General features: G+C 40.4%; 49 protein-coding genes and 1 tRNA gene (1 of these 50 running past the window's edge). 28 read left to right on the forward strand and 22 right to left on the reverse strand.

What is annotated here, in order from left to right; all coding sequences use genetic code 11:
- Positions 1–176: 176 nt before the first annotated feature.
- A complete protein-coding gene (locus DW173_RS07690; protein WP_120144210.1) occupies positions 177–1,457 on the reverse strand; it encodes a DUF4595 domain-containing protein in 1,281 nt (426 codons plus the stop codon).
- Between the two features lie 715 nt (positions 1,458–2,172).
- Here DW173_RS07690 and DW173_RS07695 point away from each other — a divergent pair.
- The gene (locus tag DW173_RS07695) at positions 2,173–2,817 is read left to right on the forward strand and encodes an HU family DNA-binding protein (protein WP_049703183.1); all 645 of its coding nucleotides are present in this window, start codon (positions 2,173–2,175) and stop codon (positions 2,815–2,817) included.
- Positions 2,818–3,138: 321 nt separating this feature from the next.
- The gene (locus tag DW173_RS07700) at positions 3,139–4,860 is read left to right on the forward strand and encodes an ATP-binding protein (protein ID WP_195651079.1); all 1,722 of its coding nucleotides are present in this window, start codon (positions 3,139–3,141) and stop codon (positions 4,858–4,860) included.
- On the opposite strand, the gene DW173_RS07705 is transcribed toward DW173_RS07700, so the two are convergent.
- Entirely contained in the window at positions 4,861–5,757 is an 897-nt protein-coding gene (locus DW173_RS07705) for a LysR substrate-binding domain-containing protein (protein WP_118194702.1), read from the reverse strand.
- A gap of 60 nt (positions 5,758–5,817) precedes the next feature.
- Positions 5,818–6,402, reverse strand: a complete 585-nt coding sequence (locus DW173_RS07710; RefSeq protein ID WP_120144258.1) for a DUF6621 family protein — start codon at positions 6,400–6,402, stop codon at positions 5,818–5,820.
- Between the two features lie 170 nt (positions 6,403–6,572).
- Here DW173_RS07710 and DW173_RS07715 point away from each other — a divergent pair, with 170 nt between their 5' ends.
- Entirely contained in the window at positions 6,573–8,201 is a 1,629-nt protein-coding gene (locus DW173_RS07715) for a plasmid pRiA4b ORF-3 family protein (RefSeq protein ID WP_120144212.1), read from the forward strand.
- A gap of 233 nt (positions 8,202–8,434) precedes the next feature.
- On the forward strand, positions 8,435–11,023 hold the full coding sequence (clpB, locus tag DW173_RS07720; protein ID WP_004313964.1) for an ATP-dependent chaperone ClpB: 2,589 nt from the start codon (positions 8,435–8,437) through the stop codon (positions 11,021–11,023).
- A 128-nt stretch (positions 11,024–11,151) separates the two neighbouring features.
- Here clpB and DW173_RS07725 read toward each other — a convergent pair whose 3' ends face one another.
- From DW173_RS07725 to nusB, 6 genes are all read right to left on the reverse strand, one after another.
- Complete coding sequence (locus DW173_RS07725) at positions 11,152–11,409, reverse strand: hypothetical protein (protein WP_004313966.1); 258 nt, start codon at positions 11,407–11,409, stop codon at positions 11,152–11,154.
- A gap of 234 nt (positions 11,410–11,643) precedes the next feature.
- Entirely contained in the window at positions 11,644–12,072 is a 429-nt protein-coding gene (locus tag DW173_RS07730) for a DUF5606 domain-containing protein (RefSeq protein ID WP_120144214.1), read from the reverse strand.
- Between the two features lie 24 nt (positions 12,073–12,096).
- Entirely contained in the window at positions 12,097–12,714 is a 618-nt protein-coding gene (coaE, locus tag DW173_RS07735; protein WP_120144215.1) for a dephospho-CoA kinase, read from the reverse strand.
- Positions 12,704–13,717 (reverse strand): CdaR family protein, encoded by a 1,014-nt coding sequence (locus DW173_RS07740; RefSeq protein ID WP_004313972.1) that lies wholly within the window; start codon positions 13,715–13,717, stop codon positions 12,704–12,706. The genes coaE and DW173_RS07740 overlap by 11 nt, the downstream gene beginning before the upstream one ends.
- Positions 13,718–13,738: 21 nt before the next feature.
- Entirely contained in the window at positions 13,739–14,062 is a 324-nt protein-coding gene (gene yajC, locus DW173_RS07745) for a preprotein translocase subunit YajC (RefSeq protein ID WP_004302063.1), read from the reverse strand.
- Between the two features lie 39 nt (positions 14,063–14,101).
- A complete protein-coding gene (gene nusB / locus DW173_RS07750; RefSeq protein WP_120144217.1) occupies positions 14,102–15,028 on the reverse strand; it encodes a transcription antitermination factor NusB in 927 nt (308 codons plus the stop codon).
- A 168-nt stretch (positions 15,029–15,196) separates the two neighbouring features.
- On the opposite strand from nusB, the gene DW173_RS07755 reads away from it, so the two are divergent.
- The 4 genes from DW173_RS07755 to DW173_RS07770 all read left to right on the forward strand — a co-directional run bounded on the left by DW173_RS07755 (position 15,197) and on the right by DW173_RS07770 (position 17,566).
- Complete coding sequence (locus DW173_RS07755; RefSeq protein WP_004309787.1) at positions 15,197–15,598, forward strand: PUR family DNA/RNA-binding protein; 402 nt, start codon at positions 15,197–15,199, stop codon at positions 15,596–15,598.
- 137 nt (positions 15,599–15,735) lie between these two features.
- Positions 15,736–16,326, forward strand: coding sequence for a 50S ribosomal protein L25/general stress protein Ctc (locus DW173_RS07760; RefSeq protein ID WP_004309786.1), 591 nt, complete (start codon positions 15,736–15,738; stop codon positions 16,324–16,326).
- 136 nt (positions 16,327–16,462) lie between these two features.
- Positions 16,463–17,029, forward strand: a complete 567-nt coding sequence (pth, locus tag DW173_RS07765) for an aminoacyl-tRNA hydrolase (RefSeq protein ID WP_032811507.1) — start codon at positions 16,463–16,465, stop codon at positions 17,027–17,029.
- Between the two features lie 114 nt (positions 17,030–17,143).
- Complete coding sequence (locus DW173_RS07770; protein ID WP_120144218.1) at positions 17,144–17,566, forward strand: RNA-binding S4 domain-containing protein; 423 nt, start codon at positions 17,144–17,146, stop codon at positions 17,564–17,566.
- Between the two features lie 184 nt (positions 17,567–17,750).
- Here DW173_RS07770 and DW173_RS07775 read toward each other — a convergent pair whose 3' ends face one another.
- The 6 genes from DW173_RS07775 to DW173_RS07800 all read right to left on the reverse strand — a co-directional run bounded on the left by DW173_RS07775 (position 17,751) and on the right by DW173_RS07800 (position 26,909).
- Positions 17,751–18,176, reverse strand: coding sequence for an HIT family protein (locus tag DW173_RS07775; RefSeq protein ID WP_004309783.1), 426 nt, complete (start codon positions 18,174–18,176; stop codon positions 17,751–17,753).
- Between the two features lie 49 nt (positions 18,177–18,225).
- Entirely contained in the window at positions 18,226–20,499 is a 2,274-nt protein-coding gene (locus DW173_RS07780; protein ID WP_049703186.1) for a cation:proton antiporter, read from the reverse strand.
- A 150-nt stretch (positions 20,500–20,649) separates the two neighbouring features.
- On the reverse strand, positions 20,650–21,735 hold the full coding sequence (gene gcvT / locus DW173_RS07785) for a glycine cleavage system aminomethyltransferase GcvT (protein ID WP_120144220.1): 1,086 nt from the start codon (positions 21,733–21,735) through the stop codon (positions 20,650–20,652).
- A gap of 66 nt (positions 21,736–21,801) precedes the next feature.
- Entirely contained in the window at positions 21,802–23,025 is a 1,224-nt protein-coding gene (pepT, locus tag DW173_RS07790; protein ID WP_120144222.1) for a peptidase T, read from the reverse strand.
- A gap of 150 nt (positions 23,026–23,175) precedes the next feature.
- On the reverse strand, positions 23,176–24,585 hold the full coding sequence (locus DW173_RS07795; RefSeq protein ID WP_074707257.1) for an amidophosphoribosyltransferase: 1,410 nt from the start codon (positions 24,583–24,585) through the stop codon (positions 23,176–23,178).
- 164 nt (positions 24,586–24,749) lie between these two features.
- Positions 24,750–26,909, reverse strand: coding sequence for a glycoside hydrolase family 97 protein (locus tag DW173_RS07800; RefSeq protein ID WP_120144224.1), 2,160 nt, complete (start codon positions 26,907–26,909; stop codon positions 24,750–24,752).
- Between the two features lie 351 nt (positions 26,910–27,260).
- On the opposite strand from DW173_RS07800, the gene crcB reads away from it, so the two are divergent.
- The 3 genes from crcB to eno all read left to right on the forward strand — a co-directional run bounded on the left by crcB (position 27,261) and on the right by eno (position 29,754).
- A complete protein-coding gene (gene crcB / locus DW173_RS07805; protein WP_008021271.1) occupies positions 27,261–27,635 on the forward strand; it encodes a fluoride efflux transporter CrcB in 375 nt (124 codons plus the stop codon).
- On the forward strand, positions 27,632–28,294 hold the full coding sequence (locus DW173_RS07810) for a pentapeptide repeat-containing protein (protein ID WP_120144226.1): 663 nt from the start codon (positions 27,632–27,634) through the stop codon (positions 28,292–28,294). The genes crcB and DW173_RS07810 overlap by 4 nt, the downstream gene beginning before the upstream one ends.
- Positions 28,295–28,473: 179 nt before the next feature.
- The gene (gene eno / locus DW173_RS07815) at positions 28,474–29,754 is read left to right on the forward strand and encodes a phosphopyruvate hydratase (RefSeq protein WP_008021267.1); all 1,281 of its coding nucleotides are present in this window, start codon (positions 28,474–28,476) and stop codon (positions 29,752–29,754) included.
- 63 nt (positions 29,755–29,817) lie between these two features.
- Here the strand turns inward: eno and DW173_RS07820 are convergent.
- A tRNA-Thr gene (locus DW173_RS07820) sits at positions 29,818–29,891 on the reverse strand.
- 308 nt (positions 29,892–30,199) lie between these two features.
- Between DW173_RS07820 and DW173_RS07830 the strand changes: the two genes are divergently transcribed.
- From DW173_RS07830 to DW173_RS07855, 6 genes are read left to right on the forward strand one after another with little or no spacing between them, the layout of a single operon-like run.
- Positions 30,200–30,757 (forward strand): DUF4199 domain-containing protein, encoded by a 558-nt coding sequence (locus DW173_RS07830; protein ID WP_032811718.1) that lies wholly within the window; start codon positions 30,200–30,202, stop codon positions 30,755–30,757.
- Positions 30,758–30,786: 29 nt separating this feature from the next.
- Positions 30,787–31,737 carry a glycosyltransferase family 2 protein gene (locus DW173_RS07835; protein ID WP_055236505.1) on the forward strand — a complete coding sequence of 317 codons (951 nt, stop codon included), beginning with the start codon at positions 30,787–30,789 and terminating at the stop codon, positions 31,735–31,737.
- 21 nt (positions 31,738–31,758) lie between these two features.
- The gene (locus tag DW173_RS07840; RefSeq protein ID WP_049703194.1) at positions 31,759–32,343 is read left to right on the forward strand and encodes a DUF6452 family protein; all 585 of its coding nucleotides are present in this window, start codon (positions 31,759–31,761) and stop codon (positions 32,341–32,343) included.
- Positions 32,327–33,076, forward strand: coding sequence for a DUF6048 family protein (locus DW173_RS07845; RefSeq protein WP_049703195.1), 750 nt, complete (start codon positions 32,327–32,329; stop codon positions 33,074–33,076). The genes DW173_RS07840 and DW173_RS07845 overlap by 17 nt, the downstream gene beginning before the upstream one ends.
- 6 nt (positions 33,077–33,082) lie before the next feature.
- Complete coding sequence (locus DW173_RS07850) at positions 33,083–33,664, forward strand: manganese efflux pump MntP family protein (RefSeq protein WP_120144228.1); 582 nt, start codon at positions 33,083–33,085, stop codon at positions 33,662–33,664.
- Between the two features lie 30 nt (positions 33,665–33,694).
- A complete protein-coding gene (locus DW173_RS07855; protein ID WP_055236507.1) occupies positions 33,695–34,705 on the forward strand; it encodes an FAD:protein FMN transferase in 1,011 nt (336 codons plus the stop codon).
- Between the two features lie 108 nt (positions 34,706–34,813).
- Here DW173_RS07855 and DW173_RS07860 read toward each other — a convergent pair whose 3' ends face one another.
- Entirely contained in the window at positions 34,814–35,452 is a 639-nt protein-coding gene (locus DW173_RS07860; protein WP_008021253.1) for an HU family DNA-binding protein, read from the reverse strand.
- Positions 35,453–35,761: 309 nt separating this feature from the next.
- Here DW173_RS07860 and DW173_RS07865 point away from each other — a divergent pair, with 309 nt between their 5' ends.
- The 6 genes from DW173_RS07865 to DW173_RS23945 all read left to right on the forward strand — a co-directional run bounded on the left by DW173_RS07865 (position 35,762) and on the right by DW173_RS23945 (position 45,248).
- Complete coding sequence (locus tag DW173_RS07865) at positions 35,762–37,087, forward strand: VapE domain-containing protein (protein WP_049703197.1); 1,326 nt, start codon at positions 35,762–35,764, stop codon at positions 37,085–37,087.
- A 190-nt stretch (positions 37,088–37,277) separates the two neighbouring features.
- Positions 37,278–40,247 (forward strand): type I restriction endonuclease subunit R, encoded by a 2,970-nt coding sequence (locus DW173_RS07870; protein WP_049703198.1) that lies wholly within the window; start codon positions 37,278–37,280, stop codon positions 40,245–40,247.
- A gap of 15 nt (positions 40,248–40,262) precedes the next feature.
- Positions 40,263–41,426, forward strand: a complete 1,164-nt coding sequence (locus DW173_RS07875) for an AAA family ATPase (protein ID WP_120144230.1) — start codon at positions 40,263–40,265, stop codon at positions 41,424–41,426.
- Between the two features lie 2 nt (positions 41,427–41,428).
- Positions 41,429–43,054, forward strand: a complete 1,626-nt coding sequence (locus tag DW173_RS07880; RefSeq protein ID WP_049703200.1) for a type I restriction-modification system subunit M — start codon at positions 41,429–41,431, stop codon at positions 43,052–43,054.
- 5 nt (positions 43,055–43,059) lie between these two features.
- Positions 43,060–44,094, forward strand: a complete 1,035-nt coding sequence (locus DW173_RS07885; protein ID WP_120144231.1) for a virulence RhuM family protein — start codon at positions 43,060–43,062, stop codon at positions 44,092–44,094.
- A 5-nt stretch (positions 44,095–44,099) separates the two neighbouring features.
- Complete coding sequence (locus tag DW173_RS23945) at positions 44,100–45,248, forward strand: restriction endonuclease subunit S (protein ID WP_199722828.1); 1,149 nt, start codon at positions 44,100–44,102, stop codon at positions 45,246–45,248.
- Here the strand turns inward: DW173_RS23945 and DW173_RS07900 are convergent.
- A complete protein-coding gene (locus tag DW173_RS07900) occupies positions 45,241–46,431 on the reverse strand; it encodes a restriction endonuclease subunit S (protein WP_120144233.1) in 1,191 nt (396 codons plus the stop codon). The genes DW173_RS23945 and DW173_RS07900 overlap by 8 nt on opposite strands.
- 102 nt (positions 46,432–46,533) lie before the next feature.
- Here DW173_RS07900 and DW173_RS07905 point away from each other — a divergent pair, with 102 nt between their 5' ends.
- The 5 genes from DW173_RS07905 to DW173_RS07925 all read left to right on the forward strand — a co-directional run bounded on the left by DW173_RS07905 (position 46,534) and on the right by DW173_RS07925 (position 51,390).
- Positions 46,534–47,355 carry a site-specific integrase gene (locus tag DW173_RS07905; protein WP_233562121.1) on the forward strand — a complete coding sequence of 274 codons (822 nt, stop codon included), beginning with the start codon at positions 46,534–46,536 and terminating at the stop codon, positions 47,353–47,355.
- 216 nt (positions 47,356–47,571) lie between these two features.
- Complete coding sequence (locus DW173_RS07910; RefSeq protein ID WP_004312638.1) at positions 47,572–48,957, forward strand: hypothetical protein; 1,386 nt, start codon at positions 47,572–47,574, stop codon at positions 48,955–48,957.
- Positions 48,958–48,961: 4 nt separating this feature from the next.
- Positions 48,962–49,828: a DNA adenine methylase gene (locus DW173_RS07915; RefSeq protein ID WP_004312637.1), complete on the forward strand. Its 867-nt coding sequence runs from the start codon at positions 48,962–48,964 to the stop codon at positions 49,826–49,828.
- Positions 49,825–50,715 carry an AAA family ATPase gene (locus tag DW173_RS07920; protein ID WP_004312636.1) on the forward strand — a complete coding sequence of 297 codons (891 nt, stop codon included), beginning with the start codon at positions 49,825–49,827 and terminating at the stop codon, positions 50,713–50,715. The genes DW173_RS07915 and DW173_RS07920 overlap by 4 nt, the downstream gene beginning before the upstream one ends.
- 75 nt (positions 50,716–50,790) lie before the next feature.
- A complete protein-coding gene (locus tag DW173_RS07925) occupies positions 50,791–51,390 on the forward strand; it encodes a hypothetical protein (RefSeq protein WP_008640975.1) in 600 nt (199 codons plus the stop codon).
- 166 nt (positions 51,391–51,556) lie between these two features.
- Here DW173_RS07925 and DW173_RS07930 read toward each other — a convergent pair whose 3' ends face one another.
- The 4 genes in view from DW173_RS07930 to DW173_RS07945 are tightly spaced (at most 15 nt apart) and all read right to left on the reverse strand, a layout consistent with a single transcriptional unit that may run on beyond the window.
- Entirely contained in the window at positions 51,557–52,879 is a 1,323-nt protein-coding gene (locus DW173_RS07930; protein WP_004312633.1) for a sigma-54-dependent transcriptional regulator, read from the reverse strand.
- Positions 52,872–55,127 (reverse strand): ATP-binding protein, encoded by a 2,256-nt coding sequence (locus tag DW173_RS07935; RefSeq protein WP_120144235.1) that lies wholly within the window; start codon positions 55,125–55,127, stop codon positions 52,872–52,874. Before DW173_RS07935 ends, DW173_RS07930 begins: the two co-directional genes overlap by 8 nt.
- A 15-nt stretch (positions 55,128–55,142) precedes the next feature.
- Entirely contained in the window at positions 55,143–56,504 is a 1,362-nt protein-coding gene (locus DW173_RS07940; RefSeq protein WP_004312631.1) for an efflux transporter outer membrane subunit, read from the reverse strand.
- Positions 56,505–57,671, reverse strand: the end of a protein-coding gene (locus DW173_RS07945; RefSeq protein ID WP_005822092.1) for an efflux RND transporter permease subunit. The gene runs 1,947 nt beyond the window's last position; only the last 1,167 of its 3,114 coding nucleotides appear in the window; its start codon lies off the right edge, out of view; it ends in the stop codon at positions 56,505–56,507. It abuts the gene before it with no gap.

Genomic DNA, 57,671 nt, shown 5'->3' on the forward strand with positions numbered 1-57,671 from the left:
GCTGTGAATTTGATACCGTTGTTTAGGGTCGTTTCGTCGGCAAAGACTGTTTGCGTGGTTTGTGTACCTCCAGTCAGTTCAATAGTTTTTAAAGATTCGTCGTCTCCATCACCGCAACTTGCCATTGCTACAACAGTAAGGAGCGTAAAAAATAATTTCTTCATAATATTCCCGGTTTATTTATTGTATGTGATTCTATATATATTGTCTTTTACCCAATCAGTTTGTTCATTTGGCATAGCCACATTATAATACTCTGTAATAGAAACGGGGAAAGCATCATTACTCGTGGTATATTCATACTTATAATCTTCTTTCGTCTTACCATTACCAGTCCATGCAATAATCTTTTCCACCATATTCGTAGAACGTTTCCCAGTATATCCCAGCATCGGGAACATGCTATTCGTATCGCCTGTTGCAAAATCAAATCCTTCTGAGTTCAACGCAATTATCCAGTTCAAATCCAGATTGGTTTTATTCAATACACTTCCATATTGTGCTCTGTCAATCGCATCAGGATTAGAAGTACCATATCCATCTCCCCACCAAACCGATACAAGATTACCATTCGACCATGTCAAGCGTTCTTCTTCAGAGTCAGAATCTTCCACACGAACGGAACGTTCAAGATAACCATCGGCATTATACTCTAAAGAATAAGTGAAAGTATATTCTTCCACTTTATCTTTGTACTCATAATCTCTGCCCGTACCTGAAACAGCACGACCGTTTTCATCGAGCGTAATAGAACCGGTAGGTTTGTAAGGAGATGTAACGCCATCCTCTACATCCGTCTGCTCATAAGAGACCTTATCATTGTCATAAGTGAAGACTATTGTCGAAACAGTTGTTATTGTTTCTCCTTCAGAGGTTTCATCTTCTTTTGTAATTACCATTTTCGTAAGCCGCTTCTGATCGTCGTAAGTAAAATCAACGATATCAGTACCATCAAACTCACCTATATGGGTATAATTATCAACGTCAATTTTCGTAATGAGTTTATCCGTTGAGACATCCGGACCATCTGGAGATTCTGGCGTCGTCCCGTCTTCTTTGGTTCCTTTCTGTTCTATAACAATCACAATCGTGGTATCTCCGCAAACAATATGGATTTCAGCCTTGCGGCTCTGTCCCGTCAAGTTCGGTTGCAACGTCATGGTCAATGTAAATTCACCCGCACCTCCCGAATAAGCACTCAATTCCACCCAATCCACACGCCCGGCAGCCGCTTTGGTGGTTGCCACTTCAGTAATAGTAGCCGTCCATGCTTCGGTAGCTGTGAATTTGATACCGTTGTTTAGGGTCGTTTCGTCGGCAAAGACTGTTTGTGTGGTTTGTGTACCTCCAGTCAGTTCAATTGTTTTTGAAGATTCATCGTCTCCATCACTGCAACTTGCCATTGCTACGCCAATGGTCAATAAAGCTAAAAATAAGCTTTTCTTTAGTTTCGTCATTTCAAAAAAATTTGTATTCCGCGTTCCCCCGGAATATTACAAAAAACAGAAAGCGTGGAACTGCGTGCTCTCACTTGTTTCTGAAGGTCCTAGGAAAACCCAAACGTACAAATGAATAGACAGCAGACCCACGCCTATACGACGTGAGAACCGACTATGCCATTCTTGTACGTTTTGAAAATTTCCTAGGTTTTCAGAAACAAGAATGAAGCACAACGCTTCTTACAATTTCTTCTTTAAATAAATATATAAAAGTCCATCACTACAGACTTTGTTCACAAATGTATGATTTTTTATTATAAACACAAAGATATGCAAAGGAATCTTTCATCCAAATACAGAAAAAGAGATAAGCCAAACACACTCTCAACCTGACTAAATCAATCAACTTCCTTTCAGAATCAGTACATCATTGCTCTTTATCTCATTCATTATTACTCCTCTCCCAGTCTATTAACAAATAAATTATTCTTTATTACTGATAAACTTGCTTTTGACGAACAGATAACTTACCTTTGTGTAATAGCAAACTATAAATGAAAGTTTTGATTATAAAAACAGAACTTTCATTTTTATAAACGCAAGTTGCATTTATAAAAACAAAACTTCCGTTTACAGTTTACGTTTAACCCAAAGGAACTTTTCTATTAGAGGAAAGGAAGTTTACTTCCAATAGAAAAGAACTTATCTATTAATACTTTAAACGACAGATAGTATGGCACGATACATTATGGAGGAGATGCCCGACATACAAAAGACGGGCAAAAGAATTACATATCCGAAGTTTGCACGGATAGACAATGCAAGCATAAAAGAGTTGGCGCGACGGGTGGGCGATGTCAGCGGCTTCAGTGCCGGAGACATAGAAGGCGTACTGCTTCAAACGGCTATTGAAATGGCACACCTGATGGCAGAGGGACGTTCGGTAAAGATAGACGGGATAGGCACATTCACTCCGTCGCTCACCTTAGGCAGAGACAAGGAACGGGAAGATGCGGAAGAAGGTGGAAAACACCGCAATGCACAAAGTATTTTTATAGGAGGCGTTAATTTCCGGGTAGACAGGGAAATGGTAAGAAATATCAGCGATAGATGCCGGTTGGAAAGAGCTCCTTGGAAAAAGCAAAAATCCTCGAATAAATTCACACCGGAACAACGACTGGCATTAGCCCTAAAGTATCTGGACGAACATCCTTTCCTGACCGTTTGGGAATATCGGAAACTAACCGGATTGCTACAAACAGCAGCAACCACTGAACTGCGACAATGGGGACATCAACCCGATTCGGGAATCGAAATCACCGGAAGAGGAACACATAGGGTATATACAAAGAAGAAAATAGTCGAAGAAGGGCAATAATAGTATGAGAAATGACTTAAAAAAGTATGAGAAATAACTGTTTTTAAGGCTTATTTCACCCGGAAATGATGAGAAATGCGATTTATTAAAAACATTTCTCATACTATAATTCACTGATTATATGCTGATTAATGCGAAATCATGAGAATATGAGAAATAAAAAACGTTTTTTCTTTTCTAGTAGAAGATAATCAATGACGTTAAAAACTGCGTTTATAATTAGATAAAAAATAAGCGCAAAAGAATGGAATATCCATTTCAAAAAAACTATCTTTGGTAATTAATTGTTTGGAAAACAAGAAGAAACAATCTGAAAAAGTTATGGGAACAATAAAAGGAATTCCTTATGGTATGTCCAATTTTGAGGATGTAATCACGCAAAACCGCTATTATGTGGATAAAACAATGTATATCCCCATGTTGGAAGATCAAGCCAACTATCTGATATTCATCCGTCCGAGACGCTTTGGCAAGAGCCTGCTACTAAGCATGCTTCGTTCATATTATGACCTTTCACAGAAAGATAAATTCCAGCAACTTTTCGGGAATCTCTGGATCGGGCAGAATACAACTCCGCTTCAAGGCAAATATCAAATGCTTTATCTTGACTTTTCCAAGATTGGCGGCAACATTGATGAACTGCCGCAAAGATTTGATTCGTATAGCGCAGTGCAACTGGATGGCTTTCTGAACCGTTATCGTGAATACTACACGGATGAGTTTATTGAACGCTTCAGCACAGCGGAAAAAGGGATTGATAAACTGCATATACTAGACGATGAAGCACGCCGTCAAGGGTATCCCCTATACCTTATTATAGATGAGTATGACAATTTCACAAATGTCGTACTCAACGAGAAAGGAAATGAGATATACCACGCCATCACCCATGCCAGCGGATTCTACAGAGATGCCTTCAAGAATTATAAAGGAATGTTCGACCGTATATTCATGATTGGAGTCAGCCCCGTAACTTTGGACGACTTGTCAAGCGGATATAACATAGGTTGGAACATCAGCACTAATCCACTGTTTAATCAAATGCTGGGATTTTCTGAAGAAGACGTACGTACTATGCTCCGATATTATCAGGAAGCAGGGCAGTTACAAGGAGACATTGAAGAAATGATTCAAGAGATGAAGCCATGGTATGATAATTATTGTTTTGCTCGCCAAAGTCTAAAGTCAGATCCTAAAATGTTTAATTGCGACATGGTACTCTATTATCTACGTAATCGAATTCAGTTAGGAGAATCTCCTGAACAGATGATTGATCCTAATACCCGTACGGACTACAATAAGATGAAAAAACTGATTCAACTTGACCGTCTTGACGGTAACCGCAAAGGTGTTATCAAACGAATTGCCGAAGAAGGGAAAATCATGACTAACCTATACCAGTCTTTTTCTGCCGATCAAATTACGAATCCGGAAATATTCCCCAGCCTATTATTTTATTATGGTATGCTAACTATCATCGGAACACGTGGAAATCTGACTATCCTGGGAATTCCCAACACGAATGTCCGTAAACAATATTATGAATATATCCTGGAAGAATATCAGAATCACCATTATATCAACCTGATAGATATAGAGATTCTATTCAATGATATGGCTTTTGACGGACAATGGCGACCGGCATTGGAATTCATAGCCAAAGCTTATAAGGAGAATACTTCCGTACGCAGCAGCATTGAGGGCGAACGTAACATTCAGGGATTCTTCACCGCTTACCTTAGCGTGAACGCCTACTACCTCACAATGCCTGAAGTAGAACTGAATCACGGCTTTTGCGATATGTTTCTAATGCCCGATCTGCAACGTTACGCAGAAGTAGCGCATAGCTATATCTTGGAATTAAAATATCTGCCGAAAGAAAAATACGACACCCAAGGCACCGCACAATGGCAGGAAGCCGTAGAACAAATTCATGGTTATGCTGCCGGTCCGAAAGTTCGCCAACTATGTCAGGGAACTCAACTTCATTGCATTGTTATGCAATTCTGTGGCTGGGAATTAGTCCGTATGGAAGAGGTTTAATTACAAACTCTTACTGTGATGCCCGGCAAATCGCATGAAAGCTTGAGATAAACCTCCCTCCTGCCCTTGCAGTTGCACAAAATTAAACTCGCGCTGCATGGGCATTCCTTTTATCTCAACCACACGAAAATTACCGGCAACCAGTTCCTTATAAACAGAACGGATAGAAACAATTCCCATACAATCTGTATGTTCCAAAAAAAGCTTGATGCTCTCCGTACTACCGAGATACATCAATACATTCAAAGAAGAAAGTTTCAAATTATGGCGTAACAGGGAACGTTCAAACACATCCAACGTTCCTGAACCTCTCTCCCGCAAAACTAAGGGGATATTTGGCAAATCTTCCGGAGTGATCTCATCCGAAACAGCCAATTTACTATGGGTATGAACCACAGCAACCAGTTCGTCTTGCAAAAATGGAGTATACTTCAGATTAGGCAAACGGAAGATTCCTTCAACCAATCCCAAATCAATCCGATGTTCTTGTAAAGCAGCTTCCACTCCCCGGGAATTTCCATTAATCAAAGAAAGATTGATTTGTGGAAACTTGGCTATAAAATCCGCCAACAAAGGAGGAAGTACATATTGCGCAATCGTAGTACTGGCACCCAGTTTCAGTTCGCCGATATATTCATTATGCAACAAATGCATCTCATATTCCAACTGTTTATAATCGTCCAAAATCTTTTCGCTATGTTTCAATAATAGTTCTCCGGACTTAGTCAACGAGATCTTACTGCCCTGACGATCGAACAAACGAGTCTGATAATAAGCTTCCAGTTCCTGAATGTGCTTAGTGATAGCAGGCTGACTGACAAACAGCTCTTGCGAAGCCTTCGTGAAACTTAAATTCTTCGCCACGCTCTGAAATACTTTTAAACGAAAATCGGACATGGAAAATAGTGATTAACTTATTAGTGATTAGCAATTAATGACTGAAATGGGTAGCTATGGCTATAATTCATCGGCTCTGATTCCCAATGACTGCATGACAGGAAAAGCCAACATATCCCATTTATAAGCTACCGGAGTATCCGGTTCGTTCATTCGGAATTGGACAATCTCCTTGCCCTGTACTTCATTCAAAGCATCAGTCACTTTCTTTCCATATTCTTCATTGAAAGATACCAGAATCATTTTTTTCACATCGGCCGAATCGGCTACAATGGATAATAAGTCTAAAAACAAGTCCTCTCTCGACACCATCCCTTCCGACGGAACACTGGCAAACGAATATTCTCCATAAGGGCTTTGAAAAGCAACTCCATTCAACTCTTTCTCCAAGTCAGAAGGCCGGCAATGCGCAAGATTACCCGACTCTTTATCATAAACAAAAAGAAACTGCACTTCATTTTTTCCTTCCGCAATCCCTGCATCCAAAGTCAGATAGGTAGTCAACATCGAAAGATCGATCTCTTGTAAAGAACGTTGCAAAGTCTCTTCGAAGTATCTCTTCATATCCGTAATTACAAAATTCAGGAAAGCGGCATCAATCAGCACCACTGTCTCTGATAATTTTATTTGTGGTTTATCATTCATATCATTAGTCATCAATTAGAAAACAGATTTACTCTCTACTATAGGGCAAAGATAAACTTTCTTATCTTCTCCGGAAAGAATATTTAAAAAAAAGAGAAATTATCAGGCTATTACTCAACAAAGAGGTGTACCTTTGGAGAAAATTGACAAATTTATTAAATGACACGATAATGAATAAGAAAAAGAACCAAACTTCGATTGATCTCGATGCGATTATGACCGAAGTATTAAACTTGTTTACACCCGAAGAACAACAAGAAGTGATAGATATATTAAGCAATAACGGATTAGAAAAAATCTACCAACAAATGGAAGAAGCTTTCTATCACTATCAGCATCCGGACTATAGCTCGGAAGCAACCCCCATTGCAGCTTACCTGCAAAGGCTTTGGGATATGCAGACATGCAAAGACTACCCATTTGACGAGTTTAAAAAAGATTGCACGACAGTACCCGCTGCCGAATTAGAAAAAGATTTGCGCAACTTTATCCTGCATCTATTTATCCATTATCAAGGACCTCTCGAAAACGCAAAAGAAGAAGACAGACCTTTTAAGTTATGGTATATCTACTGGGCAATGGAACATTACCGAATGGAATCTTCTTTAAATATCATCTTGGAAATAATGCGGCAAAGTCCGACTTTCCTCGCTTCCTACTGCCACCTCGTACAGGATGAAGCCACCATTGCCATCATTTACCAACTCGGGCAGAACCAATTGCCTTTGCTACTTAGTTTCATGAATGAAGACGGAATCGCTCCTTTCGGAAAAGAAGATATTTGTAGTGCTGTCGCACAAATTGCCATAACCAACCCTGAACGAAGATTGGAAATTATTAACTGGTTCTGCCAATTATTGAATTCTTATTACGATCAGTTTGAGCGTGGGGAAGATAATAATATCGCGATAATTGACTATATCACAAATACGTTGATGAATATCCGTGCCATAGAAACGTTGCCTATATTGGAAAAAATCTATAAACGATTCAAAATACCCAATACATTAACGAGAAAAGGAATCAAAGAGATAAAAAAAGAAATGCCACACGCAGAACTGAAGGGATTGGAAGTGGACAGTATGGAAGAACTAATGAACTTATTGAATGAGTTCTTTGCCTTCAATGAGAATAATGAATTTGATGCTAACGAATTTGATGAAGAATACGATGACGAGTTTGACGATGACGAATACGACAACTCTTTCTACATTGGAGAACAAACCCCTAAAAAACTCAATATAAAAATTTCTTTGATTGATTCCGACCCGGAAATATATCGTATAGTGGAAGTCCCTTCCGACATCCGTCTGGAAAGTTTTGCGGATGTCATAAATACCGCAATGGGTTGGGAAGGCTATCACATGCATCTGTTTCAAAAAGGGAAAACAGTATATACAACCGAAGAATCCGATGACGATTTTTTGTTTGATCCCGTTAAAACAGTCAACTCCTACTCTCTCTCTTTAGGAGAGATCCTTACCCGAAAAGGCTCACATATTAAATATGAATATGATTTCGGAGATAGCTGGATGCATCGGATTACCCTGGAATCACAACAAGCATATAAAAAGGACGAAACACAAGGCGTCTTTCTCATAGACGGAGCAAATGCATGTCCGCCCGAAGATTGCGGAGGAATATATGGTTACCAAGAGATGTTGGAGGCATTAAAACAACCACACTCAAAAGCCGCAAAAGAATATCGGGAATGGCTGGGAAAGAATTTCAACGCACACAAATTTAATGCAAAAAAAGTAGAAAGAGAGCTTAGAGACTTCCCGATAAGAATCTTCTAACAATTGTTTCTCCACAGAATAGTAAACTTCATTGAAAACCCATCTTATTTTGAAGCCTATCCTATTCTGTGGAGTATATGGTAAATTCGTCAGTCATATCTAGATAAAAAAGGTCATTTTGTCCTTTAACTCCTTAATACTCATGCTATTTTGTCATATTTTTATACTTGGCAAATCTTTTGAGCCCCTTTAGGTGTTATTAAAAACGTGAAATAAGAAAGGAGAACAAAGATATGAACTTTAACAATTTTACCATTAAATCTCAAGAAGCGGTACAGGAGGCCGTAAACCTGGTACAAAGCCGGGGACAACAAGCCATTGAACCTGTCCACATCATGCAGGGAGTAATGAAAGTAGGCGAAAACGTCACTAATTTCATCTTCCAAAAACTTGGTATGAATGGACAGCAAGTAGCTCTCGTGGTCGACAAGCAAATCGACTCCCTGCCGAAAGTATCCGGCGGAGAACCGTATCTAAGTCGTGAATCCAACGAAGTATTGCAGAAAGCAACACAGTATTCTAAAGAAATGGGCGACGAGTTTGTTTCATTGGAGCCTATCATACTGGCATTGCTGACTGTTAAGAGTACCGTCTCCACGATCTTGAAAGATGCTGGTATGACGGAAAAAGAATTGCGCAACGCTATCAGCGAATTGAGAAAAGGAGAAAAGGTTACATCACAATCCAGTGAAGATACTTATCAATCATTGGAAAAGTATGCTATCAACCTGAACGAAGCTGCCCGTAGCGGAAAACTGGATCCCGTAATCGGACGTGATGAAGAAATCCGCCGGGTATTACAGATATTGAGCCGCCGTACAAAAAACAACCCGATTCTGATTGGTGAACCGGGTACCGGTAAAACGGCTATTGTAGAAGGTTTGGCACATCGTATTCTTCGCGGAGACGTGCCCGAAAACCTGAAGAACAAACAAGTTTATTCACTGGATATGGGAGCACTGGTTGCCGGCGCAAAGTACAAAGGTGAATTTGAAGAACGATTGAAATCAGTTGTCAATGAGGTGAAGAAATCAGAAGGTGATATTATTCTGTTCATTGATGAGATTCACACGCTGGTAGGTGCCGGAAAAGGTGAAGGTGCCATGGATGCCGCCAACATTCTAAAGCCCGCCTTAGCTCGTGGAGAGCTACGTTCCATTGGAGCAACAACCCTCGACGAGTATCAAAAATACTTCGAAAAGGATAAAGCATTGGAGCGTCGTTTCCAAATCGTGCAAGTGGACGAACCGGATAACTTGAGTACCATTTCCATCCTTCGCGGATTGAAAGAACGTTACGAGAACCATCATCACGTACGTATCAAAGACGACGCAATCATTGCAGCCGTCGAATTGAGTAGCCGTTACATCACCGACCGTTTCCTGCCGGATAAAGCCATTGACCTGATGGACGAAGCCGCAGCCAAACTGCGTATGGAAGTAGATTCCGTTCCTGAAGAACTGGATGAGATTTCCCGTAAAATCAAGCAGCTGGAAATTGAGCGTGAAGCTATCAAACGTGAAAACGATAAACCGAAACTGGAAATTATCGGTAAGGAACTTGCCGAGCTCAAAGAACAGGAAAAGTCCTTTAAAGCTAAATGGCAAAGTGAGAAAACGCTGATGGATAAAATCCAGCAGAACAAGGTTGAGATAGAGAATCTTAAATTTGAAGCAGAAAAAGCCGAACGTGAAGGCGATTATGGTAAAGTAGCCGAAATCCGTTATGGTAAACTTCAGGCTTTGGATAAAGAAATAGAAGATACTCAAAAGCAACTGCGTGATATGCAAGGCGATAAAGCCATGATTAAAGAGGAGGTAGACGCTGAAGATATTGCTGATGTTGTTTCCCGCTGGACTGGTATTCCTGTCAGCAAGATGCTGCAAAGTGAAAAAGATAAACTGTTGCACTTGGAAGAAGAACTTCATCAACGTGTAATTGGTCAGGACGAAGCGATTGAAGCGGTGGCAGATGCTGTGCGCCGTAGCCGTGCCGGATTACAAGATCCGAAACGTCCGATCGGGTCATTTATCTTCCTGGGAACCACCGGCGTAGGTAAGACCGAATTAGCAAAGGCATTGGCAGAGTTCCTGTTTGATGACGAAACGATGATGACTCGTATCGATATGAGTGAGTATCAGGAAAAACATAGTGTCTCCCGTCTGGTCGGAGCGCCTCCGGGATATGTTGGATACGATGAGGGCGGTCAGTTGACAGAAGCTATACGACGGAAACCTTACTCTGTTGTTTTGTTTGACGAAATAGAAAAAGCTCATCCGGATGTCTTCAATATTCTGTTACAGGTATTGGATGACGGACGACTGACTGACAATAAAGGAAGGGTGGTCAACTTCAAAAATACCATTATCATCATGACTTCAAATATGGGCAGTTCTTATATACAAAGTCAGATGGAGAAGTTGCATGGTTCCAATAAGGAAGAAGTAATCGAAGAAACGAAGAAGGAAGTGATGAATATGTTGAAAAAGACAATTCGTCCGGAATTCCTGAACCGTATTGATGAAACGATTATGTTCTTACCATTGAACGAAAAAGAAATCAAGCAAATCGTACTTTTACAAATTAAGGGAGTACAGAAAATGCTTGCCGAAAACGGAGTGGAACTGCAATTGACAGAAGGAGCATTGAACTTCTTATCGCAAGTGGGTTATGATCCTGAATTTGGAGCTCGTCCGGTGAAGAGGGCTATTCAACGCTATCTGCTGAATGATCTATCCAAGAAGTTACTATCACAGGAAGTCGACCGAAGCAAAGCAATTATCGTTGATGCTGACGGAGACGGATTGGTATTCAGAAATTAAAAGTCATCATTCAAATAGAATGGGCTGTCTAACAAGTCCCTAAAATTGAAAATCACTCCTATCAGAGTTTGTTTGAACTCTGATAGGGGTGAAATCGTTAAAAAGAAACTTGTTAGGCAGCACCTTTTTTATATTCCTAAATATGTAATTCGCCGAACTTCCGGTTGGCAGTTCGGATGACTCATCACCAAAACATAAGTGCCCGGTTGGGGTATTTCCATAGTCAATGAAGGCAAAGCAAATTTATGTTTACCTCTTAGTTCTCCCTGTGAATCGTAAAGGAATACCATTGTACCTGCCAACAAACCTGTCAGGCATAATGTCCCTTTTTCATTGTCCAAACGGACGTTTACTTCTTTATTTGTTATTGTCTCCATACCCAACATTAAAAAACGTTATTCAGCATCCACGAGCTATATTCCCAAGAATGGTGAACAGCGACAAAGATACATAAAAAGCACCATTATTTACAATATAAGTAGAGGATATTTATTATTGCAAAAGATTACCCAAATAATACTAATTTTTTCCTAAACCTACAAGTGTTTATATAAAAAAAACATGATAACCACCTTAAATGATTATCATGTTCTTTATTCCTATTAAATAAACTATACAGATTACTCTGCAACTTCTTCTTCCTTAATCTCTCCTTCCGGTTTGAATTCTGTAATTCCATTAGAAATTAAGATGTTATACCAAGCAACCAATTTCTTAATATCGGCTACATATACACGTTCACGATCAAAATTAGGTAATACTTCAGCCAAGTATTCACGCAATTGTTCGGGAGTCGTTTTTTTCGGATCGATAGAAGCCTGCGCTGATTTTTCTTTCTCTTTTATTGACTCCAACACATCATACAAAGGAACTTCTGCATCGTCCGTGTACATTGCTATATCTGCCAAAGAGATAATTTTTTCATTACCATAAGCAGGGAAACGTTTCTTTTCAGCATTGACTGATTCAACAATCAACATATTTTTTCCTTGCGAAATAAGTTTGTATAATCCCGGTTTACCTGAGATAGACAAGATAGTCTTCAACATAGTATATATCCTTTTATTTATTAATTATTTTTTTGCGGAGCAAAGGTAATGATTATTTTTAGATAGCAAAGAAATAAGCTCCAAAACCTGTGGAATTAACGGTGTTTCATCATCATTCACTATCACGAAATCGGCATAGCTTCTCTTTACTTCATCACTCATTTGAGCTTCGATACGCTTCATCACCAGTTCTCTTGACGAACAGTCCCGCTTTACAGCACGTTCCACTCTCACTTCCAGCGGTGCATATACCATAACCAGAAAATCAACTTCATCCTTAAAACCAGCCTCCACCAGTATTGCAGACTCCATACCCACCAGCAGTTCACTTTTCAATCGGGCAGCCCATTGTCGGAAATCTTCTTTCACTTGCGGATGAATAATCTCATTCACTTTCCGCACATGATCCTGATGACCGAACATATAAGAAGCCAACAAAGAACGATTCAATTCTCCACCCTGAAGAAACACATCCTGACCAACCAGATCACAAAGCCCCCGGCGAATCACCGGATCTGTCTGTGTGATTCGCTTTGCTTCTATATCTGATATATAGACAGGTATTCCCATTATTCCGAGTAGTCTGGAAACAACACTTTTTCCACTACCAATACCACCGGTTATGCCAATCTTAATCGCCATTAGAAGTAATTTGTTCTATCAGGAAGTCCACTTGCTCGGGAACAATACGTATTTGATTTATTCCACTTGGAAACGATTTCAATTTAACCGTATATTTATCAGAGCCAAGCTTCAGCAATTCTTCATAAGAGATATTGATGATAAAATCGCTTGCTTTTATACTGCGGAACCGTTTTAACCCCACTTGAAAAGTAATCTGAACTTTGGAAGGAAAAGTGCGCAACACCTTATCTGCCGGAAAATTAACTCCATGTAATGGCACTTCGACCGTTTTCTCCGTATAAATATCCACCGGAAAAGTCATTTCTACTGAAGCCGGAACAAACTTCACTCCTCTTTCAGAAGTCAGCGGAATTCGTCGCCGGGTTGTATCGGATATATTCTCCAAAGTTATATTTTGAGTATATGCAGTTGTTATAGTATCCAAAATTCCTTCCGGAGCATAAACCAATACAGAGTCCGGCTTACAAATGGTGTCAGATACATAATATTGAAGTCCGGCTGTCACTTTCCCCTGAAAACGAACAGGAACCAGCTTGGACTTTCCTTCGGAATAGATATATTCTAATGTATCCGGCTTGATCGATAGGATTTTGGAGGATACATTCAGTTGGCTTAATATTTTTTTCTCAAAGTCGGAAGCATAAATTTTCACATGATTATCTTTTCCTTTATAATCAAGAAAACCTAGATTGACCGGAAAGAAACTTTTCCCCAACATATAATTGAGAAGCACTGTTCCTTTATCTTTCACTCTGACACGAAGTTCGGAAGGAGGTTCCGAAGTCAACACTACATTGTTAGGAAGATCTTTCATTCGCACCGGGATAGAAAACTCCGCTTCATAATCATTATTGAGCGTCTGAAGCAACCAGAATCCACCGGCTATCAGGAAGAAAAATAAAAAAATTAAGAACTCTCTGCTCTTATCACTGAGCAGAAAATCCTTAATTTTCTTAGATAGTTTTAAATATGTATATTTTATATTCCTACGATCAAACATAGGCATTTATTTACCAACTATTTATTTAGACTGATTGCTAGCCGCTGAAGCATCAGCGAATATAGAATTCTTGTCTATTTTAATCTTTACATTAGAAGCAATCTCAAGTACTATATAGTCGTCAGTAATTTCCTTGATTGTTCCGTGGATACCACCTGCAGTAATCACATTCTGATTTACCTGAAGAGATTTACGGAAATTAGCTATTTCTTTCTGCTTCTTATTTTGAGGACGGATCATAAAGAAATACATGATAACAAACATAGCTATCAGCATGATCCACATCATACTTCCACCTCCGGCAGCACCGGCAGGAGCTTGCAATAATACAGTCAATACGTTCATAAATAATCTGTTTTAGTTTCTACTATATGGACAAAGGTATCAGTTTTTAGTCAACTTACCTTCTTTTTTTAATTGATTAACTATTCCATCCAGCGTACCGTTGATAAAGCTACCGCTTTTAGCTGTGCTATACAACTTCGCAATCTCTACATATTCATTTAACGAAACACTGACCGGAATGTTCGGGAAACTAAGAATTTCTGCTAATGCAGTCTGCATAATGATTACATCCATAAATGCGATGCGGTCCAAATCCCAGTTTTTTGTATTCTCACTCACCAAATGACGGTAATAGTCAGAATTCAAAATGGTGCGACGGAACAGACGACGTGCAAACTCCTGATCTTCGTCATCCTTAAATTCCGGAAGCAGTTCCTGGTTGGCACCCTTCTTTTCATCAAAGCGTTTGATTGTTTTCAAGACGAACGTGTCTACAATTTCTTTATCATCATTCCAGTACAGACTCTGGTCTTCCAATACCTGGTCAAGAGAATCATTATTGAAGATGTATGTCTTATAGATTTTTCTCCACAGTTCACGATCAGCTTCGTATGAATTGTCATCAGAAGCCATATAATCTTTATAGATATCGGTTTCTACAATTTTCTCATAAAGCTCTTTGATAAAGTCCTGGTCGTTTGTCCAGGTTCTTTTCTGATTGGCTATAAACTCCGTCAATTGTTTATTGACTTCCAATTGAGCAATAAACTTGTTATCTACGAACTTCCTGTTGGGATACAACTCCTCTTTCGTAGGTGCCAATTTAGCTTTTGCCGCATCAATACGTTTTTGTGCATACTCTGTCAATGCTATCATCAGCATTAGCAAATAGTTGTAAAGGTCATACGCCTTTGAAAGACTAAAGAATAACTCTTTCTCCGCTGAGTCTAGATTTTTGCTGCCATTCTGATAATAGGCATATACTATCTGTATAATCTTAAGACGAATAAGAACTCTGTTGATCATAATTCAAATTAATACTGTTGTTATCGAACTGCAAAAGTAGATATTTTTAATGAGTTTCCACTAATAAATCACATTTTTTAATGCAGTATTTGATTCTCTGCGCTTTTTCTTTTGACAGTTTAAAAAAAATATCCAATTTTGAAGCCGATTATAAACGGACCGAAAGATATGGAAGATTTAAAAAAGAAAATGAGCGCAGACATGAATGATAAGGAGATCGTATTCTCCAAGTCCATTAAGGCAGGTAAACGCATCTATTACCTCGACGTAAAAAAGAATCGTAAAGATGAAATGTTCCTGGCTATTACAGAGAGCAAAAAAGTGATAACGGGAGAAGGCGATGATTCTCAAGTTAGTTTCGAGAAACACAAAATCTTCCTATATAGGGAAGACTTTCAGAAGTTTATGGCAGGACTCGAAGAAGCAGTGAATTTCATTGAGTGCAGCGACGCAAACGAATATATCGCCCGCCTGAACATCGAAGCTGATGAAGAAAATGAACGGAAAGCAATCGAAGAAGCCCGGGAAAACAAATTGGAGAGCGAAATTAAGATTGATATTGACTTTTAAGAAAGTAACTCTTTGATATTTCAAAAAAAAGATGTACTTTTGCACCGCTTTTTTGCAACATCGTGTGATAATCCACATCGTGTGATGGTGAATTAAGCAAACTAACTTAATTTAGAGTAACACAATTTTTTAAAGAAATGAAATCAATTGAAGTAAAAGGAACTGCAAGAACAATTGCAGAACGCTCTTCAGAACAAGCAAGAGCTTTGAAAGAAATTCGTAAAAACGGTGGTGTACCTTGTGTACTTTACGGAGGTAATGAAGTAGTTCACTTCACAGTGACTAACGAAGGACTTCGTAACTTGGTTTATACTCCGCACATCTACGTTGTAGACCTGATTATCGATGGCAAAAAAGTAAACGCTATCCTGAAAGATATTCAGTTCCACCCGGTAAAAGATACTATCCTACACGTTGACTTCTATCAAATTGACGAAGCTAAACCTATCGTAATGGAAGTTCCTGTACAGTTGGAAGGTCTTGCAGAAGGTGTGAAAGCCGGTGGTAAACTTGCACTGCAGATGCGTAAGATCAAAGTGAAAGCTTTGTACAATGTAATTCCTGAAAAGTTGACCGTTAACGTTTCTCACCTGGGATTGGGTAAGACTGTTAAAGTTGGCGAATTGAGCTTCGAAGGTCTTGAACTGATTAGTGCAAAAGAAGCCGTTGTATGTGCTGTTAAGTTGACTCGTGCAGCAAGAGGTGCAGCAGCAGCCGCTGGTAAGTAATTGAGATTATCCCTGTAAAGAGATATACTTCAAACGCAGATTAATGCAGATTAAAGCAGATGTTCAGTCTGCATTAATTTGTATTAATCTGCGTTTCTCTTTCTATATTAATGAACTGTTTTACGGAAATACGATGATAAAATACTTAGTTGTCGGACTGGGAAACATTGGTCCCGAATATCATGAGACCCGACATAATATCGGATTCATGACAGTAGAAGCATTGGCTAGAATCAATAACGCTCCCCCTTTCATGGATGGACGATATGGATTCACTACCAGCTTTTCTATCAAAGGACGCCAGTTGATTTTGCTTAAGCCATCGACTTTTATGAACCTAAGCGGACTGGCCGTTCGCTATTGGATGCAGAAAGAAAATATTCCATTGGAAAATGTACTGATCGTAGTAGATGATCTGGCTCTTCCCTTTGGAACTTTACGCCTGAAAGGAAAAGGGAGTGACGCAGGACATAATGGACTGAAGCATATCGCCGCTATTCTGGGCACTCAAAACTATGCCCGCCTGCGATTTGGTATCGGAAATGATTTTCCACGTGGCGGACAGGTTGATTATGTACTCGGACACTTCACTGACGAAGATTGGAAAACAATGGATGAAAGACTGGAGATGGCAGGGGAAATTATAAAAAGTTTCTGCCTCGCCGGTATTGACATCACAATGAACCAGTTCAATAAAAAATAATGGACTAGCTCCCCCCCCAAAAAAAAATAAAGATGACAATGAATGGTTAGCAATAAATGACAACGTCAACTAATACTAACCAAAGAATTATTTATCACTAAATAACTAACTAAAATGGCCGAAGCAAGAATAGATAAATGGATGTGGGCTGTCCGCATCTTCAAGACACGTACGATTGCAGCAGAAGCCTGCAAAAAAGGACGCATTACCATCAACGGTTCTCTAGCCAAAGCTGCCCGTATGATAAAACCGGGAGACGTTATTCAGGTGAAGAAACCGCCTATCACTTATTCATTCAAGGTATTACAAACTATTGAAAAACGTGTGGGAGCCAAACTTGTATCGGAAATGATGGAAAACGTAACTACTCCCGATCAATACGAACTGCTTGAAATGAGTAAAATCAGCGGATTCGTAGATCGTGCACGTGGAACCGGACGACCGACCAAGAAAGACCGCCGGGAACTGGATGAATTTACAACTCCGGAGTTCATGGATGATTTCGACTTTGATTTCGATTTTGACAGTGAAGAATAATAAATGGGAATTTAGCGGTTAGGCTGAAAGCCTTACAATTATATATTTATTGGGGTGTCCTGAAAGGGCTTAATTATATAGCGTAGGGCAACGCCCTACGAAAAAAACACACCGGCCACAAGCCCTGAAAGGGCGGAACTGTATACAATTATGCCCTTTCAGGGCACCCCGCAAAATTTACCGTTTATAGATTTGCTTTAACAGCATCAATCAATTCCTGATATTCTGCATCAGTCAGATAAACCTTTCCCGGGTTCATTTGGAATATACCTCCATAATCAGGGCCATCCACATACTTAGGAGCTAAATGAAAATGTAGATGAGACAATTTATCCGAGTAAGCACCATAATTAATCTTTTCCGGTTGGAAAGCTTTTTGCATGGCACGAGTGACACGCGCTACATCTGCCATAAAAGCATTACGGTCTTCATCACTCAATTCATTTAAATCGTTCACATGGTCTTTGTAAGCAACAAGACAACGTCCACGATAGGTTTGTTCTTTAAATAGAAACACACGTGACACACTCAATTGCGCTATCTCAATCATCAGATTATGCAGCGTTTCATTGTTCTGGCAATACAGACATTCTTTCGGATCACTCTTCATGATATTATTATTTTAAGTTTTTATCGTTGCAAAAATAAGTATTCCATTCTTATCCAGCTTGTACTTTTTCGTTTTTTTGATCGACTAATTGGTATACATCCTCTTTTTCACCTACCACCCAAACAACATCACCTTCTTCGAGCGGAGCATTTACATCGGGAACCATCAACGTACCGTCTTCACTCTCAACGCCCGCTATCATGCAATGATATTTGTCGCGAATACCCGATTCACGAATCGTTTTACCGAGAAAAACAGAATCACTGTCAATGATAAATTGCTTCAAAGCCATTTCACTCTTTTCATAGACCTCCCAGTCTATCTTCGCTCCATTTTGCATCGCTTCATTAAAGACGCTCAATTGTTCATCTGTTCCTATCACCTGTATCTTATCCATTGGAAACAACCGGACAGAACCGCCCGGAATATTAATACGCCTCTTTCCACGAAGGATAGAAGCCACATGAACTCCAAACTTCTTTCCCAGATTCAGTTCCATCAATGTCTTTCCTGCCCAACAAGATTCACCCGGAATTTCCATATCAGCAAGATGTAAATCATGTGACAACAAACGCCCGGCATATTCCGGTTTTTTCTCTCCTAAATACTCTGCACGTACATCTCTGGAACGAAGATTCTGAAAAAAGCGACGTTCAATCAATATCGATTGCTTCTTCAGACGGCGAGACCATACCATCAGCAAAACGACAAGTACGGCCACACCAATAATCAAGCCGATAGACGCCTTAAATAATCCGGAAATAATAAAGATGACAAAAAGCACTGCTATCATAATGCGAATCACGATTGTTGATAACAATGGTGCACGATTAGCACGATTATCATGCCATAAAGTCATAAACTCGACCGAATGGTTCTTTTTCACCATGATGGCACGCAAGAAAGGGGCAATACATAGGATAATAAATGCGGCTCCTAATAACGACGCCCAGAAATGAGGCAGATTCTCTTTAAAGAATGGCACAACAAAACGAAAAGAGAGCGCAACAATCGATATGCTGACAATTGAATAAACAACTGTAATACGTACCATTGCCAAGATTAGCTTCTTCCACAAATTCTCATGATTGAGTGCTGTTTGCGAACCGGAGGAGTAACGCATCATCATTTTTTTCCATGATTCCGGAAGATGCGCATCTACAAAAGTGGAAGCCGGCTCGGCAAAACGAATCATGTAAGGAGTCAGGAAAGTAGTAATGACAGAGACTGCTACTACTATCGGATACAGAAAATCACTCGTTACATGCAAGGAGACTCCCAAAGAGGCAATAATAAATGCAAATTCACCAATCTGCGTTAAACTAAAGCCGCATTGCATAGCCGTCTTTAATGGTTTTCCGGAGAGTATGACACCGAAAGTACCAAAAACAGACTGCCCCAAAATAACAGCCAAAGTGATTACTATAATAGGAACAGCATATTCTACAATCATTGCCGGATCTACCATCATACCAACCGATACGAAAAAGATAGCTCCGAAAAGGTCCTTAACAGGCTTCACCAGCCGGTCTATGGATTCCGCTTCAATCGTTTCCGCCAAAATAGAGCCCATAATAAATGCACCAAATGCAGCAGAGAAACCTGTATGAGCTGCCATCACTACCATACCAAAGCAAAGCGCCAACGACACAATAAGCAAAGTCTCCTCTCCCATCAATTTCCGGCAGCGCTTTAAGAATTCAGGAATCAGATAAATGCCGACAACAAACCACAGGATAAGGAAAAACAATAATTTGCCGATACTTTCCAACATTTCGGTCCCTTCAAAATTATGGCTGACCGCCATCGTGGAAAGCATCACCATTAATACAATGGCTAAAATATCTTCCAAAATCAAGATGCTCAACACCAGTCCCGTAAACTGTTTCTTCCTTAATCCCAAATCGTCAAAAGCTTTATAAATAATAGTGGTAGACGACATTGCAATCATACCACCCAGAAACAAACTATCCATCCGGTGCCAGCCAAAGCCCATACCGACTCCTATACCTAACAAAATCATACAAAAGATGATGGTACAGGCAGCTATGATAGCAGAACCACCCACCTTGACAATCTTCTTAAAACTAAACTCCAAACCGAGAGCAAACAACAAGAAAATGACACCAATATCTGCCCATGTCTTAATATTGGCAGTATCCATCACTGAAGGAGTATACGGCATATGCGGACTTGCCAGGAATCCGGCAACTACATATCCCAAGACCAGAGGTTGCTTCAACTTCTTAAACAACAAAGTCATAACACCGGCACAGATCAATATCAGTGCGAGGTCAGCTATAAGAGTAGGTAATTGAGACATTATTTCATCGTATTTGATGACAAAATTATATTATTTCTATGGGATAAACAACATATCTACGGATATGTTTTGCAATAACGTCCTAAAATAAGTTAGCCCCGGATAGAGTCGATACTTATCCGGGGCTATACACAACAACCAGCTTATTTCTTATTTTCTAAAAGGAGGTTTCACTACCACTGCTTTTAACTTCCGACCACGCATATCAATACAGATTTCCGTGCCCACTTTACTATATTCCGGCTTTACATATCCCATGCCGATACCAATCTTACGGGTAGGCGACATCGTACCGGAAGTAACCACTCCCACTTGCTCGCCTTCAGCATTTACCAGTTCATAGCCGTGGCGGGGAATCCCGCGGTCAACCATTTCAAAACCAACCAGTTTACGGGTAACACCTTCCGTTTTCTGTTTTTCCAGCAACGGACGGTTGATAAAATCCTTACCTTCCACAAACTTAGTAATCCAACCCAGTCCGGCTTCTATCGGAGAAGTAGTATCATCCAAGTCATTACCATACAGACAGAAGCCCATTTCCAACCGAAGTGTATCACGAGCTCCCAAACCGATAGGTTTAATGCCGTATTCCTCACCAGCTTCAAAAACCACTTTCCATATACGATCAGCAGCAGACGGATAGAAATAAAGTTCGAAACCTCCCGCACCGGTATAACCCGTATTGGAGATTATCACATTCTCTTCACCTGCAAACGTTCCAACTTTAAATGTATAATATGGAATAGAAGCAAGATCAATGTCCGTCAACTTTTGCAGAGCTAGAACAGCCTTCGGGCCCTGTACAGCGAGTTGAGCTATGTTGTCCGAAGAGTTTTCCAACTCGGCCCCTTCCGTATTGTGAGAAACACACCAGTTCCAGTCTTTTTCCATATTGGCAGCGTTGACTACCAGCATGTATTTTTCCGGCTCGTACTGATACACCAGCAAATCATCTACAATACCTCCCTCTTCATTGGGAAAACAGGTATATTGTATTTTACCCGGAGCCAATGCCGCCACATTATTGGAAGTTATTTTCTGCAGAAAGGCTAATGCATGTGGACCTTTCACCCAAAATTCTCCCATGTGCGACACATCAAATACACCGACACTTTGACAAACAGTCAGGTGTTCGTCAATGATACCGGAGTACTCAATAGGCATATTATAACCTGCAAACTCGTGCATCTTAGCACCGAGTATGATATGTTTCTCTGTAAACGGAGTGGTTTTCATTATTTTAAAGTATTAAGTATTAATCAAGTATTAAGTTTTAAGTATTACCTGTGTTTACCACCTTTTTTATTTGGAAGCTACCAGTTCAGCTATTTTCACGATCACTTTCATCGCTTTTTCCATATTCTGGATAGATACGAATTCGTAACGTCCGTGGAAATTCAGACCACCGGCAAAGATATTCGGACAAGGCAATCCTTTGAAAGAGAGCTGCGCACCATCCGTACCTCCACGAATCGGTTTTACGTTCGGTTTCACGCCAACGGCTTCCATAGCTGCAAAAGCAGTATCGATGATGTGCATTACCGGTTCTATTTTCTCACGCATATTATAATACTGGTCGCGCAGTTCGAGTGTCGCAGTTCCAGCTCCATATTCAGCGTTCATTTGAGCTACCAGACGTTCTATCTCTTTTTTGCGGTTCTCAAATTTTACACGGTCATGGTCGCGGATGATATAAGATACAGTGCTTTGCTCCACATCTCCCTGAATACCAATCAGGTGATAAAATCCTTCATAGCCGGTCGTATGTTCCGGTCTTTCCTGTGAGGGAAGCATCGTGATAAACTGATTGGCAAGATAGATAGAGTTAATCATCTTATCCTTGGCATACCCCGGATGCACATTACGTCCTTTAAAGGTTATTTTTGCGGCAGCGGCATTAAAGTTCTCAAACTCCAACTCCCCTACTTCACCTCCATCCATCGTATATCCCCATTCGCAACCGAATTTCTCTACATCGAATTTATGAGCACCTTCACCGATTTCTTCGTCAGGATTGAAGCCGATACGGATTTTACCGTGTTTGATTTCGGGATGTTCCTTCAGATAAACCATCGCAGATACAATTTCCGCAATACCCGCTTTGTCGTCGGCACCGAGCAACGTTTTTCCGTTGGTTACAATCAAGTCTTCCCCCTTATGATCCAGCAATTCCGGGAATTGCGATGGAGAAAGAATCACATTCTCTTCAGCACAAAGCACAATATCCGAGCCATCATATTTTTCCACAATCCGCGGAGTGACATCTTTACCTGTCATATCAGGACTTGTATCCATGTGGGCAATAAATCCGATAGTGGGTACTTCTTTATCTATATTGGCAGGAAGTGTAGCAAAAAGATAGCCATGCTCATCCAAAGTAATATCTTCCAATCCCAAAGATTCCAACTCTTTTTTCAAGTATTCAGCAAAAATCATCTGCTTAGGAGTACTTGGAGTAAGCCCAGTCGATTCATCAGATTGTGTATCGAAACTTACATACTTTAAAAATCTGTTTACTAAAGTCATTTCTATTTACGATTTAACGATTTACAATTTACAATTTGATAGTTTATAGTGCCGTAAAGGTAAAAAAAGAGCCGTGAATTACAAAGCAATTCACGGCTCTTTTTTATTGTATACTTTTATCCGGATATTTAAATATCCTATTTTACTGCTTTAAAAGTGGCTGCTACCATCAAAGCAATGTGTACATACTTTGCATTTAGGTAAGCCGATAGCCTCAATCAACGTTTCCAGCGTGTTAAATTTCAATGAACTTAGTCCGAAACGCTCGGCAATAATGCTAACCATCTTTTCGTATTCCGGAGAACCGGTAGTGGCATATTTCTCCAAATTCTTATTTTCATCACCTTCCAGTTCCTTGATAATGCGACGGGTTATCAACTCCAATGCATTTTTGGAAGCCGAGAAACCGACAAACGGACAAGCGTAAATCAATGGCGGGCAAGCGATACGCATGTGTACCTCTTTTGCTCCATAATCATACAGAATCTTCACATTATCACGCAGTTGAGTTCCCCGTACAATAGAATCGTCACAGAACAACAAACGTTTATTTTGCAACATCGCACGGTTAGGAATCAGCTTCATCTTGGCTACCAGCGAACGCATCTCCTGATTGCTGGGAGTAAAGCTACGAGGCCACGTCGGTGTATATTTCGAGATAGCACGATGATAGGGAACTCCCTTTCCTTCGGCATATCCTAAAGCCATACCCACTCCCGAATCAGGAATACCGCAGGCGCAGTCCACTTCCGATTCATCCGTCTGCCCCATTTTCAATCCGCTGGTGAAACGCACTTCTTCCACATTCTTTCCTTCATAGCAAGAAGTCGGGAAACCATAGTACACCCACAGGAACGAGCAAATTTGCATATCCTCATTGGGTTTGCGAAGCTGGTCGATGTGATCGTCATACATACGGACAATCTCGCCGGGACCTAAATATCTCTCAATCTCATAATCCAGATTCGGGAAGCTGGACGATTCGCTCGTTGCAGCATAAGCACCGTCTTTCTTTCCAATCACTACCGGAGTACGTCCCCATCGGTCACGGGCAGCGATGATGCTACCATCTTCCGTCAGGAGCAGCATAGAGCAAGAACCTTTAATGTGATTAAACACATTTTCGATACCTTCAGCAAAGGTTCTACCTTGTATAATAAGTAATGCGATAAGTTCCGTCTGGTTGGTGTTGCTCGAACTAAGTTCGGCGAAGTGCATGTTTTGATTGAGAAGTTCTTCTTCCAATTCCTGGATATTGGCTATTTTAGCGACTGTGACAATGGCGAAACGCCCGAGATGAGAATTGATGATGATAGGCTGTGCGTCTGTGTCGCTAATGATGCCGATGCCGGCGTTTCCTTTAAATTTGTCTAGTTCTCCTTCAAATTTGGTTCGGAAATAAGTACTTTCCAAATTGTGAATGGAGCGGATAAACCCTTTTTCCTCACTGTATGTTGCGAGTCCTCCTCGCTTGGTACCCAGATGTGAGTTATAATCTGTGCCATAGAATAAATCAGTCACGCAACTAGTTTTCGAGACTGTTCCGAAAAAACCTCCCATGTTGTTCTCTTTATTGATGATGTTTTAAAAAAGATGGCGCAAAAGTACAAAAAAGAATCCGTCCTATAAAAAAAGTACTCCGCAAAGTTTTAGTTTTCTTTGCGAAGCACAACTAATATTTATTAAAAAACGAGGAATCCGTAAACAATCTTTTTACCTGAATCTTATTTCCATTTCCTGATTGTTTTCAAGTCGGCAGGAGTTGCTTCTATCAGACTTACTGCAAACCCTCCACTGCGTGCCAGCTTCACAGACATCTTATTCTTGTTTGTCACCAATCCTTTTTTTATCTGATAAGAGGTCGGATTCTTTTCAAAGTCAGCATCTTTTCCGTCAGCATAAAGAGTGGCTACATATTGTTTTCCCGGTTCAAGAAAATCAAGCGTAAAAGCAGAGGTACGGGGATTTTCGTCGGTGATGCCGCCTACAAACCAGTTATCAGTACCTTTTGCTTTACGGGCAACCGTGATATAATCTCCCGGTTCTGCTTCCAGATACTTGCTGTCATCCCAATCAACAGCTACCTCTTTGATAAATTGAAACGCATCCATGTGGCGTTCGTAACTTTCCGGAAAGTCGGCTGCCATTTGCAAAGGGCTGTACATCGTTACATAAAGCGCTAATTGTTTAGCCAAAGTAGTACGTACAAAGCTGTGATCGCCCGACAAGAAAGATAGTTTGGTATCAAAAATACCCGGCGTATAATCCATCGGTCCACCAATCTGACGGGTGAAAGGAAGCAAAGTGGTATGGAACGGTTTGTTGCCTGCAAAAGCTTCATATTCCGTGCCACGGGCCGATTCGTTACCAATCAGATTCGGGTAGGTACGACATAATCCTGTGGGACGGGTTGCTTCGTGGGCATTTACACATATCTTATATTCGGCAGCTTTTTCTACCGCATATAAATAATGGTTATTCATCCACTGTCCGTAATGATGTTCTCCACGAGGAATAATGTTACCTACATATCCACTCTTCACAGCATTATACCCGTTATCTATCATAAACTGATATGCTTTATCAAGATGACGTTCGTAGTTACGTACAGAAGCAGAGGTCTCGTGATGCATCATCAGCTTCACCCCTTTTTCCTTTGCATACGCATTGAGCATTTTCACGTCAAAATCAGGATACGGAGTGACGAAATCAAAGACATAATCCTTCGAATTTCCAAACCAGTCTTCCCAACCTTCATTCCAGCCTTCCACCAATACTTGGTCGAATCCATGTTCGGAAGCAAAATCGATATAACGTTTCACTTTATCATTGTTGGCTGAATGGCGTTCGTTTGGCTTTGTTTTGGAATAATCCGTCTGTCCAAGTTTCACCGAATAAACATCATCCGTATACGACCAGGAACCTTTTCCGGTGATCATTTCCCACCACACTCCGATATATTTCACCGGCTTAATCCAGGAAACATCTTCATAAATACAAGGCTCATTCAGGTTCAGAGTCAATTTAGAAGCCAGAATATCACGGGCATCATCACTTACAATCACCGTACGCCAGGGTGAACGACAGGGAGTCTGCATATACCCCTTATCTCCTTTCGCATCAGGAGTCAGCCATGATTCAAAAATCAGGTTCTGATCGTCCAGATTCAGATGCATACAAGAGTAGTCGATCAAAGCGGCTTCATGCAGATTGATATACAATCCGTCGGCCGTTTTCATTTGCAGGGAAGTTTGTACACCTGTCGGAGAGAAAGGTGTTTGAGAAGCATTTGAAGTAATTGCCCCCTGTAATAATCCGCGAATTTCTGAAAGTTTGGATTCGGTATAGTCATATTCCTGCGTATCATAATCGCCGGGAATCCAGAAGGCTGTATGATCGCCAGCCATAGCGAATTGAGAATGTTCTTCTTTGATAACGAAGTAATTCAGATTTTTCTGCTGTGGAAATTCATAACGGAATCCCAAACCATCGTTATAAAGACGAAAACAAATAATCAGATTACGATCTTGTGCCTTTTGATTCAAGGTGACAGCCATTTCATTATAATGGTTGCGGATGGATTTCACCTCTCCCCACACAGGCTGCCATGTTTCGTCAAAAGTAGCAGTTTTCGTATCGATCAGCGTGAATCCGTTCATCAGTCCCGGATCATTCTTTAATTCCAATCCCAGTTTCGATGGTTTAATTACTTCTTTTCCTTTATAAGAAAGTTCGTACACCGGTTCTCCTTGCGCATTGACAGAGAAATTAAGTTTTAATTGTCCGTCAGGAGAAGTGATACTTTCGGCTTTAGCTGATGTGCCGAAGAAAAAAGAGAGCAACAGACAGAGCCCTATTACAGTTCCTATTTTCATGTTCTTCATGATATAAATGAGTTAGTTAATAATCGTATGGCAAAGATAGACCGGAAACACAAGAGGTGTTTTTCTTTATAAAGAAAATATAGAGGGATACAGAACCAAAAACAGAATAAGTATTTAAGAATAAAGCAGATAACATATTTTGAGACTAGAAAAAATATAGTGTCTATGGTGAATAAATTAAAAGGATTAAATATGAATATTGCATAATCTTCCTATATTTGCAGATTATTATCTCAATCACAATAAACATTTTATTATTCATATGGCACAACGCCTTAATTTATCCCGGAGGTTTCGAGCAACTCGAAAAGGATTTTGAAGTCGCCTAAATAATATCAATCTTTCAATCAAATGAGCAAAGAAGTTATCTATATCTTTATCGGCGGAGGCACGGGTAGTGCATTGCGTTATTTCATTCAGTTGTTAATGCACGAACGAATCGTCCCCTACCATTTTCCATGGGCTACTTTCACTGTCAATCTCCTCGGTAGTTTTCTTATCGGCCTGTTTTATGCCCTTTCAGAACGGTTTCACCTTCCGTTCGAAGTCCGTTTGTTTCTGACAACGGGCTTATGTGGAGGTTTCACAACGTTCTCTACTTTCTCCAGTGACGGCGTAGGTCTACTGAAAGGAGAATTTTACGGAGTATTTATTCTATATACATTAATAAGTATAGGTATAGGATTGGCCGCTGTGGTAGCCGGCGGATATGTGGGAAAGGCATGATGAAAAGAAGCCCAATCAAACCCGTCCGCGTTGTTCCTCCCATGATGGAAGAGCAGGAAGTCAGTACTACTACCCTACAGGAATGGCTCGACAGAGAAGAAACCGTCTCTCATCTTTTATTCTGTAAAGGAAAAGAAGAAGGTATCGACAAATCTTATAAAAGTTTCAAGAACTGTACTTTCCAAAATCAGACATTCAGCGAATGTAAATTCCATTCTTCCCAACTGACCGATGTCAGGTTCGAGAACTGTGATTTATCCAACATCTCTTTTGCTGAAAGTTCGCTCTACCGGGTAGAATTCATTTCCTGCAAACTATTGGGTACCAATTTATCTGAAACAACGATGAATCATGTCTTGCTGCACGACTGCAATGCCGGTTACATCAACCTCGCCATGAGTAAAATGAATCAGGTACGTTTTGCACACAGCCAGCTCCGCAACGGAACTCTGAACGACTGCCGTTTTTCATCTGTCGCTTTTGACGGTTGCGACCTTGTAGAAGCCGATTTCTCACATGCTTCGCTCCGCGGAATAGATTTGCGCACTTCCCGCATCAGCGGAATCACGCTTAACATCAGCGATCTGAAAGGGGCTGTCATCACCTCCTTGCAGGCTATGGATTTGCTTCCACTGTTAGGGGTTATTATCGAAGATTAAAATCCTGCAAATTCACCCCGCCACACTCAAACAAAAAACATCGTCCCGTTGTTATAATATAAGGTCGGACTAACGACATATAGGGAATAGGCTCAAAAAGAATACCTATTTATAGTGATTTCTCACTCCCTGTCAAGTCCGTACTTTTGCAGAAATCTTATTCAAAAACAATAGAAACGATGAAAATTGAAAAAATTGTAGCTCGAGAAATTCTCGATTCAAGAGGTAACCCCACAGTAGAAGTTGACGTAGTATTGGAATCCGGCATCACAGGACGTGCATCTGTACCATCAGGTGCTTCCACAGGTGAACATGAAGCATTGGAGCTTCGCGATGGTGATAAAAAACGTTATGGTGGAAAAGGAGTACAAAAAGCGGTTGACAATGTAAATAAAATCATCGCTCCGAAACTGGTTGGTATGTCTTCGCTCAATCAGAGAGGTATCGACTACGCAATGCTGGCATTGGACGGCACTAAGACTAAATCCAATTTAGGTGCCAACGCTATTCTCGGTGTATCTCTTGCCGTAGCCAAAGCTGCCGCCAACTATCTGGATCTTCCCCTATACCGTTACATCGGTGGAACAAATACGTATGTAATGCCTGTACCGATGATGAACATCATCAACGGTGGTTCACATAGCGATGCTCCTATCGCATTTCAGGAATTTATGATTCGTCCCGTAGGTGCTCCTTCTTTCAGAGAAGGTCTGCGGATGGGTGCTGAGGTATTCCATGCCTTGAAAAAGGTTTTGAAAGACCGTGGTTTAAGTACTGCCGTAGGTGATGAAGGAGGTTTCGCTCCTAACCTCGAAGGTACAGAAGATGCCCTGAACTCGATCCTTGCCGCTATCAAAGCCGCAGGCTACGAACCGGGTAAAGATGTGATGATCGGTATGGACTGCGCTTCTTCTGAATTCTACCACGATGGTATTTATGATTATACCAAGTTTGAAGGCGAAAAAGGCAAGAAACGTACTGCTGAAGAACAAATCAACTATCTGGAAGAACTGATTAACAAATTCCCTATCGACTCTATCGAAGACGGTATGAGCGAAAACGACTGGGAAGGTTGGAAGAAATTGACAGAACGCATCGGCAACCGCTGCCAGTTGGTAGGTGACGATTTGTTCGTGACTAACGTAGACTTCCTTGCCATGGGTATCGAAAAAGGTTGTGCCAACTCTATCCTGATTAAAGTAAACCAAATCGGTTCGTTGACAGAAACATTGAACGCTATCGAAATGGCTCACCGCCATGGATACACCACTGTTACCTCTCACCGTTCGGGTGAAACAGAAGACGCTACTATCGCCGATATCGCAGTAGCTACCAACAGCGGACAAATCAAGACAGGTTCGTTAAGCCGTTCGGATCGTATGGCTAAATATAACCAACTGCTCCGTATCGAAGAAGAACTCGGCGACTTGGCTGTATATGGATACAAGAGAATCAAGTAAATCTCTATGCTAGATTATAAAAAAAGCATTCAAGTAAACTACCTGAATGCTTTTTTCTTTTTGAGCCTCTTGTCGGATTCGAACCAACGACCCCGAGATTACAAATCACGTGCTCTGGCCAACTGAGCTAAAGAGGCGGGTGGGTAAGCTATCTATATCGCGCCGCTACAACCAACTACCTTTGCTGCGATCAAGCCCTGGAGGATTCGAAGGGAGCTGGCCGTATAGGACTTACCCGTTTTGCGGTTGCAAAGGTAGACATTTTTATGTATTCTGCAATAGCTGCAGATAACTTTTTTACGAATAAAATACTAACAAGCTACGTTTCAAGCAATTAAAATCGCAAAAAAATATTCAGACAGCAACTTCCCCTGCTTTATTAACTTTAACAACCAGATTTCCCCTACCAACCGATATTATTTGTACCTTTGTGCGCAATTTATAAATGAAGATGACAGAGAACAGAAGCTATTTACAAAAATATGCCATGCATTTTGGCACGTACATGGGAATCTACTGGATATTGAAGTTCATATTATTTCCGCTGGGATTCCACATACCTTTCCTTTCGCTTTTATTTGTAATCCTGACATTATCCGTACCTTTCATCGGATATCACTACGCGAAAATGTATCGGGATAAGATTTGCGGGGGGAGTATCCAATTTTCGCATGCCATGCTCTTCACTATATTTATGTATATGTTTGCTTCCCTATTGGTAGCCGTGGCCCACTACGCCTATTTCCAGTTCATCGATCACGGTTTTATCGTCAACTCTTATATCCAGCTATGGGACGAGTTGATGGCCAACACTCCGGCTTTGATAGAAAACAAAGAAGTTATAAAAGAAACGATAGATACCGCCCGTTCACTTACTTCTATCAATATCACCATGCAGTTATTGTCATGGGATGTATTCTGGGGAAGTATCCTGGCCATCCCTACCGCATTGATGGTAATGAAAAAGGCCAAACCGGAAAATGACGGACCCGTTCAATCATAATTTATAAATCATAAATCATAATTCGTACAATGGATATATCAGTTGTAGTCCCATTATTCAATGAAGAAGAGTCACTACCCGAACTCTATGCTTGGATAGAACGGGTAATGCAAGCCAACGGATTCTCATTCGAAGTGATTTTCGTTAATGACGGAAGTACCGACCATTCATGGGAAGTGATCGAAAAGCTGAAAGCTCAATCGGAACATGTAAAAGGTATCAAATTCCGCCGTAACTACGGTAAATCACCCGCGCTCTACTGTGGATTCGCAGAAGCGGAAGGAGACGTAGTCATAACGATGGATGCTGACCTACAAGATAGCCCGGATGAAATTCCCGAACTCTATCGGATGATTACCGAGGACGGTTACGACTTGGTTTCCGGCTGGAAACAAAAGAGATATGACCCTATTTCGAAGACCCTGCCGACCAAGTTGTTTAATGCGACCGCCCGCAAAGTGTCGGGCATCAAAAACCTGCACGACTTCAACTGCGGCCTGAAAGCATATCGAAAAGAGGTAGTAAAGCATATCGAAGTCTATGGTGAAATGCACCGTTATATCCCTTACCTGGCAAAGAACGCTGGATTCAAGAAAATCGGTGAAAAGGTGGTACACCACCAGGCACGTAAATACGGCACGACGAAATTCGGACTAAACCGTTTCGTGAACGGATATTTGGATTTACTTTCTCTTTGGTTTCTTTCCCGATTCGGTATCAAACCGATGCATTTCTTCGGACTGCTGGGATCATTGATGTTTCTCGTCGGAATGATTTCTGTCATCATTGTAGGTGCCAGTAAACTATATGCTATGTCCAACGGTCTCCCCTATCGACTGGTGACCGACTCTCCCTATTTTTATTTGTCACTGACGGCAATGATTATAGGTACACAATTATTCTTAGCCGGATTCCTTGGCGAATTAATCTCCCGCAATGCACCGGAACGGAATAACTATCAGATAGAAAAGAAAATTTGATTCACATTCAATAAGCTGACTATGAAGAATTTAATTCGTATCTTTCTCCTATTGATAATCGTTGGCGGTGCTGTCAGCATTCATACCTCGTGCTCGGACGAGAACGATTGCTCATTGGCAGGACGTCCGATGATGTATTGCACGATATATACCATCGATCCGGACAACCCTAATATTGCACTAAAAGACACGCTCGATTCGTTGACAATCACCGCATTAGGCACTGACTCTATCATTCTGAACAATGAAAAGAATGTGCATACGTTAATGCTTCCACTACGATATACAAGTGACTCTACTGTATTCATATTCAGATATGATCCAAAGCGTAAAAAAGATGATGTTGACACATTATACATTGTACAACAGAATACGCCTTATTTCCAATCAATGGAATGTGGATATATGATGAAACAAAACATTATCAGTGCCAAATTTGGCAAACCAGGAAGACCCGGCCTTCCTCCTCCGTATGGCAATGGACAACCGGACCAAATAGATTCTCTTCATATACAAAATAAAGAAGCCAATACAAATGAAATCCAGAACTTGCAGATATTCTATAATTATCGGCCAGAACGCACACCTGATGAAACGACTAATTAGTCTGCTCCTACTCTTTTGCATTGGACTTCCGTTGCTGGCCCAACAACAGCGGCCTACGCAAACACCCAAAAGAGATCAGAAAAAGAAAGAGGTTGCCGAGATAGATACCATTCCACTTTACAATGGTACGTATATCGGTGTGGATTTATACGGCATCGGAAGCAAGCTTCTGGGAGGCGACTTTATGAGTTCTGAAGTCAGTGTGGCCGTCAATCTTAAAAACAAATTCATCCCTACCTTTGAGTTTGGTATGGGAGGAACAGATACCTGGAATGAAACAGGTATACACTATAAAAGCAAAATGGCTCCATTCTTCCGAATCGGTGTGGATTACAACACCATGGCAAAGAAGAAAGAGAAGAACAGCTATTTATATGCAGGACTTCGCTATGCGTTCAGTTCATTTAAATATGACGTCTCCACAATGCCGGCGGACGATCCCATCTGGGGAGATGCAGTAGGTAACCCCAGTTTAGGAGATGGTTACTGGGGCGGAAGCGTACCTTTCAGCCACTTGGGAATGAAAGGCTCCGTGCAATGGCTGGAAATTGTTTTAGGCGTTAAAGTGCGTATCTACAAAAACTTTAACATGGGGTGGTCGGTACGTATGAAATACAAAACCAAAGCATCTACCGGAGAATATGGAAATCCATGGTACGTGCCCGGCTACGGAAAGTTTAAATCAAACAATATGGGAATCACTTATTCCCTTATTTACAAATTGCCTCTTTAGAATATAATGACAGGACTAGAGATTTGGTTGCTTGCAATAGGTCTGGCGATGGATTGTTTCGCTGTCTCCATTGCAAGTGGCATTATTTTGAAGCGTACCCGATGGAAACCCATATTAATCATGGCTTTTACATTCGGACTTTTTCAAGCAATCATGCCTTTTATCGGATGGATGTTCGCCAAAAGCTTCAGCCATTTCATAGAAAGTATAGACCATTGGATTGCCTTTGCCATTCTTGCCTTCCTTGGCGGCAGAATGATTTGGGAATCTTTCAAAGAAGAAGAGTGCTGCCAGCTATTCAACCCGACCAGTCTGAAAGTGGTATTCACTATGGCCATCGCAACAAGCATCGACGCGCTGGCAATCGGTATTTCGTTTGCCTTTTTAGGAGTGCAAAATTATAATGAAATCCTGTCCCCTATCCTTATCATCGGACTTGTTTCCTTCGTCATGTCACTCATCGGGTTGATCTTTGGTATCCAATGCGGCTGTGGCATCGCCCGAAAACTGAAAGCAGAGTTATGGGGAGGTATCATTCTGGTCATCATCGGACTAAAGATATTAATTGAACATTTATTTCTCCAATAAAATGAGTTTTCTCATCAAAAAGAAGAGCGTATGAAAACAAAAAAAAGTTTCCTTTGGCTGGCTTTCCTGATTTTGGCAACCATCTGGATATTAGTCAGGCATAATCAACAAGCTGGCTATTACAGTGTCAAAGGTTTGGTATTTGGGACGGTATACAAGATTACTTACCAATATGACGGTGATTTAAAACCGGAAATAGAAGCTGAACTGAAACGCTTCGATCAATCTCTGTCTCCATTTAACGACAGTTCAGTTATCAGTCGCGTCAACCGCAACGAGGAATTAGTTACCGATAGTTTCTTTCAGAAATGTTTCAACCGTTCGATGGAAATTTCCCGCGAGACAAACGGTGCTTTCGACATCACAGTAGCCCCCCTTGCCAATGCTTGGGGATTCGGTTTCAAAAAAGGCACTTTTCCTGATTCAATCATGATAGATAGTCTGTTGCAAATCACCGGATATGAAAAGGTGAAAATGGACAACGGCAAAGTCATTAAGCAGGATTCCCGTACCATGCTAAGTTGTAGTGCCGTTGCCAAAGGGTATTCGGTAGACGTAGTTGCACAACTGCTCGACCGTAAAGGCATAAAAAACTATATGGTAGATATAGGCGGTGAGGTGGTTGTGAAAGGCAAAAACCCCTCCAAAGGCTTATGGCGCATCGGAATCAATAAGCCCGTCGACGATTCACTGGCCGTAAACCAAGACTTACAAACAATACTTGAAATTTCGGATTTAGGCTTAGCAACTTCTGGAAATTACCGCAACTATTATTACAAAGACGGAAAGAAATATGCTCATACCATCGACCCGAGAACGGGTTATCCGGTACAGCACAGCATCTTGTCTTCCACCGTAATCGCTAAAGACTGTATGACTGCCGACGCCCTAGCTACTGCCTTCATGGTGATGGGACTGGAAGAAGCGGAAGCCTTCTGCAAAGCGAACCCGGAGATTGACGCCTACTTTATTTATAGCGGAGAAAACGGAGAGTTCAATACTTTCTACACGGAAGGAATGAAAAAATACATAGCGAAATAAGATCCGCTTCTTTTCTTTCATTCTCTTCACATGAGGATAAGTCTCAAGCTATCAACCGTTTCGTGTGATTACTCAAAGAAATATGCTTCTTCACATCCTTCACAGTCATTACCGTGAAGGATGTGCCGCATCTCTGGATACGCCATAATAACCGGGAGCAGGTACATACATCGGCTGATTGCGCAAACCGATATTCACCAGTTTTCCTTCTCCACGCAAACGCACCAAATGCGTTTTGGCCGTAGTACGTGCCAAACCACACACTTCCTGAAAATCACGGCGGGTCATCATCTGATGTTCGGCAAAATATTCTTTCAACAGCATATCAATCTCTACTTCTGACACCTTCTCCGAATGACGGACATACTTGGACTGACTGGCGCGAACACCCACAAAATGTCCTTTCAGATTACTGTCAGGGCGAAATCGGACAGTTTTGAAAGCCACCTTATTAGTCTTATGCGGAGTGCTGCGAGTCACTTTCCCCGTAGCCTCCAAAGTGGGATAAAAATAACCGATCCCCTCGATATGTACTTCTTTCCCCTCACGCAACGACTCGCCAAGAATCTTCGATAAGTTATCAAGCACATTCTTTACATCGCCCACAGTCAACGAACTGTAGTCATGAATCTTGTAACAAAGAGTATCCGTATCCACCTTTCCATTCATAAAGATACGCGGATGCAACGCTGCTTCTTCTTCCGAAGAAGCATTAGGATTTTCATACCAATCAAACACAATAGCCATTACTTCTTATCAATTTAAATGTGTAACTTCATCATAGGACAACTTTAATCGGCTATTCGGACGACTGGAATCGGCTGTTCAGTCAACTATTGTCAGCCAACCGGACAACTCCAGTCGGCTTTTCCTAAACAAGCACTAAAGATACGATAAAGTAACGACTTATCCGCATAAGAAAGCTTGTTTTTCATTTCAGGAGAAAATAAACTTTTTCTTAGTTAAATACTTGCAAACCCCATATCTCATGTTATACCTTAGCAGCATCAACCGGTCGAAAAAACAACATTTATTCATTTAAAAAACAAGAAAAATATGAAGACATTAGAATATAACTCAAAACGTTTGGCGAAAAGAATACGGGTATTGATGAAAGAATCGTCAAACGTCATCGTTTCACCGAACATTTCAAAGGAAGAGCTCAAAATGCAAGAATTGCATGAGCAGGAAGCAGATAAGAAAGAAGTACATAAACAGGAAACACATAAGCAACCCGTCCTTCTGACGCAACAAGTGATCGACTTTTTAAAAGTGCGATATGATTTCCGCTACAACCTGCTCACCGAAGAAACTGAATTTCGGCCATTCGGCCAACGAGAAATTCCTTTCTGCCGCATAGACAAGCGAGAACTGAATACTTTCTGCCTGGAAGCCCACAAAGAAGGAATCAATTGCTGGGATAAGGACCTTCAAAGGTACATCTACTCTACCCTAGTGGAAAGCTACCATCCTTTCCGGCTTTATATGGACGAACTACCTATATGGGACGGAACGGACCGGCTGAAGTCTCTGGCGAAACGAGTATCTGACGCCCCTATATGGATAAAAAGCTTTCACACCTGGATGCTCGGACTTGCTGCCCAATGGCTGGGAGTGAATCAAACACAAGCAAACAGCGTAGCCCCGATACTTATCAGCGAAGAACAGGGACGCCATAAATCTACTTTCTGCCGTATGCTGATGCCACCACAACTAGCCCGTTATTATTCGGATAATCTGAAACTAACCGCACAAGGCAATCCCGAACGTCTCCTTGCCGAGATGGGATTACTAAACATGGACGAATTTGACAAATTCGGAGCACAAAAGATGCCATTACTGAAAAATCTGATGCAAATGTCCAGCCTCAACATCTGCAAAGCCTATCAGAAAAATTTCCGGTCACTACCTCGTATCGCTTCGTTCATCGGAACGAGCAACCGAACTGACTTACTATGTGATCCGACAGGCAGCCGCAGATTCATCTGCATTGAAGCGGAACATGATATTGACTGTACCGGAATTGAACATTCACAAACCTACGCCCAACTGAAAGAGGAATTGCTTGCAGGTGCCCGCCACTGGTTCAGCAAAGAGGAAGAACATACCTTACAGCGTCATAACAGCGCCTACTATCATGTCAACCCCATAGAAGACATTGTGCGCAACACATACGCGCCTGCCACGTTGGATGAACCGGATTGTCTGTCACTCTCCGCCGCCATCATTCATCAGGAATTGAAAAAGAAGTTCCCAGCCGTACTACGCAACTGCACTTCTATCCAGCTAGCACAAATCTTGACCGCAGCAGGTATCAGCCGACAGCATACGAGATTGGGGAATGTGTATTTGGTGAAGAGGGTGAAGGGTGGTGAAGAGTAAAAATAATGCCGTTCATTCACAGGAAGTAGGTGTGAATGAACGAATAAGCTTTATGTGAAAAGAGTGGAGAACGGTTTATAAAAATAAAGTACATTATTCAAGAACAAAAAAGTTTTAGAATCATCTCCGAGTATTTGGATATTATTCGTTATCTTTGAAAACTTTATTTCATTAATTAATATAATTTGAGATGATGAGAGAAGCCCAAATAGAAGAACTATTTATAAAAAAGTTAGAAGAACTCAAATACTCCTATCGCAGAGATATTCGCGACAGAAACTCTCTTGAACAAAACTTCCGAGAAAAGTTTGAGTCTCTCAACCGGGTAAGGCTGACTGAAAACGAATTTGAACGACTGAAAACCGAAATTATAACTCCTGATGTATTTGCCGCTTCGAAGTTGCTGCGTGAAAGGAATTATTTTCAACGTGAAGATGGCACTCCTCTACATTATACATTAGTGAACATAAAAGACTGGTGTAAGAATGAATATGAGGTTATCAACCAATTGAGAATAAATACAGGAAACAGTAACCATCGATATGATGTCATTATTCTTATTAATGGTATTCCGGTAGTTCAGGTCGAATTAAAAACATTAGACGTATCACCTAGGAAAGCAATACAACAAATTATTGATTACAAGAATGATGTTGGTAACGGTTATACCAACTCATTACTTTGTTTTATGCAATTATTTATTGTTAGTAATAGGAGTGACACCCGTTACTTTGCCAACAATCAAAATCAACATTTTAGTTTTGATGCTAACGAGCAATTTCTGCCTGTGTATCAACTTGCAAATGAGCGGAATAGAAAAATCAGACATTTAGACTCTTTTGCAGAACTATTTTTGCCCAAATGTACATTGGGAGAAATGATTAGCAAATATATAGTTTTGGTAGAAAGCGAGCAAAAACTATTAATTATGCGTCCCTACCAAATCTATGCAGTAAAAGCAATTGTAAACTGCATTCATCAAAATCGGGGTAACGGTTATATATGGCATACTACAGGTAGTGGAAAGACGCTTACTTCTTTCAAAGCCTCCACGTTATTAAAAGATAATCCGGACATAGAAAAATGTCTTTTCGTTGTTGACCGCAAAGACTTGGACAGGCAAACCCGTGAAGAGTTTAATAAGTTTCAAGAAGGAAGTGTAGAAGAAAACACCAATACCGAAACACTTGTAAGACGACTACTTTCTACAGATTATGCAGATAAAGTCATTGTAACGACTATCCAAAAGTTGGGTTTAGCATTGGACGGAAACCATAAAAAGAACTATAAAGAACGCTTAAATCCATTGAGTAAGAAACGAATGGTTTTCATCTTTGATGAATGTCACCGTTCACAATTTGGTGAGAATCATAAAGCTATTAAGGAATTCTTCCCTAATGCTCAATTGTTCGGCTTTACCGGAACACCTATTTTCAATGATAACGCAACACAAAAGACTATAGAAGATGAACATGCTTCCAACAAGACTACTAAAGATATTTTCGAAAAGGAACTGCATGCATACACTATTACAAATGCAATTGATGACAAAAACGTATTGCGTTTTCATGTAGAATATTTTAAAGGAAAAGGGAACATTAATCCTAAGCCGGGAGAAACCATTACTCAACAAGCAGTGATTGAGGCTATTATAGACAAGCACAATGCCGCAACCAATTCGAGGAAGTTTAATGCGATTCTGGCAACCGCTTCCATAAACAATGCCATAGAATATTATAATCTTTTCAAAGAAATCCAGAAACAAAAACAAAAAACAAACAAAGACTATCTACCTCTAAATATAGCCTGCGTTTTTTCACCTCCGGCAGAGGGTAATAAAGATATTCAGCAAATTCAGGAAGACTTGGAGCAAGAAAAAGAAGACAACAAGCAAAATCCTGATGAGAAGAAAGCAGCATTAAAGAGTATTATCAGGGATTATAATAAACAATACGGAACAAATCACAACATTAATGAGTTTGATTTGTATTACCAAGATGTACAAAAGCGCATCAAAGACCAACAATACAGTAATGCGGATTATCCTCACAAAAATAAAATTGATATCGTCATTGTAGTAGATATGCTACTTACGGGTTTTGACTCTAAATATCTCAACACTTTGTATGTAGATAAAAATCTAAGATATCATGGACTGATACAGGCTTTTTCACGTACCAACCGTGTACTAAACGATACTAAACCATACGGAAATATATTAGATTTCCGCCACCAGGAAAATGCCGTAAACGAAGCTATCGCTTTATTCTCAGGAGAAAAATCTAAAGAGCAGGCGAAAAAAATCTGGTTAGTTGATCCAGCTCCTGTAGTAATTGAAAAATATAAAGAAGCCGTAGCAGCTTTAGGTGATTTCATGCGACAAAATAATTTAGCCTGCGAACCTCAGGAAGTGTATAATTTGAAGGGGGATACTTCTCGAATCGCTTTTGTCAAAAATTTCAAGGAAGTACAGCGCTTAAAAACCCAGCTCGACCAATATACAGACTTAAACGAGGAACAACAAACTCAAATTGAAGAGATATTGCCTGAAAACACTTTCCGTTCATTTAAAAGTTCGTACATAGAAACGGCTAAGCAATTTAGGGAAATACAACAAAAAGGCGGCGATAACATTCCTGTAGATATACAGCAACTTGATTTTGAGTTTGTACTTTTTTCCTCAGCATTGATTGACTATGATTACATCATGGGACTAATTGCTGACAGCACTCAAAAGAAACCATCTAAACAAAAAATGACAAAAGCACAAATCATCAACCTGCTTTGTTCAAGCTCTAATATGATGGATGAACAAGAAGATTTAACTGAATACATAAAAAGTTTGGATTGGAATAATGGTCAAGATGTACAATCACTACATGATGGTTACAATGCTTTTAAGATAGAAAAAAATGAAAAAGAGCTATCCGATATCGCAAACAAACACGGACTAACCGCATCTGCCTTAAAAGATTTTACAGATAAAATTATGCAACGCATGATTTTCGACGGTGAAAAACTAACGGATCTCCTTGAACCGTTAGAACTAAGTTGGAAAGAACGCCGTACGAAAGAACTTGCATTGATGGCAGACTTAGTCCCTCACTTAAAAAAACAAGCTCAAGGACGTGAGATTTCAGGATTAGCTGCTTATGAATAACATGAAAAAAAGAATATGAGTAACCAACCTAAAATATATAAATATAAAGATTTGTCGGGATTAGCCGCAAGGTTACGTGGCGATCTGATTGAACACGATTTCGTCTTACTCTACGCTCATAATGGAACAGGGAAAACCCGTTTATCTATAGAGTTCAAGAATAAAGGAAAAAAGAAAATAAATGGAGACACTCTCTATTTTAATGCTTTCACCGAAGATCTGTTTCATTGGGACAATGACTTGGAAAATGATATGGACCGTGTTCTTAAAATAAATGCTGATTCAAAATTCTTCAATGCATTTAAAGAATTAGCTTTAGAAGAGAAAATCTTCGCATATCTGGAACGTTATGCGGAATTTGACTTCAAATTTGATTATGAAAAATGGGAAATAAGCTTCAGCAAGCAGGTTCCCAATCCCAAACATAAGTTTAACAACAAAGAGCCTGAGTATATCATTCAGAACAATATCAAAATTTCTCGCGGTGAAGAGAATATTTTTATCTGGTGTATCTTTCTTGCCATCTGCGAACTGACAATTGATGGTGCAGAAGCTTACAATTGGGTTGAATACATTTACATAGACGATCCAATCTCCTCGTTAGATGACAACAATGCTATTGCTGTAGCCAGTGATTTATCTCAGTTGTTGAAAAAAGGAAAAGATAAGGTCAAATCTGTTATTTCATCCCACCACAGCTTGTTTTTCAACGTCGTTTACAATGAATTAAAGCAAAAACCATGCAAACGATATTTCCTACATAAGAATGGAACTGACGGATATACTCTACAAGCAACTGACGAAACACCTTTTTTCCATCATATAGCCATATTGAGCGAACTCAAACAAGTGATGGAGTCGGGTAAAATCAATACATATCATTTCAATATGTTACGCAGTATTTTAGAAAAGACATCTACGTTCTTCGGATATGACGACTTTTCAAAATGTATTCATGGAGTAGAGGATGAAGTACTTTACTCACGAGCACTAAACCTACTGAGCCATGGAAAGTATTCTATTTACGAACCTGTAGAAATGGGAGATGACAACAAAGTTCTTTTTATAAAGATATTGCGAGCGTTTTTGGATAAATATCAATTTGACTTACCTATTCTTCTAATTGAAGAAGAAAAAGAAGTGATTGATGCGATTAACAAAGAAAAAATGAGAAATTAAATATGACAGTACAAGATCAAAAACAATTAGGCAAAACCCTTTGGGAAATAGCAGACGGGTTGCGTGGAGCAATGAATGCAGATGACTTTCGCGATTATATGCTATCATTTCTTTTTCTACGCTATTTGTCTGATAATTACGAAGAAGCTGTAAAAAAAGAATTAGGGAGAGATTATCCTCAATTGGAAGAAGCCAACAAACATAGAGCTTTGGGAATATGGTATAAAGCAAATGAAATGGACGTACCGGAATTTGAAAAACAAATGCGCCGTAAAGTTCATTATGTCATAAAACCTCAATATTTATGGAGTAACATTTCAGAAATGGCTCGTACTCAGAATGGAGAGTTGCTACAAACACTTGAAGAAGGCTTTAGATACATTGAAAATGAGTCATTTGAAAGTACTTTCCAAGGCTTATTTTCGGAAATAAACTTGAATTCGGAAAAGTTAGGCAGAACAGCCTCGGATAGAAATAAGAAACTTTGCACTATTATTCAAAAAATAGCAGAAGGAATTGCCAGATTCTCAACAGATACAGACATTTTAGGCGATGCTTATGAATATCTTATCGGTCAGTTTGCCGCAGGCTCGGGGAAAAAGGCCGGAGAGTTTTATACTCCGCAACAGCTATCAACTATTTTATCTAAAATTGTAATCTTAGATAGTCAAGACCCGGCATTAGGAGAAAAAAATAAATTAGACAGAGTATTGGATTTCGCATGTGGCTCCGGCTCCTTATTATTGAATGTTCGCAGACAGTTAGTGGAAACCGAAGGAAGTATAGGGAAAATATATGGACAAGAAAAGAATATTACCACCTACAACCTTGCCCGTATGAATATGCTATTGCATGGACTCAAAGATACAGAATTCGAAATACACCATGGCGACACATTGATCAATGACTGGAATATTCTGAACGAAATGAATCCTGCAAAAAAGATGGAATTCGATGCTATCGTTGCAAATCCCCCTTTTAGCTTACGTTGGGAACCTACTGACACGCTAACAGAAGATTTCCGTTTCAAGAACTATGGCATTGCCCCTAAATCGGCTGCTGACTTTGCATTCTTATTGCACGGCTTCCATTTCTTGTCCAATGGAGGGACAATGGCTATCATACTCCCGCATGGGGTATTGTTTCGTAGTGGAGCAGAGGAACGTATCCGCACCAAACTACTGAAAGATAATAATATAGATACAGTGATAGGTTTACCTTCTAATCTGTTCTTTTCTACAGGGATTCCGGTTTGCATTTTAGTATTAAAGAAATGCAAAAAATTTGATGATGTTCTTTTCATCAATGCCAGCGAGCATTTTGAAAAAGATAAGAGACAAAATCGTCTACGAGAAGGAGAAGATGGCAAGCCTAATGATATTCAAAAAATCATAGAAACATATCAATTCCGAAAAGAGGAAGAACGATACTCCCGACGGGTATCTATGGACGAGATTGAACAAAACGGTTATAATCTTAATATTTCTCGGTACGTAAGCACGTTCAAAGAAGAAGAGCCCATTGATATACATGCAGTAATGGCTGAAATCAAAGAACTTGAAGCTAAACGAGCTGACTTAGACAAAGAAATAAATGTTTATCTGAAAGAACTTGGATTGATAGAGTAATAACGATGCCGAAGAATTTTGAAATAAAAAATAGTACAGCCGAGTTCCTCATGTTCGTGATGGAAGGTAAAGAAAACGGTGTACAAGTGACGTATAAAGACGAAACAATTTGGTGCACGCAGAAGGCAATGGCTACACTGTTTGATGTAGGTGTTCCTGCCATCAGTAAACACTTGAAGAATATCTTCGATACAGGTGAACTTTCAGAAAAATCAGTTATTTCCATTTTGGAAACAACTGCCTCAGATGGCAAATCCTATAAAACTTCTTTCTATTCGCTCGATGCTATTATTTCTGTTGGTTACCGTGTGAATTCCGTCCGTGCCACTCAATTCCGCCAATGGGCAACCTACATATTGCGGCAATTTGCCATACGTGGTTATGTTATTGATAAAAAGCGAATGGAAAATGGTTCATTCATTGGTGAAGACTATTTCGAGCATTTGCTTGCCGAAATTAGGGAGATAAGACTTAGTGAACGTCGTTTCTATCAGAAGTTGACCGATATATATGCCACAGCCATCGATTACAATAAGGATGCACCAACTACTCGTCTATTTTTTAAAAAAGTGCAAAACAAAATGCACTTTGCCGTACATGGTCATACTGCTGCTGAACTGATAGTAGAGCGAGCTAATGCACAAAAAGAAAATATGGGATTGACAACCTGGGAAAATGCCCCTAACGGAAAAATTGTAAAACCTGATGTGAGTATAGCAAAAAATTATTTAAATGAATTAGAATTAGAAGATATGGGACGTTTGGTCAACGCTACTCTAGATATGGCTGAACGTATGGCAAAACGGCATATCCCTATGACTATGGAAGATTGGGCAAGACGAATAGATATTATTCTCGAAGCTGGAGATAATGCAGTATTGATTGATGCTGGTAAAGTTACCGCAGAGTTTGCTAAATCTTTTGCAGAATCAGAGTTCGAAAAATATCGTATTGTACAGGACAGATTATTCTGTTCTGACTTTGATCGGTTTGATGACAACGGCATCCTTTCATTCGATTTTAACCTTAATGAAGAATAACAGTTATGGCAAATAATAACAATACAAAAAACCTCAATGTTCCAACTTTGAGATTCCCGGAGTTTACAGGGGAATGGGAAGAAACTATATTTGAAAAGGTTTGTAATATTACAACGGGTAACAAAAACACTCAAGATAAAGAAGAGGATGGTGAATATCCTTTTTATGTGCGTTCTGAAATAGTAGAGAGGATAAACTCCTATTCTTTTAATGGAGAAGCTATTTTAACTGCTGGTGACGGTGTCGGTGTTGGTAAAGTTTTTCACTATGTAAATGGTAAGGTTGGAGTCCATCAACGAGTGTATATTCTATCTGATTTTGAATGTTCATGCAAATTTGCATATTACTATTTTTCGGGTAAGTTTTATAATAGAGTGAAAAGAATGAGTGCTAAGAATTCAGTGGATTCTGTTCGGCGTGATATGATAGCACAAATGCCAATTTTATTACCAGTAAGATGTGAGCAAAATAAAATAGCCACATTCTTATCTTTTCTTGACCGTCGCATTGAAATCCAAGGCAAAATCATTGAGAGATTTGAATCCTTAATTAAAGGGCTAAGTGAAAGTTTGTTTTCTCATAAGCTAGGATTTGAGGGATTTAAACAAAATTGGGATATGAAATATGGAAATGAAATATTTTTAAATATTTCAGACAAAAATCAGACTTCGAATCTTCCTATACTTGCTATAACACAAGAGTATGGAGCTATTCCAAGAGACTTGATTGATTATAAAGTTACTGTAACAGATAAAAGCGTGGAAAGTTATAAAGTTGTTCAAATAGGTGATTTTATCATTAGTCTACGTTCTTTCCAAGGTGGAATTGAGTATTCAAACTACAAAGGGATTTGTAGCCCTGCTTATATTGTTTTAAGATCCATAATTCCGATAAATAATATTTTTTATAAGTATTATTTGAAGACGAATAATTATATTGCAGAACTCAATAGAAAGTTGGAAGGGATAAGAGATGGAAAAATGATTAGTTATAAACAGTTCTCTGAAATACCATTACCTTATCCCACTATTACTGAACAAAATGAAATAGCAAAATGTCTTTCAGTAATTAATAAAAAATTAGAAACGGAAAAACTAATACTTAAAAGATATAGTAAACAAAAGAAATATCTGCTTAACAATCTTCTTATGTAAACATTTGGTTAAGTAAATACCTTTTTTGCTTGATATAGTTTCCCAATATCAGCTTTTCGGTTTCTAATTTTTTATTAATTACCGAAAGAAAATTGGCTATTTGGGCTTGCTCTTCAAGTGAAGGCAAATGTATTTTAATGTCTAACAATGTAGTTTCGTGTATTCGCTTACTACCTGAACCACTGGCTAATCCCTCTAACTTTTTATAAAATGATTCTCTTGAAAAGTAGCAAACAAGAAATGTACCATTCAGTTTTTTATGATTAATATCTAATGTAGGTACATCACTTGACGATAAGAAGCCATCAAGCTTGTCAGGGATTAAGCCAAATGCACCATTAAATAAATTTTGCTTACCATAAATGAATTGTCCTTTTTTTCGAGAGAAATAATTTGTTGCGCCTAAAGACAAAGTTTCAGTATTATCATTTTCAGAAACTCCTTTCATGTGCAATTTTACCGTAAGCAATTTGTTTTTATCTATTATAGCTGGTTTCTTTTTCTCTGGAATACTCATTACTTCCCTCAATTTTACTATTTCCCAATTAGGAAAATTATTTCCGCTATTAGTCATAAATCTCCTTCTTTGAGAAAACAAACTTTCACTTAGCCCTTTAATTAAGGATTCAAATCTCTCAATGATTTTGCTTTGGGTTGAAATGCGTTGGTTAAGAAGGGAAAATAAAGTCGCTATTTTATCTTGCTCTTCTTTTTGAGGAATAAGAAATCTATAACTTGCATATTCCTGAGAATTGATTCCTGGTTGCCCAGATCTAATAGACATAAATTCTACCCATTTATAATATTGAGCAGTTTTAGTTTGTGCAAATATGAATGCTGAATTATATTCTGTTTTAATCTTTGCCCTGATTAAAAAACCTGCAAAATAAAGTTTACCATCTTTTTTCTTATACAAATAGGTCTTGCCTGTGCTTGCCCCCGTTCGTGCAAATAAAATGTCATTTTCTTCTACTATATATTTATCTAACAGTTGACCTGCTGGGGAAACTGGATCATCTGAAATATATTGAGAACTTTGTTCATCTATATCTGTAATTCGTATGTATTTGTTTTCACCATCATAGGCAATAGCAGCAGCATTCATACCATAATCTAGTGGTTGTGTAACACATTTACCTAATATAGTTTCTTCCCATTCCCCTGTAAACTCCGGGAATCTCAAAGTTGGAACATCTAAAAAATCAAAAACAAAAAAGAAAGATTCCTTTTATAAAGTCCTTAATCCTTATCTTACAAGAATATTAATCTATTTAAATTATGAAGCATGACAGCAAAGAAAACGATTAAAGAAATTACCATTATGTGGAAAGAAGACAAACGTAAATATGTGAAAAGTTCAACATATTCAGCGTATGCCCTAATCTTAGAAAATCACATACTTCCTACATTTGGAGATAAGTATGAGTTACTCGAAAACGAAGTACAAGAGTTTGTCTTACAGAAACTTCAGCAAAAACTAAGCGCAAAAAGTGTAAAGGATATACTCATTGTACTAAAAATGATTATGAAGTTTGGAGCAAAACTTGGTGTATTGTCCTATCAGGATTGGTGTATCAAATTCCCGACACCACAGGAGAACAAACAACTAAATGTACTTAATATCGCCAATCACAAAGCAATTTTACAGTATATAAGCAATCACTTCACTTTCCGCAACTTAGGCATCTATATTTGTCTGACTACAGGAATTAGAATCGGTGAAATTTGTGCACTAACTTGGGATGATATAGATATTATCAATGGAGTAATATGTATTCGGAAAACGATTGAACGAATTTATATATTGGACGGAGAAAAAAGACATACGGAAATCATTATCGGCACACCTAAAACTCAGAATTCTATTCGTGACATTCCTATGAACAAGGAATTATTAAAGATGCTACGCCCGTTAAAAAAAATCGTAAATGGCAAGTTCTATGTACTTACTAATGAAGAGAAACCAACTGAGCCGCGTACCTATCGTAACTATTACAAACGAATGATGGAACAACTCAACATTCCCCCACTAAAATTTCACGGACTAAGCCATAGTGTATTTTCTTTTTTCTTAAAAATCAATAGCTTACAAAATATCCCAGTTTGACAGGTAACGATTTAGAAACCAGCGAAAATCTGTATTCCACTTCGTTTTGCAGTAATTCAAAAGAACGCCTTTTAGCATTACAAAGATAGGCATTATAATTGGATTATAATAGGTTTTAGCCTACAAAAAGTGAATTCCATATATTTTTATTGCTCAATTACTGCTAACTTCACTAAAAATGAGTAATTTTGTACTTTAATAAGTATGAGTGTTACCATGGTTGTAAAAACAATAAAATTGACATCACTATTTGTCAATACTGAAAATTATAGATTTGAGCCTCTGTCTTCACAAAAGGAAGCGATAGACAAGATGGTAGAGGACCAAGGGGATAAATTATATTCTCTTGTAGACGATATTGTAACTAATGGTCTTAGTCCAGTCGATTTAATCATTGTAACGCCTAACGAAGATAACAACAAATATATAGTACTCGAAGGTAATAGGAGAATAACATCATTAAAATTATTAAACAATCCAACATTAATTGATGACAAGTACATTTCTTTAAGGAAAAAATTTCAGAAATTGCAAAAAGAAAATCCTAATGCTATTTCTGAATTGAAGAATATTGCTTGCGCTGTTTTTGAAAACCCAACGGAAGCTGATATTTGGATAAAACGTAAACACTCGGGAGAGCTGAATGGTATCGGTACAGTTACTTGGAATGCTCAACAAAAGCAAAGATTCGAGGAGAAGACAGAAGGAAAATCATCGATTCCATTGCAAATTATCACTTTATTGAAATCACAAGATAATGTTTCTGATACGATTAAGGATTCGTTATCCAAACTAAATATTACCAACCTGCAACGTTTGATGTCAGACCCTTATGTTAGAGAACACCTTGGTTTGGGAATTAACAATGGAACTTTAGTTTCAAAGGTTGAAGTGTCAGAAGTCGTCAAGGGGCTTATAAAAGTTGTTACGGATATTCTTAATCCAGAATTCAAAGTTTCAGAAATCTATAATAGAGAAAAAAGGAAGCAATATATTGACAATTTTGACACGAACCAAAAGCCAGACCTATCTAATGAAGCGTCTGAACAATGGAGTGTTCAAGATATTGTAGACAATAAAGGGCAGGTATTAATAAATAGTGAACGCAGAGAAATAAAAAAGGCTAATAATCAGAAAGCTAGAAACAGAGCTGGCTTAGTGCCCAAGACTTTGATTTTGCATATCAACAACCCCAAAATCAATAAAATTTTTGAGGAGTTAAAACATATCCAAGTTAAAACATGTCCTAATGCATCTTCTGTACTGCTGAGAGTGTTTTTAGAATTGTCAGTTGATGCTTATTTGGAAAGATATGATTTGGTAAAAAACAATGCTATAACTGCGTGTTCTTCCAAAGAGGATTTGAACGGGAAAGTTTGTAAAGTATTAAATCATATGACCCAATTAGGAACAATGAGTAATGATTTATCTAAAGGTATAAGGTCTGAAATAAATGATAAAAATTCAGTCCTATCCATTGAATCCTTGAATGCATATGTTCATAATGAGTTTTTCTATCCTAAAGCAGACAATTTGATTATAGGATGGGACAACATAGAAAGTTTTTTTATCCAATTATGGGAATCTATAAATAAAGAATGACATTATGGAGTTTTTATCACCTTTAAGATATCCCGGTGGAAAGGCAAAAGTCGCTGATTTCGTACAGTGTTTAATCAAAGAAAATGCATTGCTTGATGGTACTTATGTTGAGCCATATGTAGGAGGTGGTTCTGTTGCTTTATCCTTGCTCTTTAATGAATATGTTAGTGATATATATATAAACGATAAAGACATATCTATTTATGCCTTTTGGTATAGTGTTCTTAATAACACGGATGCTCTTTGCCAATTAATTAAGGATACTCCCATAAATGTCGAAACATGGTTTAAGCAAAAAGAGTTTCAGCAGAATAAAGAAAATAGAAATGTTGATTTATTAAATTTAGGGTTTTCCACTTTCTTCCTAAATAGAACAAATCGTTCAGGAATTTTAAAAGCTGGAATCATAGGTGGATACGACCAAACTGGAAATTACAAGATTGATGCGAGGTTTAACAAAGAAGATTTGATAAAAAGGATTCAACGTATAGCAGACTACGCGGAGAGAATTCATCTAACAAATGACGATGCTGTTACTTTAGTGCAACGATTAAAAGATGAATTACCTTACAATACTCTATTATATTTAGACCCGCCATACTATATAAAAGGAAAAGGGCTTTATCTGAACTACTATAATGACACAGACCATCAAAACATCGCAAATGCTATAGGTGCAATAGTAAATTGTAAGTGGATTGTCTCTTATGATAATGTGCCATTCATAACCAACCTATATTCAAAATATAGGCAACAATGTTTTGAATTGAATTATAGTGCGAGTAACTCAGGAAAAGGTGAAGAAATAATGATATTTTGTGACGATATAGTTATTCCCAAACACAAATTATTTAATCATTCAACAAAGTGAAAATAACTCACATTCATATCGAAAGGTTTCGAGGCTTCCAAAATGAAGACTTTGAAGTAGGCTCTCAATTAACAGCAATTGCAGGACAAAACGGAACTCAAAAGTCAACATTACTGGGTATTGTAACACAAACCTTCACTCTTAAGCCTGAGGATCCAATGAGAGCGGAAAAACCTTTGTGTGGTGGTAGCTATATTTCTGCATTCAAAGATAAGTTTAGATTATCGCCCATTTTTGATAGACCTAAAGGTCATGAATGGACCATTTCTTTTGATATAGGAGTAGATGACTTTACTGTCGAAAGCATCAAACGTACTGGAGACCCTAATGTGCGATTTTGGAAGAAAGGAGCAAGGCAAGAAGGGGATGGATATATCTCCTTTCCCACAATCTTTTTAAGTTTAAAGCGGTTAGTTCCTATGGCAGAGGAGGCCAAGATTATAACTGATGACACATTATTAACTCCAGAGGAACTAAGTGAGTTTAAACAATTACACAATAAAATTCTAATAGTACAAACTCCCATTTCTTCTGCAACAACAATAACCTCAAAAAATAAGCAATCTATAGGCGTATCCACTGAATTATACGATTGGAATCAAAACTCTATGGGACAAGATAATCTGGGCAAAATTATCTTGGCATTATTTTCTTTTAAAAGATTGCATGACAAATATCCCCAACAATATAAAGGTGGAATTCTTGCCATTGATGAGATGGATGCTACAATGTATCCAGCGTCTCAAGTTGAGCTATTAAAGATTTTGCGCAAATATGCGTCTAAACTTAATTTGCAAATTTTATTTACTACTCATTCAATGTCTCTTCTTAAGGTTATGGACGATTTAGTTCAAGAAGTAAGTAAACAAGAAGAAACAGCTAAGTAGGTAAAGATTCTTTATCTAAAGAAAGTCGATGACAAGATAACAATCAAACAAAATGTAGATTTTAAAGGTATTAAATTGGATTTGAATGTTGTTGCAGAAGGAAAAAAACGTAAGAAAAACAAAATTACTGTATATACAGAGGATAATGAAAATATATTATTCGTTAAAGCTATTTTAAAGACTAAAGCATCTATATTAGATTTTGTAGATGTAACTCTGCCGTGTTCAACCTTAACTGAACTTGTAAATAAAAACATACCTGCATTTAAACACCCATATTCTATCATCATATTGGATGGAGATGTTAGGATGAATAGGGCGTATCTTAAGAAAATAAAAAATGCAGATAACATTTTAATATTGCCAGGGAACAACTCTCCTGAAAGACTGCTGGCATCCTATTTGTATAATCTCTCTGATGCAGATCCATTATGGGGCAATATAGCAAATGGATATACCAAACAATTATGTTTCCGAGACTATACTATGGAACAAATAAATGCAGGAGGTGAGTTGGGGCGTCAAGATGCAAAAAAATGGTTTAATGGTCAGTTGGAATATTGGGGACGAAATGGTAATAAGGTTTTTAATCCCTTTTTACGTTCGATTCCTATCGAAGTACAAGAGTTTAAAAGAAATTTTGAAAATATGATAAAACGGTATATTTATGACTAAACTTCCGGTGACCACAATAAAGGAGCTTAAATGCCGAAAGTATTCTTTGGGTTCTTGGTCGATATATAATCAGAATCAGACTTTCTCTTTCATTAACCGAATAAGATACTGTTTCTTTTAGAGCTTTTGCTCAGGCACACTCAGTGAAACAGTGTCTGATTATCAGTTATGATTGCTTGAATTTATATTTAAGTCCATACTCTTCAAGTTTACTGTATAGTGTAGCTCTGCTTATTCCCAACAGTTCGGCGGCGGCACTCCGGTTGCCGTTTGTCTGCTTTAACGCACGCATTATCCGCTCCTTATCCTCCGCATCATTGCGCAGGGCGAAGCTGACAGGTGAGGTCGGTTTCGTCACGGCAAGTTCAAGATGCTCTTTCGTGACCACACCTTCCTGAGCCTGCAACACGGCTCCCATGATTTTCTGCCGAAGCTCCCGCACGTTGCCCGGCCATGCGTGGGTCAGCAACGCTTTACGGGCTTCGGAACTGAAACCGCTCACATTGCACTCCAGTTCCTTGTTGGCTATCTCGCGGAAGAACTCCGCCAACGGCATGATGTCCTCCTGACAGTCACGCAAGGGCGGCACGGTTATCACGAAGTCTTGCAGACGGTAGAGTAAATCCTGCCGGAAACGCTTTTCGCTCACTGCCGCCTCCAGATCCTCGTTGGTGGCGGCGATGATGCGGACGTTGAAACTCTTGTCCGATTTGTCACCGACCGGGCGATACCGCCTCTCCTGTATGGCACGGAGCAACATCTGCTGGGTCTCCAACGCAAGGTTGCCCACCTCGTCAAGAAACAGCGTGCCTCCTTCCGCCTCATGGAAATATCCTTTCTTGGTGCTGTCCGCACCCGTGAACGCGCCTTTGACGTGTCCGAAGAAAGCCGACGGCGCAAGTTCTCTGGATAGCGAACCGCAGTCCACCGCCACGAAGGGCTTGCCAGCCCGTTTGCTCTTGTCGTGCAGATGGTGGGCGATATGCTCCTTGCCTGTGCCGTTCTCTCCGAATATCATCACGCTCATGTCGGTGACGGCTACCAACTTTATCCTGTGCATGATTTTCTGAAAGGCGGAACCTTCACGGGCGAAAACGGGCATCCGGCTGTGTCTCGACTGACGCTCTTTCTGTATGGAGCGGATAAGGGGGACGAGTTTGTCCTCTATCAGTTTCTTCGGAATATAGTCTATCGAACCGAGTTTCATGCTTTCGACTGCCGTATGCACTTCGGCGTAGTCGGTCATTATGATGAACGGCTGCATCTTTCCCTCCTTGCGCATCCAGCGCAGCAGGTCTATTCCGTTGCCATCGTTTAGGCGCAGGTCAGAAACTACTATATCATCATCCGTTGCCTGTTGCAGATGTTTCTTCGCTGTTGACAGGTGGTAAGCCTTCACGGTACTGTATCCCTCCCGTGCCAGCAGATTGCAGACATATTCGCAATACACGATGTTATCCTCCACCACGATTATTCTTGTCTTATCCATTTTCGTATTTTCTCCTTTCCTCCTTTGCCAACTGTATAATCTCCGCTCCTTTATCCAACACGGTGGTCACGGAATTACTTAACGCCTCGTTATCGGACTTATCCTTTCCATGAAGCACACCATAAAGCACCTTCAGCGGCTGGTCGGCACGGAGTATCTCCCACGAACTGCGTAAGTGGTGTGTCAAGGCATCAAGTTCTTGCAGATCGTTTCGCATTGCCGCATCCCGTACCGCCTGCATTTCTTTCTCGGTTTCCGTTATCAGTTTTTCCAGCATGACAACTTCATTGCCGTAGGACAACAAGGCGGAAAAATCCGGTTTACCGTCCTGTGTCGCTTTAATGGCGCACTTGTCGGAAATTTCCAGCAGTTCCGATATGGAGAATGGTTTGAACAGGCATCCGGCAAAGCCTCGTTCCAAAAGTTCCTCCGCATCGCAACTGCCCGAAGCGGTTGCCACGACCACGGGGATTGTCTGTGAATTGCCAACATTGGACGATCGGAGCAGTTCCAGCAGCTCGAAGCCGTTTATGCCGGGCATATTCAAGTCCGTCAGCAACAAGTTGTATTCTTTTCGGCGTATCATTTCCATCAGTTCCGCCGCATCGGTGCAAGTGTCGCAATGTATTCCCTCCTGTGCATACATCTCTTTCAACATCAGGAGCAGCACCTCATCATTGTCGATGGCGACAACATTGAGGTTTCTCTCCTCCCGGTGGATATAAGTCTGTATCTCTTTTTCCGGTATTTCTTCGGCTTTCTGCATGGGTATTTCCACTGTGAAACGACTTCCTTTCCCTTTCTCGCTTTCCAAATGGATTTTGCCGTCAAGCATCGCCACTATGTTATGCACGATGGCAAGTCCAAGTCCGAAACCGTCTTTTGCGGCGGCGTTTGAGAGGCGTTCAAATGCCCCAAATACACGTTGCTGTTCATCTTCTGTCATGCCTGTGCCTGTATCCTCGAAAATCAGTGTCAGCACTCCGTTGGTATAATCGATAGTCAGCGACACACCGCCTTTCTCCGTGAACTTGATGGCATTTGACAGCAGATTGTTTCCAATTTGGATGATTCGCTCCTTGTTCATGGCGACGGGCATGAACTCCGTTTCAAGGGTATGCGTGATTGTGGAGATGCGGCAGGGCAACAGTTTGGGCTGCTCCTTGCCGTTGTCCAAGCGGAAGAAGTCCAGCAGGGTGTTAAGCATATCCCGCATACGGTCGGAAGATTGTTGTATGCTTTGAAGAAAATTCACATTGTTCTCCTTGCTGCACTCTTTCTGTAACAGCTCAGTATAACCTGTTATTGCCGTTAGTGGTGTGCGCAGTTCGTGGGTGATGGTATGTACCGCTTTCTTCCTTGATGCTATCAGTGCCTCGTTCCGTTGTACGGATTGTTCCAGTTGCCCTATCAAATCCGTTGTCTTGCGCTTGTATTGTTTGATACTCTTTGCATCACGGTGTATGATGATGTAGGAAATTAACAACAGCAGAAGGACGAATCCCATTAAACCGCCTACCTGCATAAATGACTTTCCACGCATGGCAACTATTTCGTCTTCCCGCCCTTGCAGGTCGGCTTGTACCTTATTTTCTATTTGACAGATTAGCCCCTTCAACTGCCTGTTAAGATCTGCATTGCGGGCGGCAAGACTGTCGGCTTGTTCCGACAATCGACGGCTTTGCTCTTTCTGTTCACTGACCATGCTTCTATTGGGTGAACGAAGCGTAGTTGTTGTTGTCGGCGGCTTCGTTTCCTCTTTTTTGCCGAATATGCCCAAGAACCCTTTTCGTTTCGGTTTCTTGGGCTGTTCCTGCATACTTGTCTGAACAATGAGAGGTACTTGACTGGCAATCTTCTTGTTGATGGATTGTTGTTCGTCTATTAACCGAACAATCTGAAACATCTGCCGTTCCTTATCTTCCAAAAGACTGCGCACACTGTCAATACGTCCAATTACATGAGTTTCATTGAACAGGCACAATGTGCTGTCCAATGCAATGCGTTGGGCATGGTAATTCTCCAAATCCGTTTCGTCCCAATCCAATGCAGTTTCTCCTAATAGCGAAAACTCTATCAGTTGGATATGAATACGGTTTACCTCCTTCCTGAATTCATCTATATGCCGGTTGCCAACCTCCAATGCTTCCACTTCCTGCCATTCATTATGACAAGTAAATGCAATGGCTACTACTATTAGAATTATGAAAGTGTGACTTAATGCTATTGCCTTACGTACAAATTCCATCTATTCTCTTACGAATTAAAATCGTCCTCCTCCCAACGCGTGATAAAGTTTGATTACACTTTGTATGCGTTCAAAACGAGTTTGCAGCTGTTGCACTTCCGCTTCAAGGAGAGATTGCTGGGCGGTCAATACTTCCAGATAGGTAATATTGGAATGACGCATCAGTGATTCTGTTTTCCGCACGGCATCGCATAATGTTTCCACCTGCCGAGCATTGATTTCAAGTTGCGATTTCGCAGTCTGCCATGCGGTCAAAGCATCGTTTACCTCTTTGCCTGCGTTCAACAAAGAGTGTTGGAACAGTAACTTCGCTTCTTCCTGGCGGATTTGGGCAGTCTTCAGGTTGGCGATGTTTGCGCCTCGATTGAACAAGGGCTGTGTCAGGGAACCGATGGCATTGAGCAACCATTGTCCGGGATTGGTGATTATACCGCCACCGTTATTGGTCCATCCAAGTGTTCCCGAAAGGGTGATATGGGGGTAGAATGCGGCACGTGCCGCATTGGTTGTGTAGAACGCCTGCGCCAGTTCCATTTCTGCCTGACGCACATCGGGACGGTTGGAAAGTAACTGCAAGGGGACTCCGATAGAGACGGTATCGGGGAAAGCTGCTTCGACCAGATTACTTCGTGCTATTGAGTGTGACGGCATGGCAAGTATTGCAAACAAGGCGTTTTCTGTTTCGGAGATGCTCTTGCGGATGGATAATAGGGACGATTCGAGCTGCATCACGTTCGCTTTTGCCTGCAATACACCGGCTTCGTTTGACTGTCCGGCTTTTTTCAATGCTTCGAGAGTGCGCACGGTAGTCTGCCAGTTTTCAAGGGTGCGGTGGCTTATTGCCATTTGCGCGTCGAGCATGGCAAGGGTATAGTAACTGTCGGCAATAGTGGCGACAAGCTGAGTCTGTACGGCTTGCCGGTAATCACGGCTTCCTTGCAAGGCGGCAGCGGCACCACGTTTTGCAGCTGTGAGGTTGCCGAAGATGTCCAGTTCCCAGCTTGCTGTCGCTCCTGCATTATATGTCTTTGCCGTTGCTCCATCGTGCTTGCCGGCATTACCTTCGGCATTCAGTCCGAGTGAGGGTAGATAGGAGAGTTTAGCTGTCAGCAAGGCGGAGGCTGCCGCTTCCACCCGTAGCCGTGCCACATTGAGGTCTGTGTTTCGGTCAAGTCCTGTTTCAATCAAGGACTGAAGTTTAGGGTCGGTAAACATTTCCCGCCACGACAGGGAGGCCAGAGTGGTGGTATCGGCGTCTGCCGGAAGGGTGCTATACAGATTCTCCATCGAGAGGTCGGGGCGATGATACCGGCTGTACGTGCCACAGCCGGTAAGCATCCATCCTGACAATATGATATATATTGCTGTCTTTTTCATTTAATTATGCTTAATACGTTCTTGGATATATTGGAAGACGATGAACAATGAAGGCACGAGGAACAACAGAGCCAATGTACCTACAATCATTCCGCCGATTACACCTGTGGCAAGCGAACGGCTACCGTTGGCACCCACTCCGTGAGCCAGCATCAGCGGGATAAGGCCGAACACCATAGACAACACGGTCATCAGGATGGGGCGCAGACGGACTTTTGCCGCACTGTATGCCGCTTGTGCCAGTGTCATGCCTTCCGACCGCCGCTTGCCTGCATATTCGGTAAGCAGGATGGCGGTCTTGGCAAGCAGGCCGATAATCATAATCAGACCGGTCTGCATGTAGATGTTGTTCTCCAGACCGAAGAGCCATGCGAACAGGAAACTGCCCATCAACCCGCAAGGCACTGCCAGCAGAACCGCAAAGGGAATAAACACGCTTTCGTACAAGGCACACAGAATCATATAGACCAGGACCATACAGAGCAGGAATATCAGCGTGGCATTGTTGGTTGTCTTGCTCTCCTCGCGCGAGATGCCGCCAAACTCGTAGGTGTAATTTGCCGGGAGAACCTTGCGTGCCGTCTCACTGATGGCTTCGAGCACCTGCCCCGAACTGTAACCCCGGGCCGGAGACCCATTGATGGAGATGGCATTGAACAGGTTGAAGCGGGTGAGGTCTGACGGACCGTTGGTCTTGGTCAGACGCACGAACCGGCTCAACGGTGCCATGCCGCCATCAGAGGTGCGTACATAGATATGATGAATGGACTCTGCATTCACACGGTATTCCGCCGGAGCCTGCATGGTGACGTGGTAGAGCTTGGAGAAGCGATTGAAGTCGGAAACATATTGTCCGGTATAATAGCCCGACAGGGTGGAAAGCACCTCTGCGGGCGACACTCCCGACTGCTCGCATTTGGCGGCGTCGATATCCACCCAGTATTGCGGATAGTCTGTGGCAAAGGAGGAATAGACTTCGCCTATTTCGGGCCGCTGCGACAAGGCCTCGACAAACTTGTCCGCCTCTTTCTTGAAAGCGGTAATGTCTCCGCCTGCCTTGTCCTGCAAGTAGAGCTCAAAGCCGTTCCCCATGCCATATCCGGCTATCATTGGGGGCGACATGGCAAACACCGTGGCATCAGGGATGTCGGAGGTGGCGGCATAGAT

It is taken from the genome of Bacteroides sp. AM16-13 (assembly GCF_003602705.1).
GTDB classification, from domain to species: Bacteria; Bacteroidota; Bacteroidia; order Bacteroidales; family Bacteroidaceae; genus Bacteroides; species Bacteroides xylanisolvens.

What these genes read in the sequence shown, in the direction of transcription:
- coaE (WP_120144215.1), bottom strand. Translation starts at nt 12,714, where the DNA reads ATGGCGATTAAGATTGGCATAACCGGTGGTATTGGTAGTGGAAAAAGT.
- clpB (WP_004313964.1), top strand. Translation starts at nt 8,435, where the DNA reads ATGAACTTTAACAATTTTACCATTAAATCTCAAGAAGCGGTACAGGAG.
- DW173_RS07930 (WP_004312633.1), bottom strand. Translation starts at nt 52,879, where the DNA reads ATGGATAAGACAAGAATAATCGTGGTGGAGGATAACATCGTGTATTGC.
- DW173_RS07880 (WP_049703200.1), top strand. Translation starts at nt 41,429, where the DNA reads ATGACAGTACAAGATCAAAAACAATTAGGCAAAACCCTTTGGGAAATA.
- DW173_RS07760 (WP_004309786.1), top strand. Translation starts at nt 15,736, where the DNA reads ATGAAATCAATTGAAGTAAAAGGAACTGCAAGAACAATTGCAGAACGC.
- DW173_RS07840 (WP_049703194.1), top strand. Translation starts at nt 31,759, where the DNA reads ATGAAGAATTTAATTCGTATCTTTCTCCTATTGATAATCGTTGGCGGT.
- DW173_RS07770 (WP_120144218.1), top strand. Translation starts at nt 17,144, where the DNA reads ATGGCCGAAGCAAGAATAGATAAATGGATGTGGGCTGTCCGCATCTTC.
- DW173_RS07850 (WP_120144228.1), top strand. Translation starts at nt 33,083, where the DNA reads ATGACAGGACTAGAGATTTGGTTGCTTGCAATAGGTCTGGCGATGGAT.
- DW173_RS07810 (WP_120144226.1), top strand. Translation starts at nt 27,632, where the DNA reads ATGATGAAAAGAAGCCCAATCAAACCCGTCCGCGTTGTTCCTCCCATG.
- DW173_RS07835 (WP_055236505.1), top strand. Translation starts at nt 30,787, where the DNA reads ATGGATATATCAGTTGTAGTCCCATTATTCAATGAAGAAGAGTCACTA.
- DW173_RS07865 (WP_049703197.1), top strand. Translation starts at nt 35,762, where the DNA reads ATGAAGACATTAGAATATAACTCAAAACGTTTGGCGAAAAGAATACGG.
- DW173_RS07830 (WP_032811718.1), top strand. Translation starts at nt 30,200, where the DNA reads ATGAAGATGACAGAGAACAGAAGCTATTTACAAAAATATGCCATGCAT.
- yajC (WP_004302063.1), bottom strand. Translation starts at nt 14,062, where the DNA reads ATGAACGTATTGACTGTATTATTGCAAGCTCCTGCCGGTGCTGCCGGA.
- DW173_RS07690 (WP_120144210.1), bottom strand. Translation starts at nt 1,457, where the DNA reads ATGACGAAACTAAAGAAAAGCTTATTTTTAGCTTTATTGACCATTGGC.
- DW173_RS07775 (WP_004309783.1), bottom strand. Translation starts at nt 18,176, where the DNA reads ATGAAGAGTGATCCGAAAGAATGTCTGTATTGCCAGAACAATGAAACG.
- nusB (WP_120144217.1), bottom strand. Translation starts at nt 15,028, where the DNA reads ATGATCAACAGAGTTCTTATTCGTCTTAAGATTATACAGATAGTATAT.
- gcvT (WP_120144220.1), bottom strand. Translation starts at nt 21,735, where the DNA reads ATGAAAACCACTCCGTTTACAGAGAAACATATCATACTCGGTGCTAAG.
- DW173_RS07710 (WP_120144258.1), bottom strand. Translation starts at nt 6,402, where the DNA reads ATGAATGATAAACCACAAATAAAATTATCAGAGACAGTGGTGCTGATT.
- DW173_RS07780 (WP_049703186.1), bottom strand. Translation starts at nt 20,499, where the DNA reads ATGTCTCAATTACCTACTCTTATAGCTGACCTCGCACTGATATTGATC.
- DW173_RS07800 (WP_120144224.1), bottom strand. Translation starts at nt 26,909, where the DNA reads ATGAAGAACATGAAAATAGGAACTGTAATAGGGCTCTGTCTGTTGCTC.
- eno (WP_008021267.1), top strand. Translation starts at nt 28,474, where the DNA reads ATGAAAATTGAAAAAATTGTAGCTCGAGAAATTCTCGATTCAAGAGGT.
- DW173_RS07910 (WP_004312638.1), top strand. Translation starts at nt 47,572, where the DNA reads ATGGTTGTAAAAACAATAAAATTGACATCACTATTTGTCAATACTGAA.
- DW173_RS07885 (WP_120144231.1), top strand. Translation starts at nt 43,060, where the DNA reads ATGCCGAAGAATTTTGAAATAAAAAATAGTACAGCCGAGTTCCTCATG.
- DW173_RS07730 (WP_120144214.1), bottom strand. Translation starts at nt 12,072, where the DNA reads ATGTTGAAGACTATCTTGTCTATCTCAGGTAAACCGGGATTATACAAA.
- DW173_RS07915 (WP_004312637.1), top strand. Translation starts at nt 48,962, where the DNA reads ATGGAGTTTTTATCACCTTTAAGATATCCCGGTGGAAAGGCAAAAGTC.
- DW173_RS23945 (WP_199722828.1), top strand. Translation starts at nt 44,100, where the DNA reads ATGGCAAATAATAACAATACAAAAAACCTCAATGTTCCAACTTTGAGA.
- DW173_RS07845 (WP_049703195.1), top strand. Translation starts at nt 32,327, where the DNA reads ATGAAACGACTAATTAGTCTGCTCCTACTCTTTTGCATTGGACTTCCG.
- DW173_RS07795 (WP_074707257.1), bottom strand. Translation starts at nt 24,585, where the DNA reads ATGGGAGGTTTTTTCGGAACAGTCTCGAAAACTAGTTGCGTGACTGAT.
- DW173_RS07940 (WP_004312631.1), bottom strand. Translation starts at nt 56,504, where the DNA reads ATGAAAAAGACAGCAATATATATCATATTGTCAGGATGGATGCTTACC.
- DW173_RS07875 (WP_120144230.1), top strand. Translation starts at nt 40,263, where the DNA reads ATGAGTAACCAACCTAAAATATATAAATATAAAGATTTGTCGGGATTA.
- DW173_RS07695 (WP_049703183.1), top strand. Translation starts at nt 2,173, where the DNA reads ATGGCACGATACATTATGGAGGAGATGCCCGACATACAAAAGACGGGC.
- DW173_RS07700 (WP_195651079.1), top strand. Translation starts at nt 3,139, where the DNA reads ATGGGAACAATAAAAGGAATTCCTTATGGTATGTCCAATTTTGAGGAT.
- DW173_RS07855 (WP_055236507.1), top strand. Translation starts at nt 33,695, where the DNA reads ATGAAAACAAAAAAAAGTTTCCTTTGGCTGGCTTTCCTGATTTTGGCA.
- DW173_RS07935 (WP_120144235.1), bottom strand. Translation starts at nt 55,127, where the DNA reads ATGGAATTTGTACGTAAGGCAATAGCATTAAGTCACACTTTCATAATT.
- DW173_RS07755 (WP_004309787.1), top strand. Translation starts at nt 15,197, where the DNA reads ATGGAAGATTTAAAAAAGAAAATGAGCGCAGACATGAATGATAAGGAG.
- DW173_RS07715 (WP_120144212.1), top strand. Translation starts at nt 6,573, where the DNA reads ATGAATAAGAAAAAGAACCAAACTTCGATTGATCTCGATGCGATTATG.
- crcB (WP_008021271.1), top strand. Translation starts at nt 27,261, where the DNA reads ATGAGCAAAGAAGTTATCTATATCTTTATCGGCGGAGGCACGGGTAGT.
- DW173_RS07740 (WP_004313972.1), bottom strand. Translation starts at nt 13,717, where the DNA reads ATGTTTGATCGTAGGAATATAAAATATACATATTTAAAACTATCTAAG.
- DW173_RS07860 (WP_008021253.1), bottom strand. Translation starts at nt 35,452, where the DNA reads ATGGCTATTGTGTTTGATTGGTATGAAAATCCTAATGCTTCTTCGGAA.
- DW173_RS07905 (WP_233562121.1), top strand. Translation starts at nt 46,534, where the DNA reads ATGACAGCAAAGAAAACGATTAAAGAAATTACCATTATGTGGAAAGAA.
- DW173_RS07725 (WP_004313966.1), bottom strand. Translation starts at nt 11,409, where the DNA reads ATGTTGGGTATGGAGACAATAACAAATAAAGAAGTAAACGTCCGTTTG.
- pepT (WP_120144222.1), bottom strand. Translation starts at nt 23,025, where the DNA reads ATGACTTTAGTAAACAGATTTTTAAAGTATGTAAGTTTCGATACACAA.
- DW173_RS07705 (WP_118194702.1), bottom strand. Translation starts at nt 5,757, where the DNA reads ATGTCCGATTTTCGTTTAAAAGTATTTCAGAGCGTGGCGAAGAATTTA.
- DW173_RS07870 (WP_049703198.1), top strand. Translation starts at nt 37,278, where the DNA reads ATGATGAGAGAAGCCCAAATAGAAGAACTATTTATAAAAAAGTTAGAA.